Source organism: Devosia sp. Leaf420 (assembly GCF_001425445.1).
Taxonomy (GTDB): Bacteria; Pseudomonadota; Alphaproteobacteria; order Rhizobiales; family Devosiaceae; genus Devosia.
Genome location: NZ_LMQU01000004.1, coordinates 1 through 51487 on the forward strand (window position 1 = coordinate 1; position 51487 = coordinate 51487).

Annotated in this window: 59 protein-coding genes, 1 tRNA gene and 1 pseudogene; 46 read left to right on the forward strand and 15 right to left on the reverse strand. The window is 59.9% G+C overall.

All coding sequences use genetic code 11. The features are described from left to right. The first annotated feature begins 470 nt into the window (after window positions 1-470). The 4 genes from ASG47_RS03915 to ASG47_RS03930 all read left to right on the forward strand — a co-directional run bounded on the left by ASG47_RS03915 (window position 471) and on the right by ASG47_RS03930 (window position 6187). On the forward strand, window positions 471-1187 hold the full coding sequence (locus ASG47_RS03915; RefSeq protein WP_156463973.1) for an HNH endonuclease: 717 nt from the start codon (window positions 471-473) through the stop codon (window positions 1185-1187). A gap of 246 nt (window positions 1188-1433) precedes the next feature. Further along, the gene (locus ASG47_RS03920) at window positions 1434-3629 is read left to right on the forward strand and encodes a mechanosensitive ion channel domain-containing protein (protein ID WP_061907453.1); all 2196 of its coding nucleotides are present in this window, start codon (window positions 1434-1436) and stop codon (window positions 3627-3629) included. Between the two features lie 167 nt (window positions 3630-3796). Further along, window positions 3797-5011 (forward strand): lytic murein transglycosylase, encoded by a 1215-nt coding sequence (locus ASG47_RS03925; RefSeq protein ID WP_061907454.1) that lies wholly within the window; start codon window positions 3797-3799, stop codon window positions 5009-5011. Between the two features lie 180 nt (window positions 5012-5191). After that, the gene (locus ASG47_RS03930) at window positions 5192-6187 is read left to right on the forward strand and encodes an alpha/beta hydrolase (RefSeq protein ID WP_244487034.1); all 996 of its coding nucleotides are present in this window, start codon (window positions 5192-5194) and stop codon (window positions 6185-6187) included. Between the two features lie 128 nt (window positions 6188-6315). Here ASG47_RS03930 and ASG47_RS03935 read toward each other — a convergent pair whose 3' ends face one another. From ASG47_RS03935 to ASG47_RS03945, 3 genes are all read right to left on the reverse strand, one after another. Further along, window positions 6316-6729: a VOC family protein gene (locus ASG47_RS03935; RefSeq protein WP_061907455.1), complete on the reverse strand. Its 414-nt coding sequence runs from the start codon at window positions 6727-6729 to the stop codon at window positions 6316-6318. Window positions 6730-6803: 74 nt separating this feature from the next. Beyond that, window positions 6804-7289, reverse strand: coding sequence for a bacterioferritin (gene bfr, locus ASG47_RS03940; RefSeq protein ID WP_061907456.1), 486 nt, complete (start codon window positions 7287-7289; stop codon window positions 6804-6806). Then, window positions 7255-7635, reverse strand: a complete 381-nt coding sequence (locus ASG47_RS03945) for a (2Fe-2S)-binding protein (RefSeq protein WP_244483959.1) — start codon at window positions 7633-7635, stop codon at window positions 7255-7257. The genes bfr and ASG47_RS03945 overlap by 35 nt, the downstream gene beginning before the upstream one ends. Window positions 7636-7709: 74 nt before the next feature. Between ASG47_RS03945 and ASG47_RS03950 the strand changes: the two genes are divergently transcribed. Genes ASG47_RS03950 through ASG47_RS03960 form a run of 3 tightly spaced genes read left to right on the forward strand, consistent with a single transcriptional unit; the run spans window position 7710 to window position 10262 of the window. After that, entirely contained in the window at window positions 7710-8291 is a 582-nt protein-coding gene (locus ASG47_RS03950) for a TetR/AcrR family transcriptional regulator (RefSeq protein WP_061907457.1), read from the forward strand. After that, on the forward strand, window positions 8288-9463 hold the full coding sequence (locus ASG47_RS03955; protein WP_061907458.1) for an SGNH/GDSL hydrolase family protein: 1176 nt from the start codon (window positions 8288-8290) through the stop codon (window positions 9461-9463). The genes ASG47_RS03950 and ASG47_RS03955 overlap by 4 nt, the downstream gene beginning before the upstream one ends. A 55-nt stretch (window positions 9464-9518) precedes the next feature. Then, complete coding sequence (locus ASG47_RS03960) at window positions 9519-10262, forward strand: SDR family NAD(P)-dependent oxidoreductase (RefSeq protein ID WP_061907459.1); 744 nt, start codon at window positions 9519-9521, stop codon at window positions 10260-10262. On the opposite strand, the gene ASG47_RS03965 is transcribed toward ASG47_RS03960, so the two are convergent. Beyond that, entirely contained in the window at window positions 10213-10836 is a 624-nt protein-coding gene (locus ASG47_RS03965; RefSeq protein WP_082511550.1) for a pseudouridine synthase, read from the reverse strand. The genes ASG47_RS03960 and ASG47_RS03965 overlap by 50 nt on opposite strands. 131 nt (window positions 10837-10967) lie before the next feature. Here ASG47_RS03965 and ASG47_RS03970 point away from each other — a divergent pair, with 131 nt between their 5' ends. Further along, window positions 10968-12245 (forward strand): tetratricopeptide repeat protein, encoded by a 1278-nt coding sequence (locus ASG47_RS03970; RefSeq protein WP_162243210.1) that lies wholly within the window; start codon window positions 10968-10970, stop codon window positions 12243-12245. 60 nt (window positions 12246-12305) lie between these two features. Here ASG47_RS03970 and ASG47_RS03975 read toward each other — a convergent pair whose 3' ends face one another. Beyond that, complete coding sequence (locus tag ASG47_RS03975) at window positions 12306-13034, reverse strand: DUF599 domain-containing protein (RefSeq protein ID WP_082511552.1); 729 nt, start codon at window positions 13032-13034, stop codon at window positions 12306-12308. A 26-nt stretch (window positions 13035-13060) separates the two neighbouring features. Further along, window positions 13061-14098, reverse strand: coding sequence for an aldo/keto reductase (locus ASG47_RS03980; RefSeq protein ID WP_061907461.1), 1038 nt, complete (start codon window positions 14096-14098; stop codon window positions 13061-13063). A 249-nt stretch (window positions 14099-14347) separates the two neighbouring features. Between ASG47_RS03980 and ASG47_RS03985 the strand changes: the two genes are divergently transcribed. After that, window positions 14348-14424 (forward strand) — tRNA-Met (locus ASG47_RS03985). 70 nt (window positions 14425-14494) lie between these two features. Beyond that, on the forward strand, window positions 14495-14626 hold the full coding sequence (locus tag ASG47_RS21180) for a hypothetical protein (RefSeq protein ID WP_274532515.1): 132 nt from the start codon (window positions 14495-14497) through the stop codon (window positions 14624-14626). A 378-nt stretch (window positions 14627-15004) separates the two neighbouring features. Here ASG47_RS21180 and ASG47_RS21280 read toward each other — a convergent pair. The 7 genes and pseudogenes from ASG47_RS21280 to ASG47_RS04025 all read right to left on the reverse strand — a co-directional run. Then, window positions 15005-16003, reverse strand: a pseudogene (locus ASG47_RS21280) (recombinase family protein); the annotation flags it as partial. A gap of 212 nt (window positions 16004-16215) precedes the next feature. Then, on the reverse strand, window positions 16216-17391 hold the full coding sequence (dnaN, locus tag ASG47_RS04000) for a DNA polymerase III subunit beta (protein WP_061907464.1): 1176 nt from the start codon (window positions 17389-17391) through the stop codon (window positions 16216-16218). A gap of 1 nt (window position 17392) precedes the next feature. Next, complete coding sequence (locus ASG47_RS04005) at window positions 17393-17719, reverse strand: hypothetical protein (protein WP_061907465.1); 327 nt, start codon at window positions 17717-17719, stop codon at window positions 17393-17395. Next, window positions 17716-18273: a hypothetical protein gene (locus tag ASG47_RS04010; protein WP_061907466.1), complete on the reverse strand. Its 558-nt coding sequence runs from the start codon at window positions 18271-18273 to the stop codon at window positions 17716-17718. Before ASG47_RS04010 ends, ASG47_RS04005 begins: the two co-directional genes overlap by 4 nt. Then, window positions 18270-18827 (reverse strand): hypothetical protein, encoded by a 558-nt coding sequence (locus ASG47_RS04015; protein WP_061907467.1) that lies wholly within the window; start codon window positions 18825-18827, stop codon window positions 18270-18272. The genes ASG47_RS04010 and ASG47_RS04015 overlap by 4 nt, the downstream gene beginning before the upstream one ends. A 79-nt stretch (window positions 18828-18906) precedes the next feature. Further along, window positions 18907-19329, reverse strand: a complete 423-nt coding sequence (locus tag ASG47_RS04020) for a hypothetical protein (protein WP_061907468.1) — start codon at window positions 19327-19329, stop codon at window positions 18907-18909. A 413-nt stretch (window positions 19330-19742) separates the two neighbouring features. Beyond that, window positions 19743-20435: an XRE family transcriptional regulator gene (locus ASG47_RS04025; protein WP_061907502.1), complete on the reverse strand. Its 693-nt coding sequence runs from the start codon at window positions 20433-20435 to the stop codon at window positions 19743-19745. Between the two features lie 82 nt (window positions 20436-20517). Here ASG47_RS04025 and ASG47_RS20165 point away from each other — a divergent pair, with 82 nt between their 5' ends. The 12 genes from ASG47_RS20165 (at window position 20518) to ASG47_RS04080 (ending at window position 27798) form a co-directional block, all read left to right on the forward strand. Next, window positions 20518-20733 (forward strand): transcriptional regulator, encoded by a 216-nt coding sequence (locus tag ASG47_RS20165; protein ID WP_082511553.1) that lies wholly within the window; start codon window positions 20518-20520, stop codon window positions 20731-20733. Beyond that, the gene (locus ASG47_RS20970) at window positions 20730-20906 is read left to right on the forward strand and encodes a hypothetical protein (RefSeq protein ID WP_156463975.1); all 177 of its coding nucleotides are present in this window, start codon (window positions 20730-20732) and stop codon (window positions 20904-20906) included. The genes ASG47_RS20165 and ASG47_RS20970 overlap by 4 nt, the downstream gene beginning before the upstream one ends. 187 nt (window positions 20907-21093) lie before the next feature. Beyond that, on the forward strand, window positions 21094-21576 hold the full coding sequence (locus ASG47_RS04035) for a phage regulatory CII family protein (RefSeq protein WP_061907470.1): 483 nt from the start codon (window positions 21094-21096) through the stop codon (window positions 21574-21576). Then, window positions 21573-22382, forward strand: coding sequence for a phosphoadenosine phosphosulfate reductase family protein (locus ASG47_RS04040; protein ID WP_061907471.1), 810 nt, complete (start codon window positions 21573-21575; stop codon window positions 22380-22382). The genes ASG47_RS04035 and ASG47_RS04040 overlap by 4 nt, the downstream gene beginning before the upstream one ends. Continuing rightward, complete coding sequence (locus tag ASG47_RS04045) at window positions 22379-23668, forward strand: DUF3102 domain-containing protein (protein WP_061907472.1); 1290 nt, start codon at window positions 22379-22381, stop codon at window positions 23666-23668. The genes ASG47_RS04040 and ASG47_RS04045 overlap by 4 nt, the downstream gene beginning before the upstream one ends. Continuing rightward, entirely contained in the window at window positions 23665-23898 is a 234-nt protein-coding gene (locus ASG47_RS04050) for a hypothetical protein (RefSeq protein WP_061907473.1), read from the forward strand. Before ASG47_RS04045 ends, ASG47_RS04050 begins: the two co-directional genes overlap by 4 nt. Next, window positions 23895-24536, forward strand: coding sequence for a hypothetical protein (locus ASG47_RS04055; protein WP_244487035.1), 642 nt, complete (start codon window positions 23895-23897; stop codon window positions 24534-24536). Before ASG47_RS04050 ends, ASG47_RS04055 begins: the two co-directional genes overlap by 4 nt. Further along, the gene (locus tag ASG47_RS04060; protein ID WP_061907474.1) at window positions 24533-24901 is read left to right on the forward strand and encodes an HNH endonuclease signature motif containing protein; all 369 of its coding nucleotides are present in this window, start codon (window positions 24533-24535) and stop codon (window positions 24899-24901) included. The genes ASG47_RS04055 and ASG47_RS04060 overlap by 4 nt, the downstream gene beginning before the upstream one ends. Window positions 24902-24912: 11 nt before the next feature. Then, window positions 24913-25176, forward strand: coding sequence for a DUF2312 domain-containing protein (locus tag ASG47_RS04065; RefSeq protein ID WP_061907475.1), 264 nt, complete (start codon window positions 24913-24915; stop codon window positions 25174-25176). Continuing rightward, window positions 25173-26177, forward strand: coding sequence for a helix-turn-helix domain-containing protein (locus ASG47_RS04070; RefSeq protein WP_061907476.1), 1005 nt, complete (start codon window positions 25173-25175; stop codon window positions 26175-26177). Before ASG47_RS04065 ends, ASG47_RS04070 begins: the two co-directional genes overlap by 4 nt. Window positions 26178-26226: 49 nt before the next feature. After that, the gene (gene nusG, locus ASG47_RS04075; protein ID WP_061907477.1) at window positions 26227-26934 is read left to right on the forward strand and encodes a transcription termination/antitermination protein NusG; all 708 of its coding nucleotides are present in this window, start codon (window positions 26227-26229) and stop codon (window positions 26932-26934) included. Window positions 26935-27432: 498 nt separating this feature from the next. Continuing rightward, the gene (locus tag ASG47_RS04080) at window positions 27433-27798 is read left to right on the forward strand and encodes a hypothetical protein (RefSeq protein WP_061907478.1); all 366 of its coding nucleotides are present in this window, start codon (window positions 27433-27435) and stop codon (window positions 27796-27798) included. A 172-nt stretch (window positions 27799-27970) separates the two neighbouring features. Here ASG47_RS04080 and ASG47_RS04085 read toward each other — a convergent pair whose 3' ends face one another. Continuing rightward, entirely contained in the window at window positions 27971-28321 is a 351-nt protein-coding gene (locus ASG47_RS04085) for a hypothetical protein (RefSeq protein WP_061907479.1), read from the reverse strand. 106 nt (window positions 28322-28427) lie between these two features. Between ASG47_RS04085 and ASG47_RS20815 the strand changes: the two genes are divergently transcribed. From ASG47_RS20815 to ASG47_RS04195, 24 genes are all read left to right on the forward strand, one after another. Then, window positions 28428-29036 (forward strand): hypothetical protein, encoded by a 609-nt coding sequence (locus tag ASG47_RS20815; protein ID WP_162243212.1) that lies wholly within the window; start codon window positions 28428-28430, stop codon window positions 29034-29036. Further along, window positions 29026-31143: a phage terminase large subunit family protein gene (locus ASG47_RS04095; RefSeq protein ID WP_162243213.1), complete on the forward strand. Its 2118-nt coding sequence runs from the start codon at window positions 29026-29028 to the stop codon at window positions 31141-31143. The genes ASG47_RS20815 and ASG47_RS04095 overlap by 11 nt, the downstream gene beginning before the upstream one ends. An 8-nt stretch (window positions 31144-31151) precedes the next feature. After that, window positions 31152-31391, forward strand: coding sequence for a hypothetical protein (locus ASG47_RS04100; protein ID WP_061907482.1), 240 nt, complete (start codon window positions 31152-31154; stop codon window positions 31389-31391). Then, the gene (locus ASG47_RS04105) at window positions 31388-33004 is read left to right on the forward strand and encodes a phage portal protein (protein WP_061907483.1); all 1617 of its coding nucleotides are present in this window, start codon (window positions 31388-31390) and stop codon (window positions 33002-33004) included. Before ASG47_RS04100 ends, ASG47_RS04105 begins: the two co-directional genes overlap by 4 nt. Before the next feature lie 15 nt (window positions 33005-33019). Next, a complete protein-coding gene (locus ASG47_RS04110; protein WP_061907484.1) occupies window positions 33020-34468 on the forward strand; it encodes a S49 family peptidase in 1449 nt (482 codons plus the stop codon). A gap of 83 nt (window positions 34469-34551) precedes the next feature. Beyond that, on the forward strand, window positions 34552-35235 hold the full coding sequence (locus tag ASG47_RS04115; RefSeq protein ID WP_082511556.1) for a head decoration protein: 684 nt from the start codon (window positions 34552-34554) through the stop codon (window positions 35233-35235). A 62-nt stretch (window positions 35236-35297) separates the two neighbouring features. Then, window positions 35298-36344: a major capsid protein gene (locus ASG47_RS04120; RefSeq protein WP_061907486.1), complete on the forward strand. Its 1047-nt coding sequence runs from the start codon at window positions 35298-35300 to the stop codon at window positions 36342-36344. Between the two features lie 64 nt (window positions 36345-36408). Next, on the forward strand, window positions 36409-36579 hold the full coding sequence (locus tag ASG47_RS20540) for a hypothetical protein (RefSeq protein WP_156463976.1): 171 nt from the start codon (window positions 36409-36411) through the stop codon (window positions 36577-36579). Between the two features lie 2 nt (window positions 36580-36581). After that, a complete protein-coding gene (locus ASG47_RS04125; protein ID WP_156463977.1) occupies window positions 36582-36902 on the forward strand; it encodes a hypothetical protein in 321 nt (106 codons plus the stop codon). Further along, complete coding sequence (locus ASG47_RS04130) at window positions 36899-37534, forward strand: DUF6441 family protein (protein ID WP_061907488.1); 636 nt, start codon at window positions 36899-36901, stop codon at window positions 37532-37534. The genes ASG47_RS04125 and ASG47_RS04130 overlap by 4 nt, the downstream gene beginning before the upstream one ends. Continuing rightward, entirely contained in the window at window positions 37531-37959 is a 429-nt protein-coding gene (locus ASG47_RS04135; RefSeq protein ID WP_061907489.1) for a hypothetical protein, read from the forward strand. The genes ASG47_RS04130 and ASG47_RS04135 overlap by 4 nt, the downstream gene beginning before the upstream one ends. 26 nt (window positions 37960-37985) lie before the next feature. Next, window positions 37986-38972 carry a phage tail tube protein gene (locus ASG47_RS04140; RefSeq protein ID WP_061907490.1) on the forward strand — a complete coding sequence of 329 codons (987 nt, stop codon included), beginning with the start codon at window positions 37986-37988 and terminating at the stop codon, window positions 38970-38972. Then, on the forward strand, window positions 38972-39400 hold the full coding sequence (locus ASG47_RS20975; RefSeq protein ID WP_156463978.1) for a hypothetical protein: 429 nt from the start codon (window positions 38972-38974) through the stop codon (window positions 39398-39400). Before ASG47_RS04140 ends, ASG47_RS20975 begins: the two co-directional genes overlap by 1 nt. A gap of 200 nt (window positions 39401-39600) precedes the next feature. Beyond that, complete coding sequence (locus ASG47_RS20545; RefSeq protein ID WP_156463979.1) at window positions 39601-39750, forward strand: hypothetical protein; 150 nt, start codon at window positions 39601-39603, stop codon at window positions 39748-39750. Continuing rightward, entirely contained in the window at window positions 39737-41926 is a 2190-nt protein-coding gene (locus ASG47_RS04150) for a phage tail tape measure C-terminal domain-containing protein (RefSeq protein ID WP_061907492.1), read from the forward strand. The genes ASG47_RS20545 and ASG47_RS04150 overlap by 14 nt, the downstream gene beginning before the upstream one ends. A 44-nt stretch (window positions 41927-41970) precedes the next feature. Beyond that, a complete protein-coding gene (locus ASG47_RS04155; protein ID WP_156463980.1) occupies window positions 41971-42546 on the forward strand; it encodes a hypothetical protein in 576 nt (191 codons plus the stop codon). After that, window positions 42543-43145: a hypothetical protein gene (locus tag ASG47_RS04160; protein WP_061907494.1), complete on the forward strand. Its 603-nt coding sequence runs from the start codon at window positions 42543-42545 to the stop codon at window positions 43143-43145. Before ASG47_RS04155 ends, ASG47_RS04160 begins: the two co-directional genes overlap by 4 nt. A 15-nt stretch (window positions 43146-43160) precedes the next feature. Then, window positions 43161-43622: a DUF6950 family protein gene (locus tag ASG47_RS04165; RefSeq protein WP_061907495.1), complete on the forward strand. Its 462-nt coding sequence runs from the start codon at window positions 43161-43163 to the stop codon at window positions 43620-43622. Between the two features lie 3 nt (window positions 43623-43625). Then, window positions 43626-46556 (forward strand): hypothetical protein, encoded by a 2931-nt coding sequence (locus ASG47_RS04170; protein ID WP_061907496.1) that lies wholly within the window; start codon window positions 43626-43628, stop codon window positions 46554-46556. Further along, on the forward strand, window positions 46553-46978 hold the full coding sequence (locus tag ASG47_RS04175; protein ID WP_061907497.1) for a hypothetical protein: 426 nt from the start codon (window positions 46553-46555) through the stop codon (window positions 46976-46978). Before ASG47_RS04170 ends, ASG47_RS04175 begins: the two co-directional genes overlap by 4 nt. Further along, window positions 46975-49977 (forward strand): hypothetical protein, encoded by a 3003-nt coding sequence (locus ASG47_RS04180; RefSeq protein WP_061907498.1) that lies wholly within the window; start codon window positions 46975-46977, stop codon window positions 49975-49977. The genes ASG47_RS04175 and ASG47_RS04180 overlap by 4 nt, the downstream gene beginning before the upstream one ends. A 113-nt stretch (window positions 49978-50090) precedes the next feature. Beyond that, a complete protein-coding gene (locus ASG47_RS04185; protein WP_061907499.1) occupies window positions 50091-50315 on the forward strand; it encodes a hypothetical protein in 225 nt (74 codons plus the stop codon). After that, window positions 50302-50778 carry a lysozyme gene (locus ASG47_RS04190; protein WP_244487036.1) on the forward strand — a complete coding sequence of 159 codons (477 nt, stop codon included), beginning with the start codon at window positions 50302-50304 and terminating at the stop codon, window positions 50776-50778. Before ASG47_RS04185 ends, ASG47_RS04190 begins: the two co-directional genes overlap by 14 nt. Beyond that, window positions 50778-51191, forward strand: a complete 414-nt coding sequence (locus ASG47_RS04195; protein ID WP_061907500.1) for a hypothetical protein — start codon at window positions 50778-50780, stop codon at window positions 51189-51191. Before ASG47_RS04190 ends, ASG47_RS04195 begins: the two co-directional genes overlap by 1 nt. Before the next feature lie 206 nt (window positions 51192-51397). On the opposite strand, the gene ASG47_RS20550 is transcribed toward ASG47_RS04195, so the two are convergent. Next, window positions 51398-51487: transposase domain-containing protein (locus ASG47_RS20550; RefSeq protein WP_156463981.1), on the reverse strand; the 90-nt coding region annotated here is incomplete at its 5' end.

Here is a 51487-nt window from a genome sequence, read left to right on the forward strand (position 1 = left end):
TTGGGAGAGTAGGTCACTGCAAGGTCTGCTAAAAACACATCCTCTCTACGATACAAAACAGCAAAGCCCCGGTTCGAAAGAACCGGGGCTTTGCTGTTTGGTGCAAGAGAATGGGCGGATACGTCGCTGCCGCCAATGACTGCGCGTCTAATTGAGTTCCGCAGCTCGACGCCTTCGTCACGACTGCCGAACTCGATTTGCGATCTAACGATGCGCTTAGGTCTTACAAGTCCGAAACGAAGCCTATAAGGGCGTTCGCGTAACCGCTATTTATGCGCACCTTGGCAGCATCGTCAGCGCAGGATTCTGCAATTCTTTAACGTTCGGATACGTATTCATCCTAACGTGCAAACGTGCCACATGCCGTAATTCGAATTGCTGAAAGCAGCCGTACTCGCATCCAGGAATCGGGACTTATTTCGATCAGATCGAATTTTGCTGGGCTGGTCGCACGCTGCGTCGGATGTCGTGTGGTTCTTTATCAAAGCGCTCGACAAGCCGACCGATCCAATGTGGCAGTTGGCTATTTTGCTACAGCAATAATTGAGGAGGTGATCGTCTTGCCCTATGATCATCTACATGTCGATATTCGCGTAAGCAAGGTTGAGGCGCTTAGTCACCCAAAAGTCTTGCTCGCTGGAGAAAAAGCATTTGAACCGACCCTTTTTTCTCCCAGTGGAGCGCTGAAAGGTTGGAGCGCAGCTTACGACGTCCGCGAAATCAGCATCCAGCAATATCGCGACATCACCGAAGGAGATACCCAGACACCTTTCACAGGTAGCCCAGACGTTATCGTCACCGTACCACGCTTCCAAAACCACATCCGACAAATTCGTGATCCCGAATTCCGTCTAATGATTTATCGAGCGTATGGTGGGCGCTGCGCTATAAGCGGCGTCGAACTGCTATATGAGGGTGGTTTTTGTGGCCTCATCGCGGCTCACATCTATCCGCATTCCAAGGAGATCCACCATCGCGTCAGCGGCGGAATTCTGATGGATCCCACCTGCCATAGCCGACTCGATGGGGGCGGACTTATAATTCATGACGACTATAGTTGGGAGCCGCGGCCCGAGGATGACCTAACGCGGACAATTAAGCATCGTTTTCTGCGCTTGCCAGAAAACGAAGAAGACTGGCCGGATAAGGTGCTACTGGCGCGTCAACGCGCCCTTTTCAGTCGGTGAGGATCGCAAATGATCGCGGACCATGTTCTGCGGATAAACCCGTAGCACTTGATGATGCCGTACAGGCTCAGAAACTGCGCGTTTGATAAGGCCGCCCCGCTCCCTATGTCCTATCATAGCACAGATCGTGGTGCGGAACCACCAGCGCTCCTGCGGATCATTACGTAGCGTCATTAAGACGACTACTTGACGTCATCTCCCTAGCCGCCATGTTGAAGCCCATTTTCATCGTCATTTGCGTTGGCTATGCAGTTCATCATTCGTCTTTGCGTCTTCGCACTTCTCCTCGTTTCGCCAGCCCTTGCGCAGGTGCCTGGGATTTCACCGGCGCCGGCAGAGACTGAAACTACCGATGCGGGGTCGACGCAGGCGGTCGATGATCTCGTCAGAATTCTCGAGAACGATACAGCGCGTGCAGCTTTAATCGAGCAGTTGAAGCAGGCTGCTCCCGCGGAAGACGCGGCGCCGGCAGAGGAGGCTTTGCCCGACCTCAGCATTGCCCGGCAGCTTGCCGAGTATACGCGTAGCGTTGCACAGGGGGCTTCGGCGACGGTGCGGGCCGTCGGTGGGATTTTTCTGAATTTCCGGCATGCCATCAATGGCACACTCAGCGCAGACTATGATGTGATCCGGACGCTAGCCATCAATCTCGGCATAGTCCTGGTTGGGCTTTTCGGAAGTTTCTGGATCTTCAAATTGATCGCGCAGCCATTGCTTGCGCGGATCTCCCGCGGTGCTGGGAAACGCAATGTCTGGAAAAAACTTGGTATTGTCATCGTCGGCACGGCGATCGATACGCTGACTGTCGTTGCCGCTTGGGCATTTGGCTACATCTTGGCTCTCAATTTCGGGACGACGCCGTCGGGCGAGATGGGCATCAATCAGAGCCTCTTGCTCAATGCCTTTCTTCTCGTCGAGCTGTGCAAGCTCGTGATCCGCGTTCTCCTCGCGCCGCGGCATATCGATCTGCGATTTCTCCCCGTCACCGATGACAACGCGGCCTATTGGTCGTTCTGGCTAGCGCGCGTCATTTCGCTCCTGGGATATACTTTTATGTTCGTCGCGCCGATGGCGCGGACGACGATATCGCCGGCTGCCTCGGCGGCGGTTCAGGTGCTGGTCATGGTCACGGCGGTGATCGTTGGCGTCATTATCGTCTTGCAAAACAAGGACGATGTGCGGCTTTGGCTAGCAGAGCTATCGGCCAAGCATGGGCATTCCGGGCTTTGGCGGGTGCTCGCCGCCGTGGGGCAGCATTGGCATGTGTTGGCGATCACTTATCTCCTTGCGCTGCTTGTCGTGTGGTTTGCCAATCCTGACCAAGCTCTGCCGTTCATGTTGGGCGCGACCCTGCAATCGTTGATTGCCGTGGTCGTTGGTTCCCTGATCGTTGGGTTCATCAGCCGCTTCGTCAGCGTTGGCCTCAAACTTCCCGGCGATGTCAGCCAACGCCTTCCGCTGCTTGAGAGCCGGTTAAAGGCTTTTGTGCCGGCCGTAATGGCGGTCGTGCGCTGGGTAGTGATTGCCGGGGTGATCATCGCCATCGGCCAGGCTTGGGCGCTCTTCGACTTTGCGGGCTGGATTGGCAGCGACGAAGGGTTGGCGGTTGCCGGGTCCATCGTCTCGGCAGCGCTGATCATCCTCATTGCTATTATCCTGCATGTCGTCGTCGCCTCATGGGTTGAATACCGTCTGAGTGCCAATACAGGGCGCATGCCGACGCCACGCGAAAAGACGCTACTCAACTTGTTCAAGAACGCCTTCACCGTTGCCTTGGTGATTTTTGGACTCATGCTGGCTCTGGCGCAGATCGGGGTAAATATCGCGCCGCTCCTTGCTGGTGCGGGTGTTGTTGGTCTTGCTATCGGTTTTGGTGCGCAGAAGCTGGTGCAGGACATCATCACGGGCATCTTCATTCAGTTCGAGAATGTCATGAATGAAGGCGACGTCGTCGAGGCGGCTGGCAAGTCGGGCGTGGTCGAGAAGCTGACCATCCGCTCCGTCACCATTCGCGACATGAGCGGTACGGTGCATCTGATCCCGTTTTCCTCGGTCGATCAGGTCTCGAACATGATGCGCGGTTTCTCGTTCTATGTGTCCGAGGTCGAGATTGCCTATGACAGCGATATCGAAGGCGCCAAGCAGGCTATGCGCGACGCCTTTGCCAAGGTCATGGAAATCCAGGAATATCGCGATGTCATTCTCGACGATCTCGATCTGCAGGGGTTAATCGCGATCACGCCGCAATCGGTGTCGCTGCGTTCGCGCATCAAGACGCTGGCGGGCAAGCAGTGGGGCGCGGGGCGCTTTTACAGCGAAACCCTGATGCGGCTTTTTACCGAGCGCGGCATCGAAACACCCACGCCAAAGATGCGGTACCTGCAAGGAAAGAACGAGCGACAGGGGCATGGGGACATGCCGATGGGCGAATTGCCGGCCTAAGACTGGCGTCACCGATCAGCAAAGCTTGCTTGAACTCATCGTGATCGCACCAAGGCTTTGCCTTAAGGCGATCTTAATCCGATGCGTTAATTATTTGATACGCGCGCCATATGCGGCACTGCCGGCGCGCTCGTGACTTTTTGTTCGCGCGTATCACGAGGCTCGACATGATCCGATTTGCAGCAAGTCTTGCTGGACGTAGTTTTACCCGACGGGCAGCTCTTTCGCTCGCCTTAGTGCTTGGGCTTGCTGGCCCGGCTTTTGCTAACAGCGACGACTTCGTGCGCGGGCTCTGGCCCGATGCGGCGGCCAATGGCGTTTCGCGTGCGGCGTTCGATGCGTCGTTTGCCGGTTATGCGCCTGATAACAAGATCATGGAGCTGACGCGAAAACAGCCCGAGTTCAGCCAGACCGTTCAGCAATATATCGACAAGCGCGTCACCGCTGCCCAGGCCAATAAGGGCCAGGGCATGGCGCAGGAGTGGCGCCAGACCCTGCAGCGCGCCAAGGAGCGCTTCGGGGTCCAGCCTGAGATCGTGCTCGCCATTTGGGGCATGGAGACGAATTTCGGTGGCTTCATGGGTGGGACCAATACGATCCATGCACTCGCGACCCTGACCGAGAACAATTATCGCGCCGACTTTTTCCGCAAGGAGCTGATCACAGCGCTGCGCATCGTGTCGGATGGACATGTGACGCCGCCAAACATGGTCGGATCCTGGGCGGGCGCGATGGGGCATACGCAGTTTATGCCGTCGAGCTTTCAGCGCTATGCGATCGACTTCAATGGCGATGGGCGCAAGGATATCTGGAACACTATCCCCGATGCCTTGGGGTCGACGGCCAACTATCTCAACGCCTTTGGCTGGCGGCCGGGAGAGACCTGGGGCTATGAGGTTAAACTCCCGCGCGGCTTCAATTTTGCTGCGGCGCGGCAGATGGAAAAAGCGCCGCTGAGCCAATGGCAACAGATGGGCATTACGCGTGTGTCGGGGCGGGCTTTTCCCCGGGGCAGCGACATAGCGCGGCTCTATGCACCGGCAGGCGCGTCCGGGCCGACATTCCTCGTGCTGCCCAATTTTGATGTGATCAAGCGTTACAACAATTCGGACAGCTATGCGCTGGCTGTTGGGCATCTGGCCGATCGGATTCTTGGCGGCGGGAGCTTTGCAACCCCTTGGCCAAGCGGGGATTTTGCCCTGAGCAAGGCGCAGCGCAGCGAGTTGCAGGGGCTGCTCAATCGCGCCGGATACGATGTCGGTACGCCTGATGGCGTGGTCGGGCCGAAGACTCGGGCGGCGGTTTTGTCGTTCCAGGCCAGCGCCGGACTGCCGGCAGATGGCTACATTTCGGGCCTGCTGCTTGATCGCCTGAAGCGTTAGGGTTCTACACTTTGATGTTAACATTCCGTTAACCATAGGCGCGCAGACTGGATGGGCTTAAGTAGGGGGCAGGCCCGCGCCGCGATCGGTGCGCCTGCCCTCGCCCATTTCGGGCGTCACACAATAATCTCCATCGCGCATCATGGTGCGCTTACTCCATTAGCCCTGAGCCATTTTCCAATGACCAGAACACGTTTTTTTGCCGCCCTGGCGATTTTGATTTCGCTCTTGCCGATCCAAGCGCATGCCGTTTCGGTGATGGATCCGTTCAACCTGCCCGCGGCGATGGATGGCGGTACCTCCAAGGTGGGCGATGGCATTCCCTATGCCAATGGTCCGCGCCATAAGCTCGATGTCTATGCGCCCGAGCAGCGCGGCGCGCCGGCGCCGGTGGTTTTCTTCATCTATGGCGGCGGCTGGAGCCGCGGCGAGCGCAGCGACTATCAGTTTGTCGGGCGCGCCCTCGCATCGCGCGGCTTCGTGACGGTGATCGCCGACTATCGGCTGGTGCCCGAAGTGCGCTTCCCCGATTTTCTCTACGATAGCGCTGCGGCGCTGCGTTGGGTGCAGGACAATATCGCCAATTATGGTGGCGACCCGAACCGGCTGTTTTTGGCGGGGCATTCGGCCGGCGCCTATAATGCGGTGATGCTGGCGCTTGATCCGTCCTATCGCCGGCAGTTCGGGGTGACCATGCCGATCCTGGCGGTTGGAGCCCTCTCTGGGCCTTACGACTTCTACCCCTTCGAATATAGCGAAGTGAAGGAAGCCTTCGGCTATGCGCCGAGCCCGGAAGGGACGCAGCCGATCAATCTGATCACGGCCGATGCGCCGCCGATGTATCTGGCCTCGGGAACCACCGATCCGATCGTGCGCGTGCAGAACACCAATCATTTCGCCGAGCGGTTGCGGGCGCAGGGCGTTTGGGTGACGACGCAGTTCTATGAGGGCTTTGGGCATATGGAGCCGGTGATCGCCATGGGCGCCGCCTGGCGTTGGCGTGCGCCGGTGCTCGACGACATGGTCGGGTTCTTCCAGCGCTTCGGCGCCTTTCCGAGCGGTGTGCCCTATGTGGCTGTGGCGCCGGAAGCACCGGAGCAATTGCCGGAAGCGATTGCGCCGATGGATCAGATCGTGTCGCAGCTTAACTCGATGTTCCAGCCGATCGAGGAATAGCGGTCCGCAACGTCACATTCGCGAAAGCGGGAATGGCTCGAAGAACTGGCGCCAGATTTTTGCATCTCAAGATGGGCCCCGGCCTTCGCCGGGGTGACAATCAAGGAATGTGAAGCGTCAGTTGTTCCCTACCGCTTCGGCTCGATGACGACCGACTCGACGGAGCGCGTGTTCGGGCCGTGGAAGACGGCTTCTATATTGTTGCCGTCGGGGTCGATGACGAAGGCGGCATAGTAGCCGGGATGGTAGTGGCGTTCGCCTGGTCCGCCATTGTCGGTGCCGCCGGCAGCGATGGCCGCATCGTAAAAGGCTTTTACCATCGCTTCGTCCCGCGCCTGGAAGGCGAGGTGAACGTGGCTCGGGAGAATGTCGCCCGGCGTTTCATCGATGAAGAGTTCGTCGGCCTGCATCCAGTCTTTGCCCGACGCGGTCACGGGAATGCCGAGGACGTTGAGGATCGCCTGATAGAAGCGCCTGGTTTTTTCGAAATCATGTGCGCGCAGGTGCACGTGATCGATGAGACGTCCGGTGTGATAGGCCATGGTGTTTCACCCCAAAAAGCAAAAGCCGGACAGCAAAACGCCCGGGCGAGCCGGGCGTTTCAAAACTTGATCTGTTACTCTGCTTCGTCGGCCGAGGCCGAATTGAGCTGGCCGTACTTTTCGGGGCCGATCTTGTCGAGGAGCTCGAGCTGGGTTTCGAGGAAGTCGATGTGACCTTCTTCGTCCGTCAGCAGCGCTTCGAAGAGGTTCTTCGAAACATAGTCGCCAAGGCTTTCGCAGAGTTCGCGGCTCGCCTTATAGGCAGCGCGGGCATCGTATTCGCCAGCAAGGTCGGCTTCGAGCACTTCCTTGATGGTCTGGCCGATGCGGAGCGGAGCGACGCGCTGCAGATTGGGATGGCCTTCGAGGAAGATGATGCGCTCGATCAGGCGATCGGCGTGGTGCATCTCTTCGATGGATTCGGCGCGTTCCTTGGCGGCGAGCTTCTTGTAGCCCCAATCATCCAGCAGGCGATAATGCACCCAATACTGATTGACGGCGCCGAGTTCGAGAAAGAGGGCTTCGTTAAGCCGCTCGATGACCTGTGCTTCGCCTTTCACGACGTACTCCACTGCTTTGCTTTTTGAGCTTTTCAAGCCCAGTCTGGAACGTCACGACGTCACCAGGCGGGTGGGCATTTTGAGCGTGATAGTTCTCTGTGACCTGAACGATAATGTCCACCACATTCGGCACGCAGCCCGCGCATTTTGCACGTCTGTTGAGTTCGCTATAGACTTTTGCAGGGACCACCAACTGCCAAGGGTCCGCCTTCAACAGGTCGAGAACGATGTCCTCGATCTCCGAAGATGTGATCATATTGCACTGGCAAACGAGCATAGCAGGGGCCGGAATAGTCGTCTCAACGCGCGGCAATAAACGCTTCCGATAGTTGAATGTCAACATCATAAAATGCCGCGTTCAGGGATTGTCACGAGCAAAAAACTAAGTGTATTAGGATAAAAACTAATACGGTTAGAAAAATGCCAAGAGCAGGATTGTCACGAGAGCGGCTGATCGAAGCTGCGATAGCGCTGACCGAGGCCGACGGATTTGTGGCGCTCAACCTCGCAGCCCTGGCCCGGGGTTTTGGCGTCAAACTCGCCAGCCTTTACGCTCATGTTCGCAATGTCGATGACCTCAAAGCCGAAGTGGCGCTCAATGCGTTGAGGCGGCTTGCAGACATGGTGGACGAGGCGATTGCAGGACGTGCGGGCCGCGACGCGCTCTATGCCTATGCCGAGGCACAGCGGGATTTTGCGCTGGTGCATCCAGGCCTATTTGAGGCTGCGCGACATCCTTTGAGTGAAGAGATCGCGATGCAGAGTGCCGGCGTCAGGATCGCGCGGGCAAGCCGGGCGGTGTTCCGGTCCTATGCGCTCGATGACGCCGATCAGGTGCATGCGACGCGCTTGCTGGGCAGCTTTCTGCTCGGCTTCGTGCTGCTCGAACGCTCGGGCAGCTTTGCCCACAGCGCGCCGGAAGCGGCGGATTCATGGGCGCGGGGCTTGGAGAGTTTGCACATGGCCATTTCGGGCTGGGCGGAAAAGGATAGCAAGCAATGACAGAGCTGGCATTTGAAGCCCCGTTGACCGCTGCGATCGTCAAGGGTGTCGTCGAACTCGAGCGGACAGCAAACGGCGTTGTCCTGCACCGTCTGCCGGCCAAGGCGCGGGCGCAGAATGACGACCCGCAACTGGCCATGGCCGAGGCACAACCTTCGGGTGTGCGGCTGGCGTTCAGGACTGCGGCACGTAAGGTCTCACTGACAGTCTTGACGACGCGGCGAGACTTTGTGGGCATGCCGGCGCGACCGCTCGGTGTTTACGAACTCTATGTCGATGGAGTTTTGGCGCAGCAGTTGAGTGCGGAAGGTGGGCGAACGCTGCGGATCGATATGCGTGCCGGCTCGACCGAAGTCGTCGATGGTCCGGCGGCGGTTCTGAGCTTTGATCTGCCGGCAGGCGACAAGCAGGTGGAAATCTGGCTGCCGCATAATGAGAGCATGGTGTTGCAGGCGCTGCACGCAGATGCTCCAATCAGTCCCGAACCTGTCGCAGGGCGGCCCGTCTGGCTGCATCATGGCAGTTCGATCAGTCAGGGGTCGAACGCGATTTTGCCAACCGGCATCTGGACGGTCTTCGCGGCGCGGCGGGCCGGGGTCGAATTGATCAATCTGGGCTTTGGCGGCGGCGCCTTGCTTGATCCGTTTACGGCTCGGGCGATGCGCGACACAGCGGCGGACCTGATCAGCGTCAAGCTCGGGATCAATGTGGTCAATGCGGACCTGATGCGGCTGCGAGCCTTTGGGCCGGCGGTGCACGGGTTCCTCGACACGATCCGCGACGGTCACGAGGCGACGCCACTGCTGGTGATCGGGCCGATCCACTGCCCCATTCATGAGGAGACGCCAGGCCCGCTGCAGTTCGATACTGCGGCGCTCGCCGAGGGGCGGGTCGGTTTTGTAGCAACGGGGCAAAGCGCTGAGGTTGCGGCGGGGAAGCTGAGCTTGCGGGTGATCCGGGAGCGGCTCAAAGCGATTGTGGAACAGCGGCAAAAGTCGGACCCGAATATCCATTATCTCGATGGCGAGGCGCTCTATGGGCCAGACGACCATGCGCTTATGCCGCTGCCAGACCGGGTGCATCCCGATGCTGCGACGCAGCAAATGATGGGCGAGCGGTTTGCGACTCTGGTTTTCGAAGGCGGGGTCTTCGCTCCTCTCGCCGCGCACTAGCCTTTGGTGGCGGATCGGCTCTAGTCTCATCGCAAAGCAAAAGGGATGAGGCGAGATGAACAAGATCGATCTTGAGGGGCAGGTGGCGGTGGTCACTGGCGGGGCGCAAGGCATCGGTCTTGCGGTGGCGCGGCGATTGATCGCGTCAGGCGCGGTGGTCAGCCTTTGGGATCGGGAAGCGGACCTTCTAGCGGAGACGAAAGAAGAGATCGGCGCGGCATCCACGCGCCTTGTCGATATCGTCGACTATGCGGCAGTTGAGGCAGCGACGGCTGCGACCGAGCTCGCCCACGGGCGCATCGATATTCTGGTGCATTCGGCGGGGATCGCGGGGAAGAATGCGCCGCTCGACGAATATGAGCTCGATGAATGGCGGAGGGTGATCGATATCGATCTCAATGGCGCCTTTCACGTCAACCGCGCCATCCTGCCGGGAATGAAGGCGCGGAACTATGGGCGCATCGTCAATATCGCCTCGATCGCGGCCAAGGAGGGCAACCCCAATGCCGCAGCTTATGCCGCGGCCAAGGCCGGCGTTATCGGCATGACCAAGGCGGTGGGCAAGGAAGTCGCGAAATATGACATCGCGATCAATGCCATCACGCCTGCGACGGCCAAGACCCGCATTCTCGACGAGCTAAAGCCCGATTTCATCGACTATATGCTAAGCCGGATTCCGCGCGGGCGGTTCCTCGAAGTCGAGGAAGTGGCCAATATGGTCTCCTGGCTGGTCAGCCGGGAAAACAGCTTTACGACCGCCTCGGTGTTCGACCTTTCTGGGGGACGGGCGACCTATTAGGCCGCGGCGGAGCCGATGAGCGCGCGGGCCGGGTAGGCGGCTCGACAAAGCGCCATTCGCCGGGCGCGAGGCCATCGAGTGTCCAATCGCCGATTCTCCAGCGCACGAGGCGCAGGGTTGGGTGGCCGACGGCGGCCGTCATGCGGCGCACCTGCCGGTTTCGGCCCTCGGTGATAGTGAGCGAGAGCCACTGGTCGGGGACACTCTTGCGGAAGCGAACAGGCGGATTGCGCGGCCAGAGATCGGGCCGGTCGATGCGCTCGACCTTTGCCGGCCGCGTGGGCCCGTCGTTGAGCGTGACGCCGGCGCGAAGATTTGCAAGGGCCTCGTCACTCGGCAGACCCTCGACTTGGACGAGATAGGTCTTTGGCATCTTGAAGCGCGGCGAGGCGATATGGGCCTGGAGCGCGCCGTCATCGGTCAGCAACAAAAGCCCTTCACTATCCTTGTCGAGCCGGCCTGCGGCGTAGACGTCGGGGACCTTGATATAGCCGGACAAAGTTTCCTCGGGCGTGCCGCCGGTGAATTGGGTCAGTACGTCAAAAGGCTTGTTGAAGAGAATGAGCCGAGGCATGGCGCCTGATACTGCGGCGCGGCCGCATTCGCAAGGCAGCTTACCAGCATCAAATCCAGCATTGCCCTTTTGTTGCCCACAAAGACTGGACTAACTTGGCTCAAACTTTGAGCCATCTTTGGGAGAGAATGATGAAGCCTATCGGACCAGTGGCGCGACGGACGACGCTCATGGCTTTTCTGGCCGCGGGCATCTTCGTTCCGGCGGCGCCGGCAATGGCGAGCGCGACATTCGACGCCTGTGCTGCCGAAGCGGCAAGCCAATATGAAGTCGGATACGAAAGCACCGGCCGGGAAACCTGGGACATCAATACCGCTACGGCCATCGAAGCCTGCAAAAAGGCGCTCGAGGCAGACCCGGATTCTTCTCAACTCAAAGGCTGGCTGGCGCGCGCTTATTTCGCCGATGGCAATTACGAGGACGCGGTGCCGCTGTTCGAAGAAGCCGCAGAGGGCGACAGCGTCGTCGCGCAGGCGATCTTTGGCGACATGCTGATTACTGGCGATGGCGTCGATGTCGATATGGAGCGCGGCGCGGAATTCTTGAAGCGCGGCGCCGAAGCCGGATTTGCCCTGGCGCAGAACAGCCTTGGCCTCTCCTATGATTTCGCCGAGGGTGTGGAGCAGGATTATAGCGAGGCGGCCCGGTGGTATCGCGCGGCGGCCGAGCAGGGCATGCCCAAGGCGCAGTCCAATCTTGGGCTGATGTATCAGGATGGGCTCGGCGTGCCGCAGGATTATGTGGCGGCGGCCGCCTGGTTCCAGCTGGCGGTGGATGCCGGCGACGTGTCGGCACACGTCAATCTCGGCAAGCTGATCCAGGATGGGCTAGGGCAAAAGAGCGACCCGAAGCGTGCGGCCGAACTCTATAAGGTCGCGGCCGACGAGGGCGACATGTACGGCCAGAACAATCTCGCCTTTCTCTATGAGAACGGCGAAGGCGTAAAGCAGGACCTCAAGAAAGCGGCCGAACTCTATGAGCTGGCAGCCGAGCAGGGCATGGCGCTCGCCAAGCACAATCTGGCGCTGCTCTACGAAGACGGCCGTGGCGTAACGCAGGACTATAACCGCGCGATAAAGCTCTATCGCGAAGCCGCGGAAGGCGGAGAAATGCGCGCGGCGGTCAATCTCGGCCTTCTCTACATGGACGGCACCGGTACCGATGTCGATTATGCCGAGGCGCTGAAATGGACGAAGATGGCCGCCGAACAGGGCCAGCCGATCGGGCTCAACAATATGGGCCATATCTATGAGAACGGCCTCGGCGTGCCGGTCGATGAGGCCAAGGCCAAGGACTATTACGAGCAATCGGCTGCGCAGGGCTATGATCTGGCCATTGATAATCTGGCCCGGCTGAACGAAGCGACAAGCGGCTCGGGCAGCACCAGCGGAAAGACCAAGACGAAATAGGTTTTTGCGATTTGTGACATTGAGCCGTCCGGTGATTTCCGGGCGGCTTTTTGTTTGTGCCTAAAAGCCGCCGTCGCCGGACACTCTGACCTCGCCCTCTTTGAGCTTTTCGCGGTGGCGGGCAGCAATGACTGCCGCAGTGGCCGCGGTGCGGTGAGCCGTCGAGAAGAACTCGCGGTGGGCAATGATGAGAATGGTCACGAGGCAGGCCACGACCGCCAGCCATTCGGAGACGAACCAGGCGACGGTCGAGACGGCAAAATAATAGGCGCGGATGCCGGAATTGAAGTTTTTGGCGCCAAGCCCATTCATGCGGGTGATGGCGTCGATTTCTTCTTCGCTCGTCACCCGATCATGATCGAGCGCACCGAGCATAATGCAGAAATGGTTGAACTGACGCAGCGAGAGCGTGAAGGCAAAGAAGGCGAGCACAAACATGGTCAACATGACCATGAGATGGATTTGCACGTCGGCGACGGTGAAGGTGTGCTCGACAGAGAGCGTGCCGAGCGTGTCCATCACCGCGGGCACCTGGCCGAAGACGGCAAAGACCGCGAGCACCAGCAGCACTGAGGTCGAGGCGAGAAAACTCACCGACCCCATGATATTGCCCGACAGGATGGCGTCGAATGGCGTTTCGCGCCGGGTCGCATTGCTGACCCAGCGACGGCGCTGCATGTTCATGATGCTCGAGAGCGACGGGCGCCGCTTTTCGACAAGCGGCACCAGGAGATTATAGGCGTAATAGGCAAGGAGCGGAAAAAGCGAGGTGAAAAGCGTCGATGTCACGTCGGGCCCCCAAACGTTTCGGCCGATTATAGCGGACGCGGGTGGCGGCGATAGATGGCGTCGATGCCAGCGAGCACGTCCGGCGACAGCGTCAGGTCCTTGGCGCCGAGATTGACGGCCAATTGCTCGATGCTCGTAGCGCCGATGATGGTGGAGGTGGTGAAGGGACGCGAGCGGCAGAAGGCGATAGCCATTTGCGCGGGCTCTAGGCCATGGGCCTTGGCGAGAGCGAGATATTCGCGGGTCGCAGCTTCCGAAAATTCGTTCTGGCGCCAAAAGCCCTTTTGGTAATCCTTGCGGCTGCCCTTGGGATTGGCGTCATCGAGATATTTGCCCGTCAGCATGCCCGCAGCGAGCGGGGAATAGGCGAGGAGGCCGACATCTTCATGGTGGCTGAGTTCGGCCAGGTCATGATCGAAAAGCCGGCGGAGAAAATTGTATTCGTTCTGGACGGATGCGAGGCGAGGTAGGCCCTTGGCTTCGGCGATACGAAGCCACTGGGAAATGCCCCAGGTGGTTTCGTTGGAAACGCCAATCGCCCGGATCTTGCCGGCTTTAATGAGATCGCCGAGGACGTCGAGCATGTCTTCTAGATTGGCAAGAACGTCGGCAGTGTCCTGCTTTTCCGGGGCATAGCGCCAGTAGTTCTCGAAATGGTAGTGGCCGCGGCTCGCCCAATGGATCTGGTAGAGATCGATATAGTCGGTCTTTAAACGCTTGAGGCTGCCATCGAGCGCCTCGCGGAGGCTCGGGCCATCAGCCCGACGGCCGCCGCGGAGGAAGCCGTTGCCACCGCCACCGATCTTGCTCGCCAGGACCCACTTGTCGCGATCATTGTTCGCCGCGAACCAATTGCCGATGATCTCCTCGGTGCGGCCCGAGGTTTCAGGGCTGCCGGGCACAGCATAGAGTTCGGCCGTGTCCATGAAATTGATGCCGGCATCGCGCGCCATGGCGATCTGGGCATGGCCCTCGTCTTGGGTGTTCTGGCTGCCCCAGGTCATGGTGCCGAGGCAGATATCGGTGACGGCAATGCCGGTGCGGCCGAGTGTTTTCATATCCATGGCGCGTAATCCCGGTTCGAGTGACGAAGTGGCGCGACCCTAGACGGTGCGGTGCGCTTCGGAAACGGCAGGGGGCGCCCAAGGCGTTCGGGCGCAGAAGTTTTCCACATGCGCGCGGCAGGGAATGGCCATTTCCCGAGAGTTTTCCGCAACATGTCAAAAAAACGTCACTCATGCCGCTTTGGGGGTTGAGGTCTTCGACGGTCCCCCCTATATAGCCCTCACACAGCGCCGCGGCGCAGTGAATGACGCGGGATGGAGCAGCCCGGTAGCTCGTCAGGCTCATAACCTGAAGGTCGCAGGTTCAAATCCTGCTCCCGCAACCATTGCACCCCTAAATGCCCTGGCATTTAGGGGTGTTTCCTTTTTGTCGACCAGCAATTCTGCAAGTAAACCATGGACTTGGATGTCCACGGGCTGCCGCGCGCCCTTCGGCGTGATGACGACTTTCTCGATCATGCCCCGCAGGCGCTCAAAGATGAGATCGCGCGGCTGGCCTTCCCGCAAACCTTCCAGATGCATGCGTAGCTCTTTGATGAGCTGGCGGTAGCGATCTGCTGCAGAGGGGTGAAGGACGATCGGTTCGTCATCGGCTTTGAGGGCTTCGGCTTCCGCGCGCAGCTCGGCGCGTTCGGCCTCCATTTTCCGCAAACGATCAAGCACTCCGTCAGTAGCACTGCCTTCGACAAGCAGGTCGATGAGTTTCTCGATCTGCTTGTCGAGATCGGGCAGGCGATCGGCGATGGACTTCAGCTGGCTGGTCTTAGTCGCCGCAAGCTCGCGGCGCTTCAGGTGGTAGTGCGAAATGTAGGCGGCGATCATCTCGGGATCGGCCAGGTAGGCATCGAGGGCGTTGAGCACACGCTCTTCGACATGCGCCCGCGTGATCGAGCGACCATTTTCGCAATCACCGCGCTCGCGATAGCCGGCGCAGCCGATGCGATCATTGCCGATGACGGTATAGCTTGCGCCGCAGCAGCCGCATTTCGTAAGGCCGGAAAGGAAATGACGGGGCTTGGCCGCGACTGGCCCTGACGCCTGCGTCCGCTCGGCTTTGCGCGCCTGGGCCAGCCCAAAGATGGTCTGCTCAACGATTGCCAGGTGGGGTGCTGCAGACCTTTGCCATTCGGATTCGGGATTGGGTCGCGAAACGCGCTTGCCCGTCGCCGGGTCTTTGATGAAGCGCTGCCGGTTCCAGACGATCTCGCCGATATAGAGTCGGTTCTGCAGCACGCCGTTGGCGCGGGTCTTGGAGCCATTGAGCGTCGAAGAATTCCACTTTCCGCCGCGTGGCCCCGGAATGTTTTCGGCATTGAGGGCCGCTGCGATTTCCCGAGGGGTGCGGCCGGCAATATAGTCGGCGAAGATACGCCGAACAGTCGCTGCCTCGCGCTCGTTGATCTCGTGTTCGCCTGGCTTGCCCGGCACGGCGCGATAGCCAAAGCTGACGCCGCCACCAGAGGCGCCGGCCGATACGCGCGCGGCGATGCCGCGGCGGGTTTTGTTGCCCAGCTCGGCGAGGAACATCTCGCTCATCAGGCCTTTCAGCCCGGCATGCATCGCGGTGACCGTGCCGTCCGACACCGTCATTATGCGGATGCCAAGGAAGGTTAGTTCATCGCGAATTCGGTGAAGGTCGGCCTGCTTGCGAGCGAGGCGATCGAGATCTTCGCAGACGAGCACGTCGAAGCGCTTTTCGCGCGCCATGCGGAGCATGCCGGCAAGTCTCGGTCGATTGATAGCGCTGGCGCCGGACACAGCCTCATCGCTGAAGGCGGCGACGACGAAGAGGCCCTGGCGCTCGGCCCAGGCTTCGCAATAGGCAATCTGATCGTCGCAGGAGCGTTCGTTCTGGAGGTCGGAGCTAAAGCGGGCGTAGATCGCGGCGCGGGTCGTAGATGTCATCCTGTCCGGTCTCCGCCAGATGGTCTTCAATGGCTTGCTGCTCGGCCAAGGCTTCCACGAAAGCCAGCAAGGCCGCGCGCGTCGCACTATGCTGCGGCGCGGGGCGCTTTGCTGTCAATCTAGGGGAGCTTGTGGTTGCGAGTGCCACTTTGGGTTTCACCGCGCACAATCCGCGCGCCGGGCCAGCAGTTCGTTGCTGTGGGCGGTGCCGCTCATGCTGCGGCTTCCCCATGGATGATGCCGATGCGCATGGGCATGAGGACTGCCAGGCGATCGTCGAGGTTAGGGCAGGTGAGAAGGGTCGGGCTGTTGCCATCTGTCATGCCAAACTGGAGGGTTTCGGCGCCGAAGTGCTCGATGACCTGGATGAAATAGTCCGGATTGTAGCCGATGGCGAAATCGGGCGGGTTGCTCTGAAGCACGGAATGGTGGCAGGCATCGCTGCCCGCGGCGCGGCCATCCTCGTTGCGAATGTTGAAGGTGGTTTCCGCCTCGGTGAAGGTGACCGTGAGCGCGCTATGGCGTTTGTCGGCGCGGACGGCGGCGTAGGCATTGCCGATGGCATCGGCGAGATCGTCGCTGTCATAGGACAGGACCGGGCTCGACTTGGGGATCATGCGCCACCAATCGGGATAGGTGCCTTCCAGAAGTTTGATGACAAAGCGCGTCGGGCCAAAGCTGGCGACGAGCCGATCTGCCGTGATTTCCAGATGGACTTCGGCCCATTCCTTGACCATGCGGCCGAGCTTATCGACTGCGCGCTTGGGCACGATGACCGCGGGCATGTCTTCGGGCAGATCGGCAAGGCATTCGCGCGCCATCAGCTTGTAGCCATCGGTGGCGACGGCGCAGAGTTTTGGCGAAGTGGGCTGATAGCCCGGCATGAAGTGCCGAACGCTGCCGGAGAAAAGGTGCATGCCTTCGAGAACCGGATTGCGCACTTCTGACGTGGCGATGGCAAAGCCGCAGGTTTCGAAGAGATCGAAGAGGACGCGGCCTTCAGTGGTGAATGTCGAGCCAATATCGGCTTTGGAAATTGTCGGGAAGTTCTCGACGGGCTCAAGGATGGGCAGCACCTGGCGCGAGCGGGCACAGGTGATGACGATGCCGGCGCCTTCGCGGGCGAAGCGAGCGATGCCCCGATCAGTATAGCGCGACATGACATTGGAGAGGCGATCGGCCGGCACGACGACGGGCGGCATTTCGCCCTGGCATTCGACGGCCGTGGTGATCTCGACGAAATAATCGGTGGCGCGCATGGTGCACATGCCGCCGCCCGTTGTGATAAGAACATGGCCAATCACAGGATTTTCCTTGTTGCGCTCGACGGCGGCCATGACGCGATCGAGCGCCTGTTTGAACTCATTGGGAGCGACTTCGAAGGTCATATCAGCGGTCCCTCATGCCAAGATCGCTGAGGCCTCGGAAACGCCTTCCGAGTGCTTTCTCCAAGTTCCAGAACATGTCCTCGTATTCGCGCCGTGCGAAGCGCGCAGCAGCTTCGCCTAGCGCGTTTATGTTGATCTCTTCTGGCGCTCTCAGGATTTGAACGCCGATCCGAGCATTGGCTTCGGCAATAACGACTTCCTTGGACATGGTTTGCAGCAATGCCCTTGCAGTGTCCTGCGAAAGCGTCTTCTCGCGTGCCCGGCGCAGAACTTCCGTCATCAGCGTTTCGTCTGGGATGGAGCCAAGATCGATGACATCGCCGCTCATTGAAGGCCTCCCGTCAGGCGCTCGAATTCTTCGAGGAATTCGGACTTGGCTTGCGCGGGGTGCCAATATTGCAGGGTGACGCCCAAGGGGCCGTGCTGCAGATCCCATGACACCACGCAGGGCGCCATGTTCTGCTGTTGCTCATCGGCGAGAATGGACTCGTCAGCGAACTTCACGATCGACGACATATTGGGCGAGACGCCAAACTTGGAAGCCACCATCAGCCAGAGCCGGGCTTCGATGGCTTTGTAGTCGGTGAGGAAGGGTTTCACCGGACGCGGCACATCGACGAGGTAGGCTTCGGGCGCATCATGCAGGAGGGCGGTGAGCTGTTCTTCCTGGCTATATCCGTTCGCCTGCAGCCAGCGCGTCATCAGCACCGAATGTTCGGCGACCGAATAGAAGCGCAGGCAGTGGCCGGCATAGCGGCAGGCCATGGAGAGCGAGTGGGCGATATCCTCGATGTGGATTTCAGCGATGCGCGGATCGAGCGGCCAGAACTGGCGGCCGGAAACGGTCTGCATCCAATCGCCTTTGCGGGGAACGGCGTTCATGCTGCGATCTCCTTCTTGCGAAGGAAGCAGCTGACAGGGCCATCTTCGCCGTGCCACTTGCCTGCGAACTGCCAGCCATCGGGCACCTCCGGCACCCAGGCAGACAAGGTCGCGTCAGGAGTGCGCTCATAGCTTGCGAGGGCATCCTCGTTTTCTTCGTCCGTAAGACCTTGGTCAAAGAGATCGCCGAACTGACAGTCGAAGCCGTGTTCGATGGCGATGTGGTAAAGGTTCTGCCCCTCAATCGTGTAGAAGAACATGGCGGGCTGGATCTGGCCGCCGTGCAACTGGATAGGGGTTTCCGGCGCAGGCATAATTTCGGCAGGGCGGATCGGCCCCTTGTACAGGAGGGCATGGGCAGCGCGAATGTCCGACGCAGCCTTCTCTGCGAAATCGGCCATGTTGCCAGCGGCCTCTGCGGCCTGGTCTTGACGATCAGACCAGCACGACAAGCTGTCGAGTGCGTCCATGGCCTCACCTGCGAGGCGGCACCAGAGTTCGGATTGGCGCTCAGCTTCGGCGTAGGCGTCCTGCAGTTGTTCGATCGTCTGCATCAGAAAAACCCCATGAAAACGAGCGCCAGGACGGGCGGCACCGCGACGAAGGTGAAGAGCAGTTCAGCGCGGGCCATGATCAGACCCCTGCCGGATGCGCGGCGCGGGCTGCTGCGAATGCGTCGGCGGTGACGGCGATCAGCTCGGGCCAGAGATGGGCGATTTCGGAATTACCCAGACCTTCGCGTCGCAGGGTGAGATGTAGCTCCGCTTCATTAGGGAGGGTGCGCAGCAGGCTCTGCGAGCAGCGCCGGATCAGCTGCGCGTGGGTTTCAAAGCCGCGCTGATCATCGAGCTGGCGCACAACCTGACGATTGGCCTGGGCTTTGGCGGTTGGGAAGTGGCGCGCGATGTCCTCTTTCGAGAACTCGGCGAAGTCGCCTTCCATGCTCGGCTGCGCATCCACGGCATTGGCAAGGATGATATCGAGCATACGCGAGGCAATAGGGTGCATGCCGGGCGTGGGCGGGGAGAAGGAGTGGACTGTGGCAGATGCGAGCATTGCGCCCTCCAGCGATGAAACTGAAGGCAATATAAGCTTAACTCAAAAAACTCTGCAAGCGCAACTTATAGTAAAACTCAAAAACGAACTGACTCGACTCCGGCGCTAAAAGAATCGATTATGAGAACGTTAGTGGAACATTGGGGTGTGGCAGATGGCGTTGCCGGGGCGTAGACCGCTGGTGTCAGACGTAATTTCCGTGTCGGTCGAGTGTGCCGACTGCGGTCACAATCGCTGGATGCGACCTTCTCAGCTCACTCGCTTCGGAATCGCCTCAGGAACTCCGCTTGATATATTGGCATCGAGGTTGAGCTGCGCTCCATGCCGCCAGGATGGGTTGCCTGGAAAGAACATCGTCCTGACGGCCTCCTTCGCGTCCGACGACGCAAAGAAAAGCGCGGATCTTTGGAGGGCTAGAAACCTAGAAGTTCGCGAGTCGGAATTACACGCCAAAGGTGCTTGATCGCATACCGATCAAAGCTGATTTGGCGCGGAGGGTTGTACTGCTCAACAAGGATTGTGCTCGTGGTGCGCTCGACTAGCTTCTTGACGAACGCCTTGCCGGCTCGCTCGTTTTCCTCTGGAAACATTTCAATCACGACGTGATCGCCCGGTACAGGGTCGCGCCCGCCAACGTAAATTAGCTCGCCGGGGTCATACCTTGGCACCATACTGGTGCTGAGAACGTGTAAGGCAAAAACTTTGCGCAGACCCGCAATACCTGGCGGGCGCCGAACGTAGCCAGTGACTTCGCCATTGAGCGTGAAGTCGCCGTCATCACCGCCAACCGCGGTGCCAAGAAGCTCGACATCTGTGGGGCCTGCAGGAGGCAGGCCGAGTGAGCTGATAGGTTCAGCATCGGCAGGCAGTTCGTCGCCAAGAAATACAACTTCCCCACGCCCAAGCGCTGCGGCGTCAATCTGCAGGTACTGCGCCACCTTCAAGAGATTGGAGGTGGATGGCATGTTTCGTCCGCTCTCCCAATTGCCGATCGCGGCAACGTCGAGGTCCAAAAATTCGGAAATATTGCGCATCACCTTCCCGCGCTGCTTTCGCGCGAGACGGATCGCTTCTCCGATTTTAATAGCCATTTCCGACTTAGCCATAGGCGGATTTGCAACGAAAGCTACGCTCGCGTCCATGTAAGACTCTCTTGCAGCGTTTTTTGAGTTGTGCTTATGGTGCGTTATGCAAGCAAAACTCAAATCTCTTCAAAGTGCGATTGATGCCGCTGGAAGCGCGAGTGAGCTTGCGCGTCGTCTCGGCATTAAGCCGGCAGCGGTTCTGCAGTGGGTTCGAGTGCCGGCTGAACGGTGTTTAGAAGTCGAGCGGGTCACTGGCGTTTCGCGGCACGAGCTACGCCCAGATGTTTATGGCCCAGCGCCTGAGGCGGTGCCGTCGTGAACCGCCTCAGCCTGATCGATAGTCGTGCGCGCGCCGACGCCATCCGGCACATGACCGCCAGCGGTCTTTGCACCGAAGACTTGGTCATCGCCGGCATCCGCATCCAGACGATCCGCCGGGCGCTTCGACGCACTGGTCGGGCGCGGCTTGCCGCGAAGGCGGTACGGTCGTGAGCGCATATCTCTCTCCAATTTTGCATTCGTGCGCGTCGTTCGCCCTTGGCGGCGCGGCACGAGCTGGTGCGCGGCTTGGTGCCGCCTCCCTGGCTGCGCCGCGCACCGGCACTTTCCTTTTCATGCAATGCGGCCAGCCACCGGTCACGAGTGAGCCCCGGCCGATTTCGACGCCAGAGGCGAGGCCATGAGCGAACTCAAACCGATCTGGATGCAGGTCAAGCCACAGACGGCGGCAGCAAGCGAAGAGGCGGGCGGCGACAAGGTGCTAGCGGCAGTTGCCAGCCGCATCAGCCACGGCACACGGTTTTCGGAATATTCGAGCTTTGAGTATCCCAACCGGGTCATTCCCTTCGATGTCGCCATCGAGGTGGACCGCTTTGCCCTGAGGCAGGGCCGGCCGCCGCGGCACGGGCTGTTGCTCGCCGAAGCGCTCAACATGCTGCTGGTGCCGCGCCCCCAGGGCAGTATGGACGATTGCGACATGGCGGCGCTGTGCAAGATTTCGACGGAGAGCGCCGAGGCCATTGCTGCCTTTGCCAGCGCACGCGCCGATGGCGTGACGACGCCCGAAGAGGCGCGGCTGGTGCGCGAAAAGATCAGCGACGCGCAGACGGCTTTTGCCGAGCTGGATGCAAGGCTCAAGGCGATCGAGGAGGCGGGAGAATGAAGATCTCCGAAAGCGCCGAGATCCTGCGCCAAGCCATCGACACGTTCTCGCCCACGCACATCGTTTCCATGGTTTCGGGCGGGCGGGATAGTGCTGCGTCTGACCAGGTCGCGCGCGAGCTCGGCGTGAAGATTGACCTCGTTATTCATGGCAATACCCGCTGCGGCATTCCCGAAACCAGCGCGTTCGTGAACGATACGTACGGCGCCATGAGCGATCTGGTGGTTGCCGATGCTGGCACTGCCTATGAAGATTACGTCCTTCGAAAAGGCTTCTTCGGACAGGGTATTGCGGCCCACGGCTTTGCTTATCGCATCCTCAAGGCCACCCCATTCCGGAAGGCACTATCTCGCGCAATCCGGCAGCGTCGGCGCGGGGTGCGCATCCTTCTGATCAATGGCGCTCGACAGGATGAAAGCGAAAACCGCCAGAAGAACCTGCAGGTTTGGCGGCAAGACCCGGCTGCAAAGAACAACATCTGGGTGAGCTTGATCCACGGCTGGAGCCAGACGGATCGCGACGCTTATCTCGATTCCAGAGCGACCCCGATTAACCCTGTGGCGACACAGCTTTGTCGATCGGGTGAGTGCATGTGCGGAACAATGCAATCGGTTGCCGAGCGCCGTGAGGCATCAGTCCTCTATCCAAAATGGGGCCAGTGGCTCAACGAACTGGAGAAAGAAGCGATTGAGCGCCACGGCTTCGGCTGGGGCGAGGACTTTCCCAATCCGAAGGTTATGGGCGAGCAGCTCAGTCTCTTTGCGCCCATGTGCAAAGACTGCCTCGTCCGCGGCGGTGCCGCATGAACGGGATTGTGGGTACTGCTTTTGAGTCGGCAGCGATCGACGGCGTTTCCGGTGCTGAAGCTTGGGCGCGTCGCATTGGCGGCGCGTGGCAAAAGAGCATCGATGCGATTTTTGAAACGGGACGGCTGATCGCCGAAGCAAAGGCGGCTCTGCCGCATGGCGAGTTTGAAGACCTCGTAGACGCCAAACTTCCATTCTCGGGAAGTACCGCACGTCGTCTGATGATGATTGCAAGGGATGACAAGCTGACAAACCGTGCGCATGCGCACGTTCTGCCGGCATCGTGGGCCACGCTTTATGAGCTGACTAAGCTCGATACCGAGACATTCGAGCGTCGCATCGCCGAAGGCTCCATCCGCCCGGACATGCAGCGACGCGAGGTGCAGACAGGCGGCGCGCGCTCCATCATGGCGAGCCGGGAGCAGCCGAAGGGATCGCTCGACTACTTTCCGACGCCGCCTTTTGCGACCCGGGCGCTGATGAACGACGTGCTGCCGCATCTCCGTATTGATCCGCAGGAGATGGGCGTTGTCGCCGAGCCATGTTGTGGCGAGGGGCACATGTCTGGCGTGTTGCAAGAATATGGGCTCGATGTGCGCGCGAGCGACATTGCCGACTATTCGAAAGACGGCAGATACCCGCCTGGCTGGGTCGGACAGGGCGATTACCTCGCCAGCGACGAGGCCGTCGATTGGACGATTTTCAACCCGCCCTTTGGCGATGTGACGCTGGCTTTCGTGCTCCATGCGCTCGAAAAATCGCGGCGTGGCGTATCCGTATTTGTCCGCCAGCAATGGCTGGAAGGGATTGAGCGCTACGAGACGATTTTTCGGGATCGGCCGCCGACGCTTTATGCGCAATTTGCCGAGCGCGTGCCGCTGGTCGCGGGCAAATGGGACCCGATTTCATCGACGGCGACGGCTTATTGCTGGCTGGTGTGGGTGAAGGACGTGGCGCCACAGCCGCCCTTCTGGATTCCACCGGGGCGGAAGCTGGCCTATCGGCGCGATGACGATGTGGCCCGGTTCACGACGCATCCGGTCATTGGATTTCAGCCTGTTCTGGCGCCTTTCGCCACGAGCGAAAAAACCGACGCGATCATTCGTGCGGCCTATGGCGCCGAGGTGATCGACTTCGAGGCGTGTATTGTCCGGCTGGCGCGCGAAGCGGGCGTCGAGGCGAGCAAGCTGCACATTCGGCGCCGAGCTAGCCGGCTCGGGCTTGGCGATCGGGACCGGCAGCGCGAGGCCGTGCGCCTCGCCAATGCGGCGAGGGCGGAGCCATGAGTTTTGTGCGCAGCTTCGTCACCATCGGGTCGCATCACAAGGGGCCGCATGTCGATGCGCTCTATGCACTGGCCGAGCGCTGCGGCGCCAAAGTCATCGTGGTCGGACATGAAGGCGAGCCATGGGGCTTGTCGCTGCGCACGCCACCACCAGCCAAGCGATTGCCCTATGCGGGGTTTGATCCGGATGACCTCAAGATCTGGAGCAATCTGGGGAGGTCGGCGCCATGACCCGCCCCATGAAGGTGCTCATTGCCTGCGAGTTCTCCGGTACCGTTCGCAACGCGTTCCTCGAAACTGGCTGCGATGCCTGGTCGTGCGATCTGCTTCCAGCAGAAGACCGCAGCAATCGCCACATCGTTGGCGATGCGCGCGAGCTGCTGTGCGACGGCTGGGATTTGCTCATGGTCGCGCATCCGCCCTGCACACGGCTTTGCAATAGCGGCGTCCGCTGGCTGACAAAGCCGCCCAATGGCAAGACGCTCGACCAGATGTGGTCCGAACTGGACGAAGGCGCCGCGCTGTTTTCGGACTTCTGGAACGCGCCGATTGACCGGATCTGCATCGAGAACCCGGTGATGCACAAACACGCCAAGGCGCGCATCAAGAACTATCAGGAGTTCGCGCAGAGCGTGCAGCCCTGGCAGTTCGGCCACCCGGAAACCAAGCGCACCTGCTTCTGGCTCAAGGGCCTGCCGCCGCTGATGGCCACTGATGTGGTCGAGGGGCGCACGGCACGCGTGCATCGGATGCCGCCCGGTCCACAGCGCTGGGATGAGCGCTCGCGCTTCTTTCCGGGCATCGCCAAGGCAATGGCCGATCAGTGGACGTGGATTTGGGAGCAGGACGCGGGGAGGGCAGCGGCATGACCCGGCGCGACCGCATCCGCGAAAAGATCTTTGCCCGCGTCGAGATCGTCGATGCGCCTCCGCACATGCCTGAGCATCTCGGCCCCTGCCATCTCTGGACGGGGCCGACATCGGGCGACGGGCGGGGCGGGGACTATCCGCGCATGAACCTCGATGGCCAGACCGTGGCCGTCCACATCGTGAGCTGGACCAATGAGCACGGCTTCGTGCCGGGCAAGAAGCAGCTCGACCATCTCTGTCGCCGCAGGCGCTGCGTCAACGACCAGCACCTGGAACTGGTGACCCACAGGCAGAACCAGAAACGCCGCGATGCGGCACGGCGGGAGGCGGCTGCGGCGCTGCCTTCGCCGGCAAACGAAATTTAGAGGGTAGGGCCATGGCAGTAGAAGACGGGGTAGCGCAGGACCAACTGCGCGCCATCATCGAGCGCATCGAGCGGATGGAAGAGGAAAAGGCGGCAATCGCGGCCGATATCAAAGAGATTTATGCCGAGGCCAAGGGCAACGGCTTTGACACCAAGATCCTGCGCAAGGTCGTGACCATCCGCAAGCAGGACGCCAACGAGCGCGCCGAGCAGGAGGCTCTGCTTGAGCTCTATATGTCGGCGCTTGGGATGATCAAGGGCGGCTCGGACGAATGAGCTACGTAGCTGCCTATTGGGCTGCCAAGCAGCGTGGCATTGGACCCTATGGCAGGGTTTTGCTGCAGCAGCTGGCGGACCGGCATAATGTTGATCTCGGGTGTTTTCCGCACCAGAAGACGCTCGCGCGCGATTGCGAATTTTCCCGCTCGACGATCAACGAGCAACTGAAAAAACTCGAACAGGCGGGCCTGATCAAGCGTGTCACCAGCCGCCACCCGGTCACGAACCGGCAGGAGCCGACCCGCTATTATCTCCAATTCGAAGAAGGTTTTGCCGATATCGTCGGCGCTGAAACGGCTGAAGCGTCGGAGCAGGACGATGATGAAAGCCGTGTCCGGGAGCCGGACACGGACCCAGACGACACCCGTGTCCGGGAGCCGGACACGGCTTTTGACGCGAGCCGTGTCCGCGCCACAGGCGAAGCCGAGTCCGGCTCAGACGCAGAGCCGTGTCCGCCTGCGCGGACTCGTAATAGTAGCTTAACCGGAAAGATAACCGGAAATGGAACCGGGAAACGCGCAGAGCGCGCGGATCGCGCTTCGCTGTTCAAATCGATCTGGAAGATGTTCCCGCTTCGGCCCGGTAGCTCGGAAGACGAGACCTGGGAGCTTTTCAAAAAGCTCGATGAGGTTGACCTACCTGCCATCGAGAAGGCCGTCGAGCGCTACGATCAGTTTTTCCGAGAGCGCGCTGCCGGCAAGGGCGAGACCTATCAGGACGCCTGCAATTTCGCGCCGTATCTGATCACCTGGCTGCGCAAACGGCAGTGGCTTGAAGCGAAGACTTGGCCTGTGAGCGCTAAGCTCGGAACCGAAGCCGCTGCGGTGATGGCCGGGAAGGTCACGATCAACAAATGGCGTCAGTACGATCTGTTTCTTGCGTGTGAGCAGGTGCTTGGCCGCTCAGTGCCAGTCGGGAAAACCGGCAGCTGGTCATTTGATGAGGCGGTTGTCGAGGAAGCCAACAAGAGGCTGGGGAGTGGGTCGGGGCCGCCTTAGCCGTGTGCCCTTCACCATCATCCCACTCAGCCCAGAGCAAGCAAGACCTATGACTTCGATTCGACACCAAGACCGCGTTGCTCGCCTTCGGGCTGGAGCTTTCACCAAGCAGGAGCGCGAGGCGATCGGCCTGCCAGCGCGCCCCGTGCGCCGGCATAATGAGCCACCAGCCTTTCCGGCCGATCCCGGTGCATATGTGTGGTTTGCCCTGACGACGACGCCGCAGAGAGAGGCCAAGGCGGTGCTGGAATTGGCGCGTGCCGGGTTTGTGGCGTTTAATCCGACAGAGGTGGTTATGGTCCGCTCATCCCGCATCGTCAAATTCAAACGCAAAGAGCGGGAAAGGGCTTTGCTAACGGGCCTAGTGCTCGTCGGATTTCCCGGTGTTCTGACTGAACGTCGCCGCGGCAATGTCTTGGTCAACGCCTTTCATGCAGACGTACCATGGCTGCGCGTCTTGAACCAGACGAATGTCGTTGGCGTGGTGGGTATGGCCAGCGGACCAGTACCAGTACCGCTGGAGAACGTGATGTCGGTGCGGCTGCAGCATCGGCGGAAGGGCGGCACACGCAACTGGTCTGCTGCTGTCGGCGACGTGGTTGAAGTCACCTGGGGTGCTTGGAGCGGGAAGAAGGGCGAGATCGTCGAGTTGGTGGATGGGGCTGCAAAGCTCAAACTCTTTGGAGTGACCGGACTGCTAGAGAACCTGACGCAGCCACTGTCCGTGCCAGAACCTTGGGTGAGGGGCCTTGGTTGAGAGACGATGCTTTTGACTCTTTCTGCGAATCGGCATCATCGTGCTTTCGACCACTGCGGTTGACCAGCGCTTCGGCGCTAAGACAGTTGGGACCCATCGAGGCAGACCCACTAACCGCAACTGGACCCGCGCCCTCAACGAGGGCCTGATATGGGTGATGCTCCTATTGTACCCAAAATGCTTTATTGCCCGCGATGCTCACTGCATTGGCGGGCATTGTGTTAAATGCGTCTGGCACTCAAGTATCTGACTGAAATGTGACTGTAGATCTCAGTCAGACATGGCAGCCAGAACTGCGCCTGGGTTGACCCGCAAGTCTCAGTGCTCATTATGGCCCCGTTCAAGTCGATAAGGGGGCCAATGGTGAAGAAGCATATTCTCACAGTAACACTCGCAAGTTTGCTCGTGATGAGCGCGCATGCGCAGGAGCAGACGGAAAACCGGCGTTGGACTTTGCAGTCATCGCTGACAACGGGGGCAGAAGAGCGGGTTAGTTGTATGCTCGTTTTTCCCACCGAAGAGGGCAAGCCTCAGCTGCGCATCTCCATGGCCAATCAGCGTGATCCTGCGCGTATGACCTTCGAACTGCGCGGCGTGGGCGCCCTAGCCGAGAAGGATCAAGGCAAAGTCGCGGACGTTGCGCTGACCATCGGGTCGCGCACTGTCGAGGAAGGACTTGAAGCCACTTGGCGGGAATCCAACGAGGGTCGCATATCCTTCCGGACGACCGAGCCTGGAGGCGCGCTGCTGGAGCCCATCGCACGGTCTCTGACCATGACGGTGAAAGCCGGCGAAACCACCTATGAATATGATCTGGCTGGCTCGCGCCGTGCGATCACTGAACTGCGCAAGTGCCTAAGGTAAGCCCATGAACATGACTATGAAAGTCGCGCTTCTCGCGCTGGTCTTAGCAATGGGGTCTGCATCCGTTGGCGCTGCTCAAGCTCAGGAAGCACTATGCTCATCTCCTGGCTCGATGGCATTCAATGGATTGGCAGAACGTAGAGCGGATATCGTACCGAGTGTGCACAAGCAGTTAGCTGGGCTCGGCAGGCTTGCCGCCGTCAGTAACTGCTCCGTGGTCATTACGTGCGCAGGTGATCCGGTAAACGGCAAAGACGCTAACAGTATCCGCAATCGCCAATGTTCGGCTGCCCGCCAAGCGCTCGCAATGTTTCAAAGCAGTCGGGATGCTCGGCGCAAGTTGACGGATAGCTACGAAATCCAGCGCGTATCCGCTGGCAAGGGCGTTGCCGCTGGCCAAGTGGTCGTGACGCTCAAGTAGCCTGCAACCTTGGTGCAGGTGGGTGTGATCCCGCCACTGCCATTTTTCCATGCCCGCGATGCTGATGCATTCGCGGGCATTTTTGTATTCACCAAAGGCCAACGGGTCCTTCCCCCTGTCCTGCAGTCATGCGGGGCGGCAAGGCGCGTGTGTTCGGTAGTTTCTCCAAATTTCCGCAGGGTTGACAGGGTTTACGAGGTTTACGGCTGTGAGCGACATGGTTGACGCCTTGGATGACACGCTCTGGGTGTCGCTCGCTGAGGCAGGGCGCAGCCAGAACCCGCCAGTGTCGCGCGCGGCGGTGAGCAAGCGGGTCAAGAAGCTGGTAGAGGCAGGACGGCTCGTCACCCGCAAGGGGCCGATGGGCTCGACGCTTGTGCATCTGCCTGCGTATCTCCGCGCGGTGAGTGATGAAACCGATCCCGCGCAGGACCTTCGCAATGGCCGATCGACGGCGCCTGCCGCGATCGAGGAGTCAGAAGACGAACCGACAGCGCCCCTGACGGGCGACCCGAACTATCACAAGTCGCGCGCTCGACGCGAAGCGATCAATGCCGAGACGGCCCGCCTCGACCTTGAAGAGCGGTTGGGTTTGCTGGTGCTGCGGGAAGATGTCGATCTCCGCACCACAGAGATATTCCGAAAATTCAGAGACCGGCTAATGGGCATGCCGGCAACTCTATCGGATGTTCTTGCGGCCAAACCGGATGCTGCGGCCATTCGAACGGAATTGGACGATCAGTTCCGGCTCATGCTTGAGGCGCTGGCAAAATCGCTCGACGCCATGGCGGAGGCGAAGGAGGAAGATGACGACTGACCTTCAGAAGGCCAGCGACGCCAGGATCCGAGCAAACGGTCGAAGCATCTACCGTGCCGCTGCAGCCGGGCTGATGCCTGACCCACGAGAAAAAGTCTCTGACTGGGCGCAACAGTATCGCGTCGTGCCGGATATGGGTTCGCTTCCAGGTCCATGGAAAAATCATGTAGCGCCGGAGCTCGTCGAAATCATGGATTGCCTGTCGCCGGATCATCCGAGTGAGCAGGTGGTGCTAATCAAGCCATCGCAATCGGGTGGTTCGGCCGTCGCCGAAAACTGGATCGGCTACATCATGCACCGAACACCAGGTCCGGCGATGTATGTCGGTCCAACAGTGAAGGGTGCCAAAGATTGGATACAGGAGAAACTGGGGCCAACCATCAATGCCACTCCGGTTTTGGCACCGCACAAAGGCGGTGCTGTAGCTCCCGCGAAGTCAAGATCGGGAGAAGGCACGACCTCAGAACGCATCCGCTTTAAGGGCGGCTTCCTGCTCCTTGCCGGCGCCAATTCGGCAGCGACGCTGCGCCAGCACTCGATCCGCTTCATGGTGCGCGATGACCGTTCTGCCTGGACGGACAATGCCGACAACGAGGGCGATCCGAAGGATTTGTCGGATGCGCGCCTCAAGACTTTTCGAGTTTATGGGCTCGCCAAGGTGTTCGATGTCTCGTCGCCCAAGTTCAAGGATGCCGATATCGATGCGGAATACCAAAAGGGCGACCGTCGCCACTACTACATGGCCTGCCTCGGCTGCGGCGCCGCCAATGACTGGGAGTTCGAAGATCTGGTGCACAACGATGTTGCGCCGTTCCGCTCGCATCTGATCTGTCCGCTTTGCCAGCACGAGCACTTTGAGGCGGACAAGAAAGCCATGAAGGCTGGTGGCTGCTGGGTGCCGACAGCGCCGGATCTCGACGGGGTGCTACCGCCAAAGTCCATCCGCAAAGAAGAAATTGACGACTGGCGGCGGCGCCGTGTCGGGCCGGGAAATATCGTCAGCTTCTCGATGACCGGCGTCACGAACACGTTCGAGCGCTGGGATAATCTCGTAGCCCGCAGCCTGGCTGCAGGTGATGATCCGGTCAAGCTGCAACCGTTCGAGAATTCCGATCTCGGCCGCCCGTACGAACCAAAGAGCGAGGGTCCATCATGGGAAGTGCTTTCGGCGCGTCGCGAAATGGATTGGGCGCGCGGCAATGCACCTGCAGGGGTGCTCTACACGACCTTCACGGTCGACGTGCAAGGTGATGGGCTCTACTGGTCATCAATCGGCTGGGGGCCAAACAAAGAATGCTGGCACCTCGACCATGGGTTTATCGCCGGAACGAGCGACGTCCCGCACGAAGGTGCATGGCCAAAGCTCGATATGGTGGTGGAGCGTGGCGTTGCCTTTGGTCCGGCGCGCATTGCGCCTGACATGATCGCGGTCGATAGCGGCTACAACTCCGACGCGGTCTACAGCTGGGTCAAACGGCGTCACAATGCCATTGCGATCAAGGGTAGCGACGGCTGGACAAAGCTACCGATTTACGGCGCTGAGGCGGCTGAAATCCGCAAGCATGGACTTTCTGCCGGCAAGGCGAAGCGGCACGGCATGAAAGTCTGGATGGTCGGTACCTACGGCATCAAGGCGGCGCTGATGATCTACCTCTCAAGAGGTATGACTGAGGGGCAGAACGGGGCGCTGCCCAGCGGCTACCAGCACTTCCCAGGAGATACCGAAGAGGACTATTTCCGGCACCTGGTGTCGGAGTTCGTCACGACAATCGAAGATCAGGGCGAAAAGAAGCGCGTTTGGAAGAAGCGCGGCGAAAATCACTGGCTCGACTGCGCCGTCTATGGCTGGGCGCTGACTCATTATGTGGGGCTATGGAACTGGTCGGACGAGCAATGGGCAGAACGGGCGAAGCTCCTAACGGATATGCTCGCCGCGACCGATCCTGATCTCTTCGGCGGTCGCTTCGTGGGCGCCGTCACTGCTCCACCGGTCGCAAACCGGGATGTCGAGGCGGAAAATCCGCCAGAAGGGCCAGCGGTGACGCTGCCCAAGACAAAAGCTAGCCGGAATGAGGGGCTCGACGCTCTCGCCATGCTCAATCGATAGGGTCTGACATGCATATGACGCTCGAAGAAGTCGATGCGCAGCTTTCGGCGCTCTACGCGGCCCGTGCCCGACGTCTTACCGATGGGGTGCGGACCAAAATTGGCTATTCCAACGGTTCGGTTGAGAAGTCCGTGGCTTCACTCGAAGAAATCGGCATGGAAATCGCCCGCTTGGAGGTCATTCGCGGCCGCCTCGCAGGGACGGGTAGTTCCGGACCAATCCGCATCGGGTTTGGAGACCGGATGTGAGCGCCAAGCCAGTTTATCGCGTAAGCGCTGGCGATACCGTTGGCGCCAGCGCGCGCGCCGTTGCGCGTGGTGGCATGCCGCGCACCAGCTACGTTGCCGGTGACCAGGGCCATCCTTCGATGAGTGGCTGGATGCCGCCGTTGCAGTCTGCCGACACTGCGTGGCTGCGCGACAAGAATATTTCTAACGCTCGTATCCGCGACATGCAGCGGAACGAGGGCTGGATTACCTCCGGCATCGACCGTCAGGTCGATATGCTGGTCGGCGGGATGATGCGGCTCAATTCCAAGCCGGATGGAGAGGCGCTAGGGATCACGCCGAAGCAGGCGCACCAGCTCGGTCGCGCGATCCAGTCCGTCTTTCGCTCCTGGGCTGAAGATCCGGTGTTCCGCAACGATGCGGAGCGGCATTTGCCGTTCGCCGGGCAAATGGGGCTGATGGCGCGTGAGTTCTGCGCCATGGGTGAGAGTATCGCCATCAATCGGTGGATTGATCGTCCGGGATGGGGCTTTCGTACGGCGGTACAGGTGGTCGAGTCGGACCGCCTGTCGAACCCGAATGGTATGCCGGATACCGAACAGCTTCGGGCCGGGGTTGAGAAGGATGGAGACAACGCCGCGATTGCCTACCATTTCCGGCGGAAACATCCGGGCGACACTCTCGGTGTCAGTGGCGATGGTTTCCGCTGGGAACGCGTCGAGCGCTGGGATCATATCGGCGCCTGGGAGCGGCCCAAGGTGCTGCATGTTTTCGACAAGCGCGAACCGGGGCAGACCCGCGGCGTCTCGAAGCTGGTTGCGGTCCTCTCAAAGATGCGGATGCTGTCGCGCTATTCGGAAAGCGAAGTCCGAACTGCGGCAATCAATGCCACTATCGTCGGCTCGCTCTATACCCAGCTCGGCGCCGAATATGCTGCCGACCGTCTTGGCAGCGATCCGACGCCCGGTAATGACTGGAATGCTTTCAACCAACAGCGCGCCGACTTTTATGGCAATCGCAACGTGCTCGATGAAGCGCGTTTCCTGACGCTGTTTCCAACGGATCGGCTCGACCTCAACACGCAGCCGCGTCAGACGGCCGGCTATCCGGCATTTCAGCGGGCGTTTCTGCAGGCTTTCGCCGCTGCCATTGGCATTAGCTATGAGCAGTTGTCGATGGACTGGAGTCAGACGAACTATTCGTCGGCGCGCGCTGCGCTCAACGAAGTGTGGCGTGGCGTTGCACGGTTGCGGCAGGTGCTGATCTGGGGCGCTGCGACACCTATCTTCGCGGCGGTCCTGGAAGATGCTCTCGATGCTGACATGATCGAGATCCCAAAGGGCTGTGCCGATTTTTACGACGCGCCGGCTGCCTGGCTGCGGTGTGAGTGGATCGGACCGGGCCGCGGCTTCATCGATCCCGTCAAGGAAGCGCAAGCGTCTGGCATGCGCCAGGACGGCATGATCTCGACGCTCGAAAAAGAAGCGGCCGAGCAGGGCGGTGATTGGGAAATGATCATCGAACAGATTGCCGCCGAGCGCGCAGAGATGGCGCGCCTGGGCCTGACGCGTGGGGATGTCGATCTCGCCGTGCAACCGCGCACCGATCAAGACGATCGCCGGCCGAACCAGTAGTCAAAGGACATCGATATGACCGATCTCGATCTGGCTCTGCGCACGCCGGGGCGCATCCTGCTGCTCAAGAGGGGGGAAGCACAGGCACTCCTCGACCGTGCACTGGAAGGACGGCAAGCCCGGTCCGGCAACTGGCTGACCAATCTTATGGGTGGGCGAAAGGCGGCTCGTGAAGATGGCGAGGCTGTCGCCGAAGCCTTGGCGATGCCCGTTATTCGGTGGGCCTCGGCAGTTGAGTATTGCGATGGCTATGCCCTCGTCGATGGTGTCGCCATTGTCGACATCAGCGGCGTCATGACGCCCGAAGGCTATTATGACTGGTGGGCGGAAGCTTGGGTTCCCGGCTACGCACAGATCGGGGAAGCCCTAGCTGCGGCGCGCGGCGATGGCCGGGTACGCGCCATTTTCCTGCGGGTCAACTCGCCGGGTGGTCTTGTTGATGGCTGTTTCGACCTCGCCGACGCAATCCGTGCAGAGAACGGCGCCTCTGGGGGAAAGCCAGTCTGGGCTTACGCCAAAGTGGCGTGCTCCGCTGCCTATGCCCTTCCATCAGGCTGTGACCGCATCTGGGCTGCCTCAGAATCTGACGTCGGGTCGATTGGGGTAGTCATCACTCATGTCGATAGTTCGGCAATGTTAGCCGAGTGGGGTCTCAAGGTCGAAGCGATCGAGAGCGCGCCGCACAAAACCGATGGCGCGAGCTGGAAGCCTTTGACCGAAGACGCGCGTGCGCATCTCCAGGCTGTCGTCGATCAAGTCGCAAAGCGGTTTGTGTCCGTCGTGAGCCAAGGGCGCGGGATGAGCGAAGACGCCATCCGTGCCCAAGAGGCCCGCTGGTATTTGGCCCAACATGACGATCCCAACCTTTCTGGCCTCGCTCTCGGTCTAGTCGATGAGATCGGGTCTGAACGCGCTGCATTCGCAGCGCTCCTTGCCTCCCTCACTGACACTCCCGAACCAACCATGGAGATAGAAATGGCCCTCAAAGACCAGGTCGCCGCCTTGCGCGCCAAGGCATCGGCTGGCGATGCCGGTGCAACCGCAGAGCTGAAGGCCCTCGGCATTCCCGTTTCGGCCGAAAAGGCGGACGACGAAGGCGACGGTGACGAAACCGAATCCAATTCTGACGATGCGGACGACGAAGACGAGGATGAAGAAGACGGAGAACCCAAAGCCAGCGCGACCGGCACCAAGGCCGGTTTTGCCCTTGTGGGTTCGAAGGCGGCAAAGGGTCGTGAAGCGCTTGCTGCCAAGCTCGGTGAAAAGGTCGCGAGTGCCGGCATGACGTATGGCGAGGCGATGGGCATGCTTGGCGCAGCGCCGAAAGCGTCGAACCTCTCTGCTGCCATGGCGGGCCGCGACCGCAATATCGGCGGCAGCGACGCCAATGCGGAGAAGTCAGGCTCTGGCCTCCTCGCGGCTGTCGATCGCCGCACTGCCAAACATGGTGGCAAGTCCAAGTAGCATCTGACCCCATCAACCCTCGACAACGCCGCCCCTCCTCGGGCGGCGCTGTCGTTTCTGCACCCCTTTAATCGGAGGCCATTATGGTCAAGAGAACTTTCTCAATGGGCAGCCCTAAGGTGATGACGGCCGTTGTCAAATGGGAAGTCGAAGAGAACTATTGCCGTGAATCGGCAACGCTGCTTGCCGGCTCGGGTGGCAATTCCCGCTTTGTCGAAATTGGCACCATTCTCGGTGTCGCGGGCATGGGTACGGTGACGGCACTGGCGCTGGCCGGTAACAGCGGCAACGGGGCAATCACCCTCGCCAATCCTGCAATTTCGGCTGCCGCTAGTGTTGGCGACTATCAAGCCATCTGCATCGAGCCGGCTGCCAATGGCGGCACCTTTGAAGTTTTCGATCACAGCGGCGTCTCGGTTGGAACGGCTTTTGTTGGCACGGCCTTCAATGGCCCAGTCAGGTTCACTATCGCGGATGGCGCTGTCGACTTCGTCGCTGGCGATGCCTTCGCAATCAAGGTGCCGGCTGGCTCCAAGGTCAAGGAATGGGACCCGACCGCGACGGACGGTAGTGCCGAAATTGCCGGTGTCGCCATCAACAAGGGCTTTGCACCGTCCGGAGCCGATGGCGGCGTGCTGATGGAAGCCCGTGGTCCGGCCATTCTCGATCTCGACGGTATCGCCTGGCCTGCCGGCGCGACCACCGACCAGAAAGCTGCAGCAATCGCGGCGCTCGCCAAGAAACACATCATCGTTCGCGCCCTCTAGGCGCGGCTACCCTTCGACGGCGGTGAGCCGTCCCTTCCAAAACTCAGTAGGAGACGGCGGCAATGGACCCCGAAGAATTCAACTTCCTTTATACCTCGACGAGCCTCACCGAAGCGGTCAACCGCATCCCGAACACCTATGGCCTGCTCAATGCCATGGGCATGTTCAACACCGAGGGCACTGCCTCGATCCTCGTCGAAGTGCGGATCGAAAACGGAATCGTCCGGGTTCTCAGCGCCCAGGAGCGCGGCGGTCCTGGCATCGAGAACAAGCGGGAAAAGGGCAACTCGCTGATCTTCAAGATCCCGCACTTCCCGCAGATGGACCTGATCACGCCGCAGGACATCCAGAACATGATTGCCCTCGTCAACCGCACCAAGCGGCCGGCAACCATGGACGACGAGGTTGCCAAGCGCCTCGACCAGCTGCGCACCAATCATGCGATCACGCGCGAGTTCGTGCGCGTCGGCGCGCTCAAGGGCGTCATCATCGATGGCGACGGGACCGAACTTTACAATCTCTTCGACGAGTTCGACATCACCAAGAAGACGGTGGACTTTGCGCTTGGCTCGGTTGGCACTGACATCATGGGCAAATGCGAAGAAGTGCATGACCATGTGGTCGCCAACCTCAAGGGCGAGGTTTCTGACGGTGTCGAAGTGATGGTGTCCGGCTCGTTCTTCAGCCGGTTGGTCAATCACGCCAAGGTCGAAAAGTTCTATCTTCAGGCCGAACAGGCCATGCAGCTCACCCGCTTCGAGCGTGATCGCCTTGGGGGCAACTGGGGCCGTGTCTTCGAGTTCGGCAATATCCGTTTCCGCGAAAACAAGACGACCTTTCCCCTCAAGATCGGCACTGACGTCGTCAGCACTGCCGCCATCGAAAGCGGCAAGGGCCATGCCTATCCGAGCGGGACGCGCGACACCTTCAAGACCTGGGACGCGCCGGCTGACACGATTACGGCGGTCAACTCGGCGCCGGACGACGAGATCTTCATCTCCTCCAAGGTGCTCGACCATGGCAAGGGCGTCGAGCTTTGGTCCGAGAGCAACACGCTCTCGATCTGCAAGCGGCCGGAAACTCTGGTCGAAGTCTTCACCTCGAACTGATCCCCACCCCGACAACAATCAGGCCAGCACGATGTGCCGGTCTTTCATTTTCAAGAGGTCAATCATGACGACCAAGAAATCCGCCCCGAAGGAAACGCGCTCGATCGTGCTACTCGAAACCATCGACGATATCGGCGAAAGCGGCAACCTGCAGAAGATCGATCCTTCTGAGGCTGAAGCGCTCGTGGGCGAGAAGAAGGCCCGCTGGGCCACAAAGGCCGACTTCGGTCTCTGATCATGCGGAAGGATCTAGTGGCCGAAGTGCTCTCCGCCGCTGAAGATGAGTTGTTCGAGGACGTGCTTTATACGCCCAAGGGCGGTTCGGCGGTCCTTATCGAAAAGGCTATCTTCGGTGTCGAAAAAGCGGTCGAGCGGTTTGAAAGCTTTGGCCACAAGGTCCGAACTGCAACGCACACGACGCTTGCCCTCAGGGCCGAGTTCCCGCTCCTCGCTAAGGGCGATCAGATTAGCGACGGCATTGTCTATGAGGTTCTCGATTGGGAGCCTGATGGCGACGGGCGCTTCGAAATTCGTATCAGTCTCAAGGTTGTATCATGAGGCTAGGCGCCGCGCTGACCGGCAATCTTGAAACGTTCATGGCCGTCGAGCTGGAAAATGGCGCCAAGGCTGTCACCAGTGGCACGCATAAGGCCCTAAACGATCTCAAGATGCGGCTGCGACAGCAGACCTTGAACGCTTTCGGCTCGCAGGGTTTGGCAAACACTTGGCGTAGCCATGCCTTCCCCAAAACTGGGGCTAGTCTCGGCGCTGCTGGCGTGCTGGTGTCAAAGGCGCCGCATATCATCGACAGTTTCGACGCGGCGACGGTCATTCGCAGCAAGGATGGTTTCTTCCTCGCGATCCCTTCGCCCGATTGCCCGAAAGGCTCGAAATTCGAACCGATTACGCCATCTAATTTTCCAGAGGATCGCTTCGGGCGACTTCGATTTGTCTATCGGCCCGGCAAGACGTCGCTGCTTGTGGTGGATGGCGTGAAGCGCACGTCGGCAGGTCGAGTGGGTCGCCAAATGGCTCGCAATAAGGCGGGCGGATTTAAGCAGGGCGCCGTTTCAGTCGTGATGTTCTTCCTCGTGCCCTATGTGCGGATGAAGAAGGCCTTCAATCTTGCTCAGGACTACGACCGCGCTGCTGCAGAGATGGTGCGCAACATTCTGGAGGCCTGGGAGTGACGACAAAGCGCGAACAAATCCTGGCGGCACTATTCGATTATCTGACAAGCGCCATGCCTATGGCGAAGGTGCTGCGAAACCCAGCACTGTCTGACCTGATAGATGGCAAGGCGATGGGCTTGCTCGACGGTGGGATTGAACTCGTCGAAGAGTTCATCAATGGCTCGATCTACGAATGGACCATGATTCCAACAATCTCGATCGTGTTTGAGAAGGTCGAGGATGACGTTGACGGGAAAGTCGATGCGCAGATCGACTTGCTGGACATCGTTATTGCCGCGGCTGGCGATCTCAACGGGCTGGTGACGCGCATCGAAGTGCGTGCGGCTGAATTGGCCGTGCAGGAGATTTGGGGCTCTGCCGACATCAAGGGCGCCAGCCTGCCTATCGAAATCGATTACTGGTCCGACCGGCCGGTCGGCTGACACCATACACATTGCAGGAGACTTTTATGGCCAAAGCACGCGCTTCCGGCGCCGATGCCGTACACCTCATCGCCAAGGAAACGACATATGGCACGCCTCCAGACGGCTCCGCGGGTGGTGTCTATCGTCGCATGCCGCTGCGGTCGATGACGCTTGGCAAGGATCAGCCGTTAGAAGACGATCCGACCTGGAACCGTGGAATTGCGGACGATGGTGACCCGTCGTTAGGCGCGGCGACCGTGGCCGGCGACTTGGTGGCGCCGATGGATGTGCGCGGAATTGGTTTCTTACTGACCATGGTGCTCGGCGCCCCGACCACAGTTGCGGATGGCGGCGGCAGGTACACGCATACCTGGAAGTCTGGCAAGGAACTGTTCTCGTACGCTGCCCAGGTCGGTCACCCCAAGCTGTCGACACCTAAGTGGCGTACCCATTCCGGCATCAAAGCGGGGGGAATCCAATTTCCGATGGCGCGCAATGGCCGCGCTTTGGTGACAGTGCCACTCATCGCGCAACAGGAAATCAAAGACACGGGCGGCACGCCGCAGCGCGACGCCAGCCCGCTGATTTATCCCTACCTGCCGTTCGACAATGCGCTTGGGTCGATCAAGGTGGGTGGCAGCCAGCTTGGCAGTGTTACGGCCGGTCAGTGCAACTTCCTCAATAATCTCGAAGCGGTCGACGAAATTCGCCCCGACATGGCAATTGCTGGCGTCGATGAGCAGAACCGCAGTGGCAACGGCTCGGCAACGGTGCGCTTCGGCTCTGACAGCACGCTCGATGACCTGGCAGACAACAAACTGCCAGCGGCGCTTGAGTTTGCATTCAGTCTAGCCTCGCAGCCGACCTGGGGCCTCAAGTATCAATTTCCGCGCACCTTCTGGCCCACGACGAAGAAGCCGATTGATGGGCCTGGCGGCATTGCGGCAACGCTGAATTGGCGGGCTGCATACGATAGTGTCGCCGGCTATTTGCTCGGCGTCGTGCTGATCAACGATGTGCCGAGCTATTGATGACTATCCGGCTCGGAAAGTTGAAGGAAGCGCGCTGGATACCCTTACGCGGTAAGGCACAACTTTACTGCGCGCCAATAAATACGACGCTTGTTTACGCGGCTCGAGCGGCGGCAGGGCAGTTGCTTGTTGAGATGATCGCTGGTGGCATAGCCATGACAAAAGCCGGGGCGTCGGTCGAAGGGATGCCTGATCTCAACGACCTCGTGGCCGTGGAGGCAACGCGACAGTCGCTATTTCTTGTTTGCCTCGCCGAAATGGTCGCCAGCGATTGGCGAGGCATTTTCGGACCCGAGGCTGATGATGGCGAGGTTGCATTCGATCCCGCCCATGTCGCCAGTTTGTTCACCGACCCAGAGGTCGCTGACAGTTTTTCGCGCTTCTACCTCAGCGGCCATACCGAAGTGGTTGCAGAGGGAAACGTCTAACGGCCCTTGCCAACTGGAATTTCGGCAAGGGCCGTGGACGCGACTATTGCGATGGCTGTCGTGCCAGTTCCGCGTCTTGCGCGACCACGCAGCCGCAGGATTGCGCCTATCACAAGCATGCACCCAAGACGATCGAGGGGGCCACCATCTGGGGGCTTTTTCAGGAGGAAGCCTGGCGCGTTCGTGTGGCGGGCATGGGGATGATCGTCGGCGTCGAGCTTGAAGCGGCAAGGCGCCGCTGCGCGCATGCCGGGATCGATGACGAATTGACCGAAGTGTTGCTCGGTGCCTGCGAACGCGGCGCTGTATCCGCGTGGAACGAAAAGGAGGAGCCCGGTGGAGAAGACTAAGGAAGTCGGCATCCGCCTTTCCGTCAAGGACAAGGAACTCGTCGAGCGAGCATTGCGTGAGGTTGGCCAAGAGGGCTCGGCTGCCTTCAAGAAAATCCAGGGCAGTGTAGAGCCCGCATCGGTATCGATCCGTGCGCTGAACGCGGCCATGGCGACCTCCAATCAGCATCTATCCCGCATGTCTGGTGCCGCTTTTTTCTCTGAAATGGCCCGTGGCGCTGCGGCAGCTATCCTTCCAGCACTTGGCCTCTCGGCCGCGCTGCAAGGGGCTCGCGATGCGCTTGACCGGTTTGGACAGATTGCGGACGACGCGAATACTGCCGGCGTCACCACGGATTTTCTCCAGGAGATGGGCTACGCCGCAGAAATGGCGGGGGTGAGCTATGACGAGCTGTCATCGGCTCTTGTCTCCTTCAATCGCAATGCTGGTCTTGCCGAAGCGGGCAAGGGCCGCATGGTCGCCCAGCTCAAGGCCCTCAATCCCGAACTCCTCAGCAGCATTATGCTGGCGACCACCCAGCAAGAGCGGTTTCGGTTAGTCGCTGACGCGATCTCCAAAACTGAGGGCGCTAGCGAAAAGGCAGCGCTTGCTACGGTGCTTTTTGGCGACGCTGGCGCAAAGATGGTCGAGGTCTTCAAAGGCGGCACCGCAGCGCTCGACGAGACCGCGAACTCGGCGCGCGAGCTTGGCCTGGTTGTCGATAGCGAACTTATTCAGCGCGCCGAACAGATGGGCGATGAGTTTGAGACGGCGTCAAAGGTCTTGGACCTGCAGTTCAAGCAAATCCTTGTCGAGTTAGCGCCGCTGATTACCGGAACCGCGCAGGCCATCATCGGGATTGCTCAGGCCGTGCGTGACGTTTGGTCAGCCGTACAGGAGGCGCCTGGCTGGCAGAATATGGAGGCGCAGACCGCGCCGCTTGGCCAGAGGTCCGAGAAGATCATCCGGGAGCAACTGGAGCGACGCTACGCAGCACTTGCCAAGGCGCAATCAAACCCCGGTGGTGCCGGATTGTTTGGCACTGGGCTTGGTGCCAATCAAGCCATCAAGGATTTGGAAGCGCAGATCGCTGAGCGCGAGGCAGAGCTGAAGCGCCGTCAGGATCCGACGCAGTTTGACGTCAATGGCGTCTTTGCCATGCTCGGCAACACACCTCAGCCGCGCATCTTCGCGCCGGTTGCCAGTGACGGAACCGGCGTCGGGGCCGGGGGCGGCAGCCCTGATGCTGACGCTAAAAAGGCAATCCGCGAGGCAGAGCAACTGATCAAACGCGTCCAGGCCGCCGGAGAAGAATACGCGTTGACTCTCGCGCGCCTCAACGAACTGCAAGCCAGCGGCCAGATCAGCCAGGACACCTACAACAAAGCTGTTGCTGGCGCAGCGATCGAGCTTGCCGATGCGGCAAAAACCACCACCGAATATGCGACGGCCCAAAATGCTCTCGCCATGGCCCTGCAGCAGGGCGTTATTTCAGAGCTAGACTACACCACGGCTGTCGAAGAGATGACCATGCGGCGCCTCAAGGCGTCTAACGATTGGATCGATGGCGTCCAGTTGGGTTTGCTTCGCATCGGTAGCCGCAGCAAAAACCTTGGCGATGACATCGCCGATAGCCTCGTCAGCGGTGTCGATCGCTTCGAGGATGCCTGGATAAGCGCGCTCGAAACCGGCGAATTCAAATGGCAGGATTTTGCCAAACAGATCCTGATCGATATCGCACGCATGGCATCGCGCAATCTCGTCACTGGGCCGATCAGTAATTTTCTAGGCGGCATCTTTGGCGGCGGCGGCCTGTTCGGGGGTGGAGGACTAAAGCTTGGCTACCAAGCGGGTGTCGGACACACGGGCGCGACAATCGGCGCTGCGTCGGTGTCGCGCACAGTGCCGATGGACATCTTTCACAATGTCCCACGCCATCACACCGGAACAGACTTCCTCAAGCCCGGCGAAGTGCCGTTCATCGGAATGGAAGGCGAGGAAATCGGATGGCCGGCGCAACTGCGCCGTAAATATGGGGGCGGAACGTCAATTTCGCTGGCGCCGGTCTACAACATTGATGGCTCTGGGCTGTCTCAAGAGCAGCTGCTTCAGGTGCTCGAACAGAACAATAAATCGCTGCTCGGCCAAGTCGTGCCAACGGTGCGGAAGGCTATGAGTCAGGGGCAATTCGGATGATGTTTCCAACCGGTCTCTCCCGTCTCAGGCTGTTCCCAAATTGGGTGATCAATGACGCCCGAGAGAATAGCGGCTTCACGTGGCAGACCGAAGATGAAGATCCCTATTGGCTCGGCGATGCGTCGACCAAGAAGCTGAGTTCGGTCCTGCTTGCAGATTGGGAAGGCTTCGTTGCAGAAGCGATCGGCAAAACGCTGGTCATCGACGTTGTTGATCCAGTGTTCTTCATGCCATCAGCCTACCGCGCAGCGGCGGCACTGCCGGGCGGATGGAATGGAACCGCTAGCGTCGATAACGTGGAAAATGCGTGGGCGCCCCGTGCCGATGGACTGCCGGCTGGTCTCATGCTTCGGCGGGGTGATCGCGTCGGTCTAGTCCAGAGTGGCTACAAAACCTGCCACATCGTCACCAAACCGATCAACGCAGCGACAGCCACTAACCAGGTCATCGAAATCTCGCCGCCGCTGCTACCAAACCTGTTCGGTGTCGGCGCTCAGATGGTGTTTCTTGATCCGGTCGTGCGCATGCACATCGTGCCGGGCAGCTGGTCGGCCCCTCGCGTGCCCAATCAGGACACAATAGCCAGTTTCCAACTCAAAGAAGCGGCGGCACAATCATGACGGTCTATCGAGAGCGGGCCGCGATCCGTTTCGATCTGCCGAGTGGCCAGTTTGGGTTTGTTGCTGGCGTGCGTGGCAACATCGTATGGGACGGCGTGACCTTCATCGGCTCGGGCGCGCTAATCGAAGTCGAGAATCCCGGCGAAACGATCAATCTCGCGGCAGTCGATTTGACGCTGACGCTTGCCTCGCACCGCCGAATTAACAACACCTGGCATCAGCTGTTCGAACCAAGCTTGCTCAACAGCATCGAGGATGAGGTCTGGTTTCGGCGTCCGGCCATAGTTTATCGGTTCAAATTTGACGCGAACCGGCGCCTTACCAGCGTCGATCAACTGCTCCGACGTGAAATCTACAAAATCGAGCATCTGCGCTCCAAACGTGGCCGCACCATAAAGGCTACGCTGAGCTCACCTGCGGCCCTCGCGAAGGTCGTTGAAGCGAAGACACGGGGCGCTGAACTGCAGCGGCTTATCGATCCCAATGACCGCGGCTACGACCATATTGCGCGTGTCAGCACAGACCCCATCGTCTGGGGCCCGCAGAATGGCCCTGTTCAGGCGAACACCGGCCGAGGCCCGAGTTCGGGCGGCAGATAATTAAAGGACATTGCCATGAGCATTCTACAGCCGGCCCGACACTCGGGCTGGGAAGTTGCGTTTGTCGAAACGGTTTCGCGGCACCAAAACGAAACTTTCAAGTGGGGTGAATCCGACTGCCTCACGAGGGTGGCTGACCTGTCGCTTGCCATGACCGGCGTTGATCCCATGGACGATATCCGTGGCACCTACGACAGTGCTGCGGCCTCGGCGGGCGTTCTCAAAGACCGCGGCTATGACGATATTGAAGCCGCGCTGACGGCGCATTTCGAGCGCTACCAAGGCACGGCCAGCGCGCGCCGCGGGGACTGCGGCATCGTCATTACTGAAGCGGGCAAGCGCGAGGTGAAGGCGGCTGTTATCGTCATGGGTGACATGGTGCTCGGCTGTGCTTTGCCAAGCATGCCCGAGACGGACGCATCGGGGGCGATCTGGCTCCCTCGTGAGCGTCTTGTTGCCGCTTTCAGGATTGGCTGAGCCATGCCCGCGCTCGTTGCGGCAATAGGTCCCGTCGCTGGTCTTTTTGGTGGGAGCGGCTTCGGGGCGCTCCTGACCAATGCGCTAATTGGTGTCGCCATCAACGCCGCAGTTGGTGTGGCGATCGACTGGATTACGCCCGACGAGCCAGCCAATGAGAATGCTATAACGGGCGTCGAGCTGCAGTTTCGGGCCGGCGCCAAAGTCGCTCTCAGCGCGATCTTGGGTATGAAAGATACCCCCGGCCATCTCGCCTATCACAACAGCTACGGCAACGATAACGAGTACCTGCAGCTGCTGTTCATCGACGGCAACGGTGCTCACCACAGCATGACGGGCCTCCTCGTCGACAATGCGAGCACCGCACTCAGCGGCTCAAATGCAAATGTGCTGGGCTATGTGATCGAGAAGTTTCGCATCAACGGCAATGGCGCTGAAGATCCTGCGGGCCAACCCTATGGTTGGGTGAAGTTCTATACTGGGGATATCGGTCAGGCCGCTGATCCTGAACTCGTGGCCAGATCGAACCCAATCGGTCGTTGGACGAACCAGTGCACCATGACAGCAACGGCCTACCGTGTTGTGACGCTGCGCTATCACCCGACACTGTTCGGCGGCGGCCTACCAAATCTTCGGGCCATCTGGAAGGGTCTTAAGGTTTATGATCGCCGCAAGGACAGCAGTACAGCGGGCGGCGCCGGGCCGCATCGCTGGGGCCAGCCATCAACCTATGAGTGGTCGGAAAATGCTGCAATCTGTCAGGACAATTGGCGCCGCGGTATCTGGGTAAACGGCGTTCGCCTGTTGGGTCTCGGCGTCAGCGAATACGACTGCTATTACCCTGGCATTATATCAGCCGCCAATATCTGCGACGAGCAGGTGACCTATACCGACACCGGTGCTGTCTTACCGCGCTACTCCCTTGGCGTCGAAATCAAGGATGGCACCGACCCAATCTCCGTGATGCGGATTTTCGAAGCAGCCATGGGCGGCTATGGGGCCGAATATGGCGGCGCCTACACACCCCTGCCGGCGCAGACGATGGCTCCGGTTTTGACCCTGACCGACAAACATCGCGTCGCTGGCACCGATACCATCGAACAGACGCGCATGTCGCCGCTCGAAACCAAGACGGCTTTTCACGGGCAGTTTCTCAATCCAGTGCTCGGGTGGATTCCTGACGACTACGATGTTCGTTACAGCGCCGCAGCAGAGGTAGCTGAAGGCGGACGTCGCCTGGAGCCATTCGACGCCTCTTTTACCCGTCACCGAGAAACAGCCTCCATGCTCGCGGAGATCAAGGTGCGCCGTGATCGCTTCTCTGCAGTCGAAGTCTCGACATTTGGGCCGCGCGCAGCTGATCTTCGGCCTGGTCAGGTCATCACACGCCAGAATGAGCTGCTCGGCACCATTCCCATGATGGTGGTCGGAATCCAGCGGCAGCCAAAGAAGCAGTTCCAGCTTTCGCTTCGAGAATGGAACAACTCGATTGTGCCGTCTCCGACTGGCGGCTTCATGCCGCTGCCGGTCGATCCTATCGTTGTGCAGCCACCTTCACGCCTGACGCATCCGCTCGATTTCCTCGTCGTTGCTGCGCAGATGGAGGTCGGGGCTACGTCTATTCCGGTCATTCGGTGCACGTGGGCTGGGATCACCGACAGCACGGTGGCGGCGGTGCTGATCAAATATTGGCCCACTGCGAACCCTGCCGCTGTGCAATACCTGCGCGTTGACGGTCCAAAGGCAGGCTTCGCTGCTATCGATCAAGTGACGCCCCGCACAACATACCAAGTGCAGGCTACGGTGATCACCGACCCGGCTCGCGGCACGATGTGGACAAACCCGCAGACGGTCACAGTGGGGACGGTTCAATGGGACATCGCTGACCTCAACAACAATTTCAAACGCCTGATTGGCGTCTTGCCGGGTGACGGAAGCCTGATTGAGCGGTTCGAGGAGTTGCAGCAGCAGCTTGATGACCTGGCTGAAAGCATCCTGAAAACGGGCACTGTTGGTCGTGTAGAGCGCCGCACCCTTGAAGCCACACAAAACGAGAACCGGGCATATTTTGTCGAGCAGGTCGCGGTTGTGGTCGATACGACCCAAGCTGCTGTCGATCTTACGACGTTGCTCCTAGCCGAATTCGATGGAAATAACGCTGTGGCGGCCGAGCGAGTGGGCGTGGTTGCAAATGAGTTCTACAGCCAGGCCACCTATGCGCAGGAAGTAGCTGCTGAAGCTGGCGGCGTTACCGCATCAGCGTTCCGCACCGCCGTGGTTCGGGCCAGTTCTGTCAGCGGCTATACGATCGAAGTTGCGGACATTCTGCGCGGAAGCGTCGATGGTAAGGCCGTCGAGATGGGACGCTTGATGCTGCTCAATTCGGCAACCGGCCAGCGTGCAATCGTCGACAAGGCAAGCGAATATAGGTTGATCAGCGACGACGGCGGCACCCTCATAAACCCGTGGTCCGTCGTTGCCGGTGTCATTTACCTGACCGATGTTCGGATCACCGGTTCTCTGATTGTTGCGGAAACAATTACCACAAACCTCGTTCTCGCCAATGCGATGACGACATCGGCAGCCTTTTATCAGGGCTCCGAAATTGGACCGAACCAAACGTTAGTGTCCGGCAACATCAGCGTTGCCTATGGTTCCGTGAAGATCCTCTTCACCGGCTACCAGTGGCGGCCGCAGGAAAACGGCAGCAACTTTGGCGGCTACTCTTTGCGGGTGCTCCGGAATGGCAGCGTGATCAACACTCTGTCGCTCTATTACGATGATAACTTCGCAGGCGTCGTTTCTATCGCGGCTGTGGATACGCCGGGACCGGGTGTCCACACTTATAGCATCGACAGCGTCGTTGGCTGGGGACCGGGCCAATTTGCCTTCATCCCGGGTGGCGCGATGTTCTTGGATAACTTCAAAAGATGAACCAGCATTTCGGTGTTTTTGATGCCGAGAGCGGCGCTTTGTTGAGCGCCTTTTCGACAAACGATCTTCACCAGGTCGGCATCCAATCTCAGATGAACAGGCAGGTTGTGCTTGAAGGTGACTTCTCGCAAGGTCACTGGCGCATCGGCCCGGATGGATGGCCGGAAAGCTTCGAGCCGATCGTCGTTGTCACGGCCGACGAGGTCAAGGCTCTCGCCGCCCGGTTGCTGCGCGAGACCGATTGGCAGGTCACGCGGCATCGTGACGAAGTCGACGCAGCCCAGCCCACCTCGCTTACCGCCGAGGCCTACGCCGGGCTCCTCGATGCGCGGCAAGCCATTCGTGACGCGTCGAACCGCATTGAGGCCATGGACCCAATCCCGGCCGATTTCCGTAATCCCTCTTATTGGAGCGCCTCATGACCGTATATGCGGCAGGCACCGTCAGCGTCGAAACCGGGTCGAAGGTTGCTACCTTCAGCGGCGCCCTGGTGAGCGAGATCAATTTTCGCGTAGGCGATACGATGATCATCGATGGCGAAGTGCAGCATGGTGCCACGGTTGGCGTGCTGCTCGATGATAGCCACATCGAATTCGTTAATCCCTTTACCGGGCCAGCTGGCAACGGTCTGCCTTACGTCTCGACCCAGAACAGCCCCCGCTGGAACCAGCTCGGACCGCTCAACACCATGTTTGCCGAGCAGATGCGTCTCATCGGCGAGGGCATCCTTACCAAAGCCAACTATGCACTGCGCAGCGAGCTGTTTTCCGACCTGACATGGCCAGGCGATGCTCTGGGCAAAGTCTTCGCCGATACAGGAAGCTCTGCCGGCGTGCCTTACAAAGGGCTCTACAAAAAGACGGGGCCCGTTGGTGCTGGTTCATGGCAAAGAATTGGCGACCTTCCCGAGGCCGATGCAGCGGCGGCGGATGCCGCTGAGGCCGAACTTGCGAAACTTCAGTCCCAAGGCGCGCGTGATCTCAGCGTAGCGGCTAGGAATGTCTCGCAGCTGCAAGCAGGAATCGCTACCGAAAAGGCGGAAGATGCAAAGGCTGCCGCTGAAGCGTCTGGGACCAATGTGACGTTCTTCGACACCTACGCCCTCGCTACAGCGGGGCTAGCGGCCTTGCCTAGCGAGCGTATTGTTGAGGTGTTCAACGATGAAACTCGCGGTGGCGCGAGGACGCGCTACCGCAAGCAGGGCGCGGGTCTGACCTTCAAGACGGTGGCCGGAATGGACATCGATGACCGCGTTGCGCCCACTGTCGGTACATCGCCGGTCACCGTGCGGAGCGAGTTGGAAGAGGGAAAACTTCGCCCTAGACGTTTCAGCGCTGTGGCTGACAATGCAACCGACGTAACAGTAGCCTTTCAAGCCATGATTAACGCCGCAGTTTCACTGGCGTCGACGGCCGGCGACACTATGGGCGCAATGATGGTGGAGCCACCATCGGGCAAATACAAGCTGCTTGGAACCGTTGCCATTCCTCCCTGGGTCCATGTGGGCCCTCTCGGAAACGTTCTTCTTAACTGGTCGCAAGCGCCAACGAATGTTGTAGGCGTCCGCTCCAGCAACGCAGGCGCTCCGGCTGGCACCAGCCCCACGGCACCAGGCAATCGAGCGCCATTTTTAACCGGGGACCGCGGCGCCTTACAGCTGTTGGGTCCAGGTGCTGTCGGAACGTCGGTTGGCCTGGATTTGGGTCAGGCTGCAACCGGTCCTGATCGTGACGACTATCGCAACGTCAAGATTCGCGACGTCGTTTTGACAGCATGGGCAACCGCAGTGCTGATCAGGAAGATCGATACCCACCAGATGCTGCTTGAAGGCGTCAGGCTTGAGCAGTTTCTAAGGGGACTGCGGTTCGAGGAAGGTCTCGTCACCAATTCCGGCGAGCGCATGGCTTTTCAGAACATGGAGTTCGGCGCCGCACCTGACGGCTGGGCAATCGAGTGCAACGCCGACAGCTTCGACCTTTATTTTACGGTGGGGTCGGTAGATTTTGTCCGCAATGGCGCTCTGCTTATGGGTGGCAACTGCGCCTATCAGCGCATCAGCTTTGTCGACTATCACTTCGAGGGATCATGCGGCGATGCGCTGATCAAACGCGTCGGCGGTTCGCTTGCAAACAATGTCGTCGTTTGCGTGTCGCGATCGAAAATTCTGCCCACAACGTCGGAAAGTGCAGTGCCTGCTGGTGCTCGCGCCGATGGTCTGGCAACGCCTTACACAGCGCTCTTCAAAGGTGCTTTTAAGCTCACGTTGGAAGATGTGATCGTCAGCTACACCAAGCCATATCACCTGGCGACCCAAGGGCTGTTCATGTGTGATGAAAGCGTGGACATAGCTCGCATCTCAAACCTCCATTTCAACGCGTGGACCCAATTCCCAGCCAGAAAGATGATCGCCAATCGAAACAGCAATTTCGATCAGGCGACGGTTGGTGCGGACCTCATCGGCGTCGGTGTGCCAGGTTGGACTGTGAAGGGTTATAGCGGCGTGACGGGTGTCGTTGATGATACGCGTGCCTTCGCGCCATCGACGAAAAGCCTCAAGCTGACATCAACCTCTGCCAATGGCTTTCTCCGGCTGGAGAGCGACCCATTTCCAATGGATCGCCTCAAGCGTGTGCTCACCAAAATCGTCGCATGGGGCGGCACGTCGGTGGGCAACATGCAGATGTTGGCCACCGTGCGGTACTGGCGCCGTCGTCCGAGGGCAAGATTTTCCATCACTGCCATCACCAAAGGGACTACTTTGGTGACCGCTACCGCCGATGTTGCCCATGGGATGGAGGCTGGGGAGTTCGTATACCTCTTCGGTTTCAACCAGGCTGAATACAATCGGCGACAATTCATCGAAACGGTTCTGGCAGGCGTGGCTTCTGCAACGGTAACCTCTGGTGGATCGGGTTATAGCGTCGCGCCAACGGTGAGCTTCAGTGGTGGTGGCGGGGGCTCTGGAGCTGCTGCTACAGCGCAAATCTCTGGTGGCGTCGTGATTGGCATCACGATCACCAACCCAGGCAGCGGCTATGCTTCCAGCCCCGTTATCACGCTCTCCGGAGGTGACGGCAGCGGCGCTGCGGCTTCGGCTGTTCTCTCCCGTCCAACACAGTTCACCTTCCGGATAGCCAGCTCAACGCCAGCGCCGACCGGGTCGCCCCAGGCACGGGCGGAGGAATTGGAGTTTCTGGGGGCCGGCGCACAGACCGGAAGCAGCTTTAAAGTGCTCTATGACGATTCAGATCAGCCAAATCACACGGGCAACCGGCTTTACTGGTGTCGCAGCCGAAACGACCCCTATGCGCTGGACGCACCGGCCGGAACTGAACTGGCTTCGATCGAGCTTGAAGCCGGGCAGCTCGGCGTCGGTGATGCAATCAACCTTGGAGAATATATGGCCGGGGTGATTGGGTAGTCGCTCATAGTCTGGCGCTTCCGCATACGCCATTTATTCAACCGGTGGAGTCGGACTCTCCATCAAAATAACGCCCTCGTCGGCGCGAACTTTCGAACATAGGAGTTTAACCTTTGAAACTGACCGCCAATTGGCGGGCAGTGATGGCGCACGCGTGGAGCGTGCGGCTGATGCTGCTTGCTGCCTTACTGTCCGGCTTGGAGGTGGCGCTGCCCCTCATGCACGGCTTCTTCCCTCTCGATCCCGGCGTGTTCGCCCTGCTGTCGTTTCTCGCGACGGTAGGCGCCTTCATTGCGCGCTTTGTTGCACAGAAAGGAATATCCGATGGCAACGCGTAGCCGTCTCAAAATTGGCGCCGCCCTGATGGCCTCGGCAATCGCGCTCGTCGGTGGCTGGGAGGGGCTACGCGCCGTCGCTTACCCCGACCGATTGGCGAATGGCATTCCCACCGTTTGCTTTGGCGAGACGCGTGGCGTGAAGCTCGGCGACAGCTACACTGTTTCACAATGTCAAGTGATGCTCGGCAACGCCTTGGTTGAATTTGAGGCGGGCATGCGGAAGTGCCTCGCTACGCCGGACGCCGTGCCGGACAAGCCCTATGTCGCCTTCCTCTCTCTGTCCTATAATATTGGCACCGGTGCGTTTTGCGGCTCCACCGTTGCGCGTAAGGCCAATGCCGGTGACTTTCGTGGCGCATGCAACGCTATTCCCATGTGGAACCGAGCGGGAGGCAAAGTTGTGCCTGGCCTTATCAATCGCCGGGCCGACGAACAGCGCTTTTGCCTCGAAGGCGTACGGTGATGCTCAATCCCACTCATCTGGGCCTTATGGCGGCGGCCCTCTCCGCTGCCATCGTTTCTGGGCCCATCGGCTGGTTTAGCCGTGGCCTGATCTTCGAACATATCGAGCGGCCCACGATCGTCCAGGCTGCGACCGACAAAGCAAATGATGCGGCGACAATCCGCGTCATTGATGCCGCGAGGCGTGCGGAAGATGCCGAACGCGAGCGGCAGCAGAGGGCCAGCGCCGAAGCCCTCCGCATCTATCGCGAAGCTTTAGCCAATAGCGAGAGGGCGGCCCTAGAGGCCCAGACCCGGCTCGATCAGGAGATTGCCACCTATGAAGCCGAACTCGCCACTGAAGGCCGCTCTTGCGTGCTTACTGACACTGACATTGATTGGCTGTACGGCAGGGTCTCAGCGTCAGCAAATTGATGCCGGGGTGCGCCTCGGCATTGCAGCAGCGCAGGTAACTCTTGGACCGCAGCCCGCGGAATGCGCAATCGACACGCCGCATGCCTCGCTTCTCGCGGGGCAGGAAGCGGCAATCGCTCTTCGTCGCGAGCGTGCCCAACTTGATGTGGCCAATGCCTCTAAGCGGCGGTGCTACGAGTTCCATGGTAAGCGCGTAGGCGAGGCCGTTAGGGCTTGAAGTTCCATGGCATGAGGTCTGGGATTTGGCTGTTTGGCCAGCCGCCTGCGATGCGTTCGAGCGTGTCGGCGAGCCAGGC

What these genes read in the sequence shown, in the direction of transcription:
- ASG47_RS20545 (WP_156463979.1), top strand. Translation starts at nt 39,601, where the DNA reads ATGATCGTCGGCGTCGAGCTTGAAGCGGCAAGGCGCCGCTGCGCGCAT.
- ASG47_RS04180 (WP_061907498.1), top strand. Translation starts at nt 46,975, where the DNA reads ATGACCGTATATGCGGCAGGCACCGTCAGCGTCGAAACCGGGTCGAAG.
- ASG47_RS03945 (WP_244483959.1), bottom strand. Translation starts at nt 7,635, where the DNA reads ATGATGTTGACATTCAACTATCGGAAGCGTTTATTGCCGCGCGTTGAG.
- ASG47_RS03955 (WP_061907458.1), top strand. Translation starts at nt 8,288, where the DNA reads ATGACAGAGCTGGCATTTGAAGCCCCGTTGACCGCTGCGATCGTCAAG.
- ASG47_RS03960 (WP_061907459.1), top strand. Translation starts at nt 9,519, where the DNA reads ATGAACAAGATCGATCTTGAGGGGCAGGTGGCGGTGGTCACTGGCGGG.
- ASG47_RS04100 (WP_061907482.1), top strand. Translation starts at nt 31,152, where the DNA reads ATGCATATGACGCTCGAAGAAGTCGATGCGCAGCTTTCGGCGCTCTAC.
- ASG47_RS04010 (WP_061907466.1), bottom strand. Translation starts at nt 18,273, where the DNA reads ATGAACGCCGTTCCCCGCAAAGGCGATTGGATGCAGACCGTTTCCGGC.
- ASG47_RS04040 (WP_061907471.1), top strand. Translation starts at nt 21,573, where the DNA reads ATGAAGATCTCCGAAAGCGCCGAGATCCTGCGCCAAGCCATCGACACG.
- ASG47_RS04115 (WP_082511556.1), top strand. Translation starts at nt 34,552, where the DNA reads ATGGTCAAGAGAACTTTCTCAATGGGCAGCCCTAAGGTGATGACGGCC.
- ASG47_RS04050 (WP_061907473.1), top strand. Translation starts at nt 23,665, where the DNA reads ATGAGTTTTGTGCGCAGCTTCGTCACCATCGGGTCGCATCACAAGGGG.
- ASG47_RS04020 (WP_061907468.1), bottom strand. Translation starts at nt 19,329, where the DNA reads ATGCTCGCATCTGCCACAGTCCACTCCTTCTCCCCGCCCACGCCCGGC.
- ASG47_RS20165 (WP_082511553.1), top strand. Translation starts at nt 20,518, where the DNA reads ATGCAAGCAAAACTCAAATCTCTTCAAAGTGCGATTGATGCCGCTGGA.
- ASG47_RS04080 (WP_061907478.1), top strand. Translation starts at nt 27,433, where the DNA reads ATGCTCGTTTTTCCCACCGAAGAGGGCAAGCCTCAGCTGCGCATCTCC.
- nusG (WP_061907477.1), top strand. Translation starts at nt 26,227, where the DNA reads ATGACTTCGATTCGACACCAAGACCGCGTTGCTCGCCTTCGGGCTGGA.
- ASG47_RS04005 (WP_061907465.1), bottom strand. Translation starts at nt 17,719, where the DNA reads ATGAGCGGCGATGTCATCGATCTTGGCTCCATCCCAGACGAAACGCTG.
- ASG47_RS03930 (WP_244487034.1), top strand. Translation starts at nt 5,192, where the DNA reads ATGACCAGAACACGTTTTTTTGCCGCCCTGGCGATTTTGATTTCGCTC.
- ASG47_RS03970 (WP_162243210.1), top strand. Translation starts at nt 10,968, where the DNA reads ATGAAGCCTATCGGACCAGTGGCGCGACGGACGACGCTCATGGCTTTT.
- ASG47_RS03965 (WP_082511550.1), bottom strand. Translation starts at nt 10,836, where the DNA reads ATGCCTCGGCTCATTCTCTTCAACAAGCCTTTTGACGTACTGACCCAA.
- ASG47_RS20975 (WP_156463978.1), top strand. Translation starts at nt 38,972, where the DNA reads ATGACTATCCGGCTCGGAAAGTTGAAGGAAGCGCGCTGGATACCCTTA.
- ASG47_RS04055 (WP_244487035.1), top strand. Translation starts at nt 23,895, where the DNA reads ATGACCCGCCCCATGAAGGTGCTCATTGCCTGCGAGTTCTCCGGTACC.
- ASG47_RS04195 (WP_061907500.1), top strand. Translation starts at nt 50,778, where the DNA reads ATGCTCAATCCCACTCATCTGGGCCTTATGGCGGCGGCCCTCTCCGCT.
- ASG47_RS04130 (WP_061907488.1), top strand. Translation starts at nt 36,899, where the DNA reads ATGAGGCTAGGCGCCGCGCTGACCGGCAATCTTGAAACGTTCATGGCC.
- ASG47_RS04175 (WP_061907497.1), top strand. Translation starts at nt 46,553, where the DNA reads ATGAACCAGCATTTCGGTGTTTTTGATGCCGAGAGCGGCGCTTTGTTG.
- ASG47_RS03980 (WP_061907461.1), bottom strand. Translation starts at nt 14,098, where the DNA reads ATGGATATGAAAACACTCGGCCGCACCGGCATTGCCGTCACCGATATC.
- ASG47_RS04160 (WP_061907494.1), top strand. Translation starts at nt 42,543, where the DNA reads ATGACGGTCTATCGAGAGCGGGCCGCGATCCGTTTCGATCTGCCGAGT.
- ASG47_RS04190 (WP_244487036.1), top strand. Translation starts at nt 50,302, where the DNA reads ATGGCAACGCGTAGCCGTCTCAAAATTGGCGCCGCCCTGATGGCCTCG.
- ASG47_RS04065 (WP_061907475.1), top strand. Translation starts at nt 24,913, where the DNA reads ATGGCAGTAGAAGACGGGGTAGCGCAGGACCAACTGCGCGCCATCATC.
- ASG47_RS04095 (WP_162243213.1), top strand. Translation starts at nt 29,026, where the DNA reads ATGACGACTGACCTTCAGAAGGCCAGCGACGCCAGGATCCGAGCAAAC.
- ASG47_RS04045 (WP_061907472.1), top strand. Translation starts at nt 22,379, where the DNA reads ATGAACGGGATTGTGGGTACTGCTTTTGAGTCGGCAGCGATCGACGGC.
- ASG47_RS04025 (WP_061907502.1), bottom strand. Translation starts at nt 20,435, where the DNA reads ATGGCTAAGTCGGAAATGGCTATTAAAATCGGAGAAGCGATCCGTCTC.
- ASG47_RS03935 (WP_061907455.1), bottom strand. Translation starts at nt 6,729, where the DNA reads ATGGCCTATCACACCGGACGTCTCATCGATCACGTGCACCTGCGCGCA.
- ASG47_RS04140 (WP_061907490.1), top strand. Translation starts at nt 37,986, where the DNA reads ATGGCCAAAGCACGCGCTTCCGGCGCCGATGCCGTACACCTCATCGCC.
- ASG47_RS20540 (WP_156463976.1), top strand. Translation starts at nt 36,409, where the DNA reads ATGACGACCAAGAAATCCGCCCCGAAGGAAACGCGCTCGATCGTGCTA.
- ASG47_RS04015 (WP_061907467.1), bottom strand. Translation starts at nt 18,827, where the DNA reads ATGCAGACGATCGAACAACTGCAGGACGCCTACGCCGAAGCTGAGCGC.
- ASG47_RS04035 (WP_061907470.1), top strand. Translation starts at nt 21,094, where the DNA reads ATGAGCGAACTCAAACCGATCTGGATGCAGGTCAAGCCACAGACGGCG.
- ASG47_RS03950 (WP_061907457.1), top strand. Translation starts at nt 7,710, where the DNA reads ATGCCAAGAGCAGGATTGTCACGAGAGCGGCTGATCGAAGCTGCGATA.
- ASG47_RS04110 (WP_061907484.1), top strand. Translation starts at nt 33,020, where the DNA reads ATGACCGATCTCGATCTGGCTCTGCGCACGCCGGGGCGCATCCTGCTG.
- ASG47_RS04120 (WP_061907486.1), top strand. Translation starts at nt 35,298, where the DNA reads ATGGACCCCGAAGAATTCAACTTCCTTTATACCTCGACGAGCCTCACC.
- dnaN (WP_061907464.1), bottom strand. Translation starts at nt 17,391, where the DNA reads ATGACCTTCGAAGTCGCTCCCAATGAGTTCAAACAGGCGCTCGATCGC.
- ASG47_RS04060 (WP_061907474.1), top strand. Translation starts at nt 24,533, where the DNA reads ATGACCCGGCGCGACCGCATCCGCGAAAAGATCTTTGCCCGCGTCGAG.
- ASG47_RS04170 (WP_061907496.1), top strand. Translation starts at nt 43,626, where the DNA reads ATGCCCGCGCTCGTTGCGGCAATAGGTCCCGTCGCTGGTCTTTTTGGT.
- ASG47_RS04070 (WP_061907476.1), top strand. Translation starts at nt 25,173, where the DNA reads ATGAGCTACGTAGCTGCCTATTGGGCTGCCAAGCAGCGTGGCATTGGA.
- ASG47_RS21180 (WP_274532515.1), top strand. Translation starts at nt 14,495, where the DNA reads ATGGACTTGGATGTCCACGGGCTGCCGCGCGCCCTTCGGCGTGATGAC.
- ASG47_RS03925 (WP_061907454.1), top strand. Translation starts at nt 3,797, where the DNA reads ATGATCCGATTTGCAGCAAGTCTTGCTGGACGTAGTTTTACCCGACGG.
- ASG47_RS04125 (WP_156463977.1), top strand. Translation starts at nt 36,582, where the DNA reads ATGCGGAAGGATCTAGTGGCCGAAGTGCTCTCCGCCGCTGAAGATGAG.
- ASG47_RS04165 (WP_061907495.1), top strand. Translation starts at nt 43,161, where the DNA reads ATGAGCATTCTACAGCCGGCCCGACACTCGGGCTGGGAAGTTGCGTTT.
- ASG47_RS03920 (WP_061907453.1), top strand. Translation starts at nt 1,434, where the DNA reads ATGCAGTTCATCATTCGTCTTTGCGTCTTCGCACTTCTCCTCGTTTCG.